Origin of the sequence: Streptomyces sp. ICC4, assembly GCF_003287915.1 — a bacterium.
Taxonomy (GTDB): domain Bacteria; phylum Actinomycetota; class Actinomycetes; order Streptomycetales; family Streptomycetaceae; genus Streptomyces; species Streptomyces tritrimontium.
The window spans coordinates 6,148,620-6,204,728 of the sequence record NZ_CP030286.1 but is presented as its reverse complement, the minus strand read 5'-3'; the positions used below and the strand labels follow the sequence as shown (position 1 = coordinate 6,204,728).

At 70.8% G+C, this 56,109-nt stretch carries 50 protein-coding genes and 8 pseudogenes (2 of these 58 running past the window's edge); 28 read left to right on the top strand and 30 right to left on the bottom strand.

Features of this window, described 5'->3' with window-relative positions; translation table 11 throughout:
* The 3 genes and pseudogenes from DRB89_RS29015 to DRB89_RS29005 all read right to left on the bottom strand — a co-directional run.
* Positions 1-8, bottom strand: partial view of a helix-turn-helix domain-containing protein gene (locus DRB89_RS29015; protein WP_239516379.1) — the start only. The gene continues 505 nt to the left of window position 1, outside the view; the window shows 8 of its 513 coding nt (coding positions 1-8); it begins with the start codon at positions 6-8; its stop codon lies off the left edge, out of view.
* Positions 9-475: 467 nt separating this feature from the next.
* Entirely contained in the window at positions 476-1,018 is a 543-nt protein-coding gene (locus DRB89_RS29010) for a hypothetical protein (RefSeq protein WP_162688772.1), read from the bottom strand.
* Between the two features lie 220 nt (positions 1,019-1,238).
* Positions 1,239-1,946: pseudogene (locus DRB89_RS29005) on the bottom strand (BTAD domain-containing putative transcriptional regulator); the annotation flags it as partial.
* Positions 1,947-2,006: 60 nt separating this feature from the next.
* Between DRB89_RS29005 and DRB89_RS29000 the strand changes: the two are divergent.
* Positions 2,007-2,822 (top strand): site-2 protease family protein, encoded by an 816-nt coding sequence (locus DRB89_RS29000; RefSeq protein WP_112453013.1) that lies wholly within the window; start codon positions 2,007-2,009, stop codon positions 2,820-2,822.
* Between the two features lie 27 nt (positions 2,823-2,849).
* Here the strand turns inward: DRB89_RS29000 and DRB89_RS28995 are convergent, their stop codons facing one another.
* The gene (locus DRB89_RS28995) at positions 2,850-3,032 is read right to left on the bottom strand and encodes a hypothetical protein (RefSeq protein WP_112463476.1); all 183 of its coding nucleotides are present in this window, start codon (positions 3,030-3,032) and stop codon (positions 2,850-2,852) included.
* A gap of 213 nt (positions 3,033-3,245) precedes the next feature.
* Here DRB89_RS28995 and DRB89_RS28990 point away from each other — a divergent pair, with 213 nt between their 5' ends.
* The 3 genes from DRB89_RS28990 to DRB89_RS28980 all read left to right on the top strand — a co-directional run bounded on the left by DRB89_RS28990 (position 3,246) and on the right by DRB89_RS28980 (position 7,692).
* On the top strand, positions 3,246-5,351 hold the full coding sequence (locus DRB89_RS28990; RefSeq protein ID WP_204357841.1) for a TerD family protein: 2,106 nt from the start codon (positions 3,246-3,248) through the stop codon (positions 5,349-5,351).
* A gap of 120 nt (positions 5,352-5,471) precedes the next feature.
* A complete protein-coding gene (locus DRB89_RS28985; protein ID WP_112451194.1) occupies positions 5,472-6,053 on the top strand; it encodes an IS607 family transposase in 582 nt (193 codons plus the stop codon).
* Positions 6,046-7,692 carry an IS200/IS605 family element transposase accessory protein TnpB gene (locus DRB89_RS28980; protein WP_112451193.1) on the top strand — a complete coding sequence of 549 codons (1,647 nt, stop codon included), beginning with the start codon at positions 6,046-6,048 and terminating at the stop codon, positions 7,690-7,692. Before DRB89_RS28985 ends, DRB89_RS28980 begins: the two co-directional genes overlap by 8 nt.
* Before the next feature lie 10 nt (positions 7,693-7,702).
* On the opposite strand, the gene npdG is transcribed toward DRB89_RS28980, so the two are convergent.
* Entirely contained in the window at positions 7,703-8,431 is a 729-nt protein-coding gene (npdG, locus tag DRB89_RS28975) for an NADPH-dependent F420 reductase (protein WP_112451192.1), read from the bottom strand.
* Between the two features lie 157 nt (positions 8,432-8,588).
* Here npdG and DRB89_RS28970 point away from each other — a divergent pair, with 157 nt between their 5' ends.
* Positions 8,589-9,221 carry a hypothetical protein gene (locus tag DRB89_RS28970; protein WP_112451191.1) on the top strand — a complete coding sequence of 211 codons (633 nt, stop codon included), beginning with the start codon at positions 8,589-8,591 and terminating at the stop codon, positions 9,219-9,221.
* A gap of 37 nt (positions 9,222-9,258) precedes the next feature.
* Here the strand turns inward: DRB89_RS28970 and DRB89_RS28965 are convergent, their stop codons facing one another.
* A complete protein-coding gene (locus tag DRB89_RS28965; RefSeq protein WP_112451190.1) occupies positions 9,259-9,498 on the bottom strand; it encodes a hypothetical protein in 240 nt (79 codons plus the stop codon).
* Between the two features lie 59 nt (positions 9,499-9,557).
* Between DRB89_RS28965 and map the strand changes: the two genes are divergently transcribed.
* A complete protein-coding gene (gene map, locus DRB89_RS28960) occupies positions 9,558-10,415 on the top strand; it encodes a type I methionyl aminopeptidase (RefSeq protein WP_112451189.1) in 858 nt (285 codons plus the stop codon).
* A 183-nt stretch (positions 10,416-10,598) separates the two neighbouring features.
* The gene (locus DRB89_RS28955; RefSeq protein WP_112451188.1) at positions 10,599-11,246 is read left to right on the top strand and encodes a biliverdin-producing heme oxygenase; all 648 of its coding nucleotides are present in this window, start codon (positions 10,599-10,601) and stop codon (positions 11,244-11,246) included.
* A 206-nt stretch (positions 11,247-11,452) separates the two neighbouring features.
* Here DRB89_RS28955 and DRB89_RS28950 read toward each other — a convergent pair whose 3' ends face one another.
* The 7 genes and pseudogenes from DRB89_RS28950 to DRB89_RS28915 all read right to left on the bottom strand — a co-directional run bounded on the left by DRB89_RS28950 (position 11,453) and on the right by DRB89_RS28915 (position 19,549).
* Positions 11,453-12,112, bottom strand: a complete 660-nt coding sequence (locus DRB89_RS28950) for a PhzF family phenazine biosynthesis protein (protein WP_112451187.1) — start codon at positions 12,110-12,112, stop codon at positions 11,453-11,455.
* Between the two features lie 19 nt (positions 12,113-12,131).
* A complete protein-coding gene (locus tag DRB89_RS28945; RefSeq protein WP_112451186.1) occupies positions 12,132-13,589 on the bottom strand; it encodes an HtaA domain-containing protein in 1,458 nt (485 codons plus the stop codon).
* An 81-nt stretch (positions 13,590-13,670) separates the two neighbouring features.
* Positions 13,671-15,122: an HtaA domain-containing protein gene (locus DRB89_RS28940; RefSeq protein ID WP_112451185.1), complete on the bottom strand. Its 1,452-nt coding sequence runs from the start codon at positions 15,120-15,122 to the stop codon at positions 13,671-13,673.
* 619 nt (positions 15,123-15,741) lie between these two features.
* Positions 15,742-16,577 (bottom strand): annotated as a pseudogene (locus DRB89_RS28935) (IS5 family transposase).
* Between the two features lie 202 nt (positions 16,578-16,779).
* Positions 16,780-17,121 carry a hypothetical protein gene (locus tag DRB89_RS28930; protein ID WP_162688771.1) on the bottom strand — a complete coding sequence of 114 codons (342 nt, stop codon included), beginning with the start codon at positions 17,119-17,121 and terminating at the stop codon, positions 16,780-16,782.
* A pseudogene (locus tag DRB89_RS45005) lies at positions 17,111-17,787 on the bottom strand (transposase); the annotation flags it as partial. The pseudogene DRB89_RS45005 and the gene DRB89_RS28930, both read right to left, overlap by 11 nt.
* Before the next feature lie 583 nt (positions 17,788-18,370).
* Positions 18,371-19,549: a hypothetical protein gene (locus DRB89_RS28915; RefSeq protein ID WP_112449598.1), complete on the bottom strand. Its 1,179-nt coding sequence runs from the start codon at positions 19,547-19,549 to the stop codon at positions 18,371-18,373.
* 341 nt (positions 19,550-19,890) lie between these two features.
* Here DRB89_RS28915 and DRB89_RS28910 point away from each other — a divergent pair.
* Positions 19,891-20,639 (top strand): annotated as a pseudogene (locus tag DRB89_RS28910) (IS5 family transposase); the annotation flags it as partial.
* Here DRB89_RS28910 and DRB89_RS43235 read toward each other — a convergent pair.
* A complete protein-coding gene (locus DRB89_RS43235) occupies positions 20,538-20,741 on the bottom strand; it encodes a hypothetical protein (protein ID WP_162688410.1) in 204 nt (67 codons plus the stop codon). The pseudogene DRB89_RS28910 and the gene DRB89_RS43235 sit on opposite strands and share 102 nt — an antisense overlap.
* 439 nt (positions 20,742-21,180) lie before the next feature.
* Between DRB89_RS43235 and DRB89_RS45000 the strand changes: the two genes are divergently transcribed.
* Complete coding sequence (locus DRB89_RS45000; RefSeq protein ID WP_239516881.1) at positions 21,181-21,525, top strand: glyoxalase; 345 nt, start codon at positions 21,181-21,183, stop codon at positions 21,523-21,525.
* Between the two features lie 350 nt (positions 21,526-21,875).
* Here DRB89_RS45000 and DRB89_RS43230 read toward each other — a convergent pair whose 3' ends face one another.
* Together DRB89_RS43230 and DRB89_RS28900 are read right to left on the bottom strand one after the other, a co-directional pair.
* Positions 21,876-22,019 (bottom strand): hypothetical protein, encoded by a 144-nt coding sequence (locus tag DRB89_RS43230; protein WP_162688770.1) that lies wholly within the window; start codon positions 22,017-22,019, stop codon positions 21,876-21,878.
* Between the two features lie 209 nt (positions 22,020-22,228).
* Positions 22,229-23,806: an ISL3 family transposase gene (locus tag DRB89_RS28900; protein WP_112453562.1), complete on the bottom strand. Its 1,578-nt coding sequence runs from the start codon at positions 23,804-23,806 to the stop codon at positions 22,229-22,231.
* A gap of 272 nt (positions 23,807-24,078) precedes the next feature.
* On the opposite strand from DRB89_RS28900, the gene DRB89_RS28895 reads away from it, so the two are divergent.
* From DRB89_RS28895 to DRB89_RS28880, 4 genes are all read left to right on the top strand, one after another.
* Entirely contained in the window at positions 24,079-24,324 is a 246-nt protein-coding gene (locus tag DRB89_RS28895; RefSeq protein ID WP_112449597.1) for a DUF2283 domain-containing protein, read from the top strand.
* Positions 24,325-24,425: 101 nt separating this feature from the next.
* Positions 24,426-25,283 (top strand): helix-turn-helix domain-containing protein, encoded by an 858-nt coding sequence (locus DRB89_RS28890; RefSeq protein WP_112453561.1) that lies wholly within the window; start codon positions 24,426-24,428, stop codon positions 25,281-25,283.
* A gap of 594 nt (positions 25,284-25,877) precedes the next feature.
* Positions 25,878-26,501 (top strand): response regulator transcription factor, encoded by a 624-nt coding sequence (locus DRB89_RS43225; RefSeq protein WP_162689079.1) that lies wholly within the window; start codon positions 25,878-25,880, stop codon positions 26,499-26,501.
* A gap of 69 nt (positions 26,502-26,570) precedes the next feature.
* Positions 26,571-27,641, top strand: coding sequence for a DUF998 domain-containing protein (locus tag DRB89_RS28880; RefSeq protein WP_112449595.1), 1,071 nt, complete (start codon positions 26,571-26,573; stop codon positions 27,639-27,641).
* 60 nt (positions 27,642-27,701) lie between these two features.
* Here the strand turns inward: DRB89_RS28880 and DRB89_RS28875 are convergent, their stop codons facing one another.
* The 3 genes from DRB89_RS28875 to DRB89_RS28865 all read right to left on the bottom strand — a co-directional run bounded on the left by DRB89_RS28875 (position 27,702) and on the right by DRB89_RS28865 (position 29,766).
* Positions 27,702-28,583 carry a hypothetical protein gene (locus DRB89_RS28875; RefSeq protein ID WP_112449594.1) on the bottom strand — a complete coding sequence of 294 codons (882 nt, stop codon included), beginning with the start codon at positions 28,581-28,583 and terminating at the stop codon, positions 27,702-27,704.
* Positions 28,580-28,885 carry a transposase gene (locus DRB89_RS28870; RefSeq protein WP_162688768.1) on the bottom strand — a complete coding sequence of 102 codons (306 nt, stop codon included), beginning with the start codon at positions 28,883-28,885 and terminating at the stop codon, positions 28,580-28,582. The genes DRB89_RS28875 and DRB89_RS28870 overlap by 4 nt, the downstream gene beginning before the upstream one ends.
* Positions 28,886-29,244: 359 nt before the next feature.
* A complete protein-coding gene (locus DRB89_RS28865; protein ID WP_162688767.1) occupies positions 29,245-29,766 on the bottom strand; it encodes a hypothetical protein in 522 nt (173 codons plus the stop codon).
* A 264-nt stretch (positions 29,767-30,030) separates the two neighbouring features.
* On the opposite strand from DRB89_RS28865, the gene DRB89_RS28860 reads away from it, so the two are divergent.
* Both DRB89_RS28860 and DRB89_RS28855 read left to right on the top strand, forming a co-directional pair.
* Positions 30,031-30,333, top strand: coding sequence for a fibronectin type III-like domain-contianing protein (locus tag DRB89_RS28860; protein ID WP_239516376.1), 303 nt, complete (start codon positions 30,031-30,033; stop codon positions 30,331-30,333).
* Between the two features lie 59 nt (positions 30,334-30,392).
* Positions 30,393-31,073: a DedA family protein gene (locus tag DRB89_RS28855; protein ID WP_112451203.1), complete on the top strand. Its 681-nt coding sequence runs from the start codon at positions 30,393-30,395 to the stop codon at positions 31,071-31,073.
* 85 nt (positions 31,074-31,158) lie between these two features.
* On the opposite strand, the gene DRB89_RS28850 is transcribed toward DRB89_RS28855, so the two are convergent.
* A complete protein-coding gene (locus tag DRB89_RS28850; RefSeq protein ID WP_112451202.1) occupies positions 31,159-31,704 on the bottom strand; it encodes a gamma carbonic anhydrase family protein in 546 nt (181 codons plus the stop codon).
* Between the two features lie 126 nt (positions 31,705-31,830).
* Between DRB89_RS28850 and DRB89_RS28845 the strand changes: the two genes are divergently transcribed.
* A complete protein-coding gene (locus DRB89_RS28845; RefSeq protein ID WP_112453828.1) occupies positions 31,831-32,577 on the top strand; it encodes an acyltransferase in 747 nt (248 codons plus the stop codon).
* Entirely contained in the window at positions 32,574-33,206 is a 633-nt protein-coding gene (locus DRB89_RS28840; protein WP_112451201.1) for a GNAT family N-acetyltransferase, read from the top strand. Before DRB89_RS28845 ends, DRB89_RS28840 begins: the two co-directional genes overlap by 4 nt.
* On the opposite strand, the pseudogene DRB89_RS28835 reads toward DRB89_RS28840, so the two are convergent.
* Positions 33,203-34,026, bottom strand: a pseudogene (locus DRB89_RS28835) (DMT family transporter); the annotation flags it as partial. The gene DRB89_RS28840 and the pseudogene DRB89_RS28835 sit on opposite strands and share 4 nt — an antisense overlap.
* Here DRB89_RS28835 and DRB89_RS28830 point away from each other — a divergent pair.
* Positions 34,026-34,523, top strand: a pseudogene (locus DRB89_RS28830) (XRE family transcriptional regulator); the annotation flags it as partial. The pseudogenes DRB89_RS28835 and DRB89_RS28830 overlap by 1 nt on opposite strands.
* A gap of 35 nt (positions 34,524-34,558) precedes the next feature.
* On the opposite strand, the gene DRB89_RS28825 reads toward DRB89_RS28830, so the two are convergent.
* On the bottom strand, positions 34,559-34,963 hold the full coding sequence (locus DRB89_RS28825) for a CoA-binding protein (RefSeq protein WP_112451200.1): 405 nt from the start codon (positions 34,961-34,963) through the stop codon (positions 34,559-34,561).
* 93 nt (positions 34,964-35,056) lie between these two features.
* Here DRB89_RS28825 and DRB89_RS28820 point away from each other — a divergent pair, with 93 nt between their 5' ends.
* Entirely contained in the window at positions 35,057-35,683 is a 627-nt protein-coding gene (locus tag DRB89_RS28820; RefSeq protein WP_112451199.1) for a YigZ family protein, read from the top strand.
* Positions 35,684-36,675: 992 nt separating this feature from the next.
* On the opposite strand, the pseudogene DRB89_RS28815 reads toward DRB89_RS28820, so the two are convergent.
* A pseudogene (locus DRB89_RS28815) lies at positions 36,676-36,874 on the bottom strand (CorA family divalent cation transporter); the annotation flags it as partial.
* 269 nt (positions 36,875-37,143) lie between these two features.
* Positions 37,144-39,759, bottom strand: a complete 2,616-nt coding sequence (locus DRB89_RS28810) for an AMP-binding protein (protein ID WP_112451198.1) — start codon at positions 39,757-39,759, stop codon at positions 37,144-37,146.
* Positions 39,760-39,974: 215 nt separating this feature from the next.
* On the opposite strand from DRB89_RS28810, the gene DRB89_RS28805 reads away from it, so the two are divergent.
* From DRB89_RS28805 to DRB89_RS28795, 3 genes are read left to right on the top strand one after another with little or no spacing between them, the layout of a single operon-like run.
* Positions 39,975-40,994, top strand: a complete 1,020-nt coding sequence (locus DRB89_RS28805; protein WP_112451197.1) for an iron ABC transporter substrate-binding protein — start codon at positions 39,975-39,977, stop codon at positions 40,992-40,994.
* Between the two features lie 5 nt (positions 40,995-40,999).
* Positions 41,000-42,595, top strand: coding sequence for an iron ABC transporter permease (locus DRB89_RS28800; protein WP_112451196.1), 1,596 nt, complete (start codon positions 41,000-41,002; stop codon positions 42,593-42,595).
* Positions 42,592-43,641 (top strand): ABC transporter ATP-binding protein, encoded by a 1,050-nt coding sequence (locus DRB89_RS28795; RefSeq protein WP_112451195.1) that lies wholly within the window; start codon positions 42,592-42,594, stop codon positions 43,639-43,641. Before DRB89_RS28800 ends, DRB89_RS28795 begins: the two co-directional genes overlap by 4 nt.
* 536 nt (positions 43,642-44,177) lie before the next feature.
* On the opposite strand, the pseudogene DRB89_RS46070 reads toward DRB89_RS28795, so the two are convergent.
* Positions 44,178-44,327 (bottom strand): annotated as a pseudogene (locus DRB89_RS46070) (histidine kinase dimerization/phospho-acceptor domain-containing protein); the annotation flags it as partial.
* Positions 44,328-44,525: 198 nt separating this feature from the next.
* Here DRB89_RS46070 and DRB89_RS28780 point away from each other — a divergent pair.
* From DRB89_RS28780 to DRB89_RS44995, 3 genes are all read left to right on the top strand, one after another.
* Positions 44,526-45,578, top strand: a complete 1,053-nt coding sequence (locus DRB89_RS28780) for an SIS domain-containing protein (RefSeq protein WP_112463474.1) — start codon at positions 44,526-44,528, stop codon at positions 45,576-45,578.
* A 130-nt stretch (positions 45,579-45,708) separates the two neighbouring features.
* The gene (locus DRB89_RS28775) at positions 45,709-46,368 is read left to right on the top strand and encodes a (2Fe-2S)-binding protein (protein WP_239516880.1); all 660 of its coding nucleotides are present in this window, start codon (positions 45,709-45,711) and stop codon (positions 46,366-46,368) included.
* A 479-nt stretch (positions 46,369-46,847) separates the two neighbouring features.
* Complete coding sequence (locus DRB89_RS44995) at positions 46,848-47,087, top strand: hypothetical protein (protein WP_239516375.1); 240 nt, start codon at positions 46,848-46,850, stop codon at positions 47,085-47,087.
* Between the two features lie 19 nt (positions 47,088-47,106).
* Here DRB89_RS44995 and DRB89_RS28765 read toward each other — a convergent pair whose 3' ends face one another.
* Both DRB89_RS28765 and DRB89_RS28760 read right to left on the bottom strand, forming a co-directional pair.
* Positions 47,107-48,870, bottom strand: coding sequence for a S8 family serine peptidase (locus DRB89_RS28765; protein ID WP_112451207.1), 1,764 nt, complete (start codon positions 48,868-48,870; stop codon positions 47,107-47,109).
* 267 nt (positions 48,871-49,137) lie between these two features.
* A complete protein-coding gene (locus tag DRB89_RS28760) occupies positions 49,138-50,547 on the bottom strand; it encodes a cation:dicarboxylase symporter family transporter (RefSeq protein WP_239516879.1) in 1,410 nt (469 codons plus the stop codon).
* 67 nt (positions 50,548-50,614) lie between these two features.
* Here DRB89_RS28760 and DRB89_RS28755 point away from each other — a divergent pair, with 67 nt between their 5' ends.
* Both DRB89_RS28755 and DRB89_RS28750 read left to right on the top strand, forming a co-directional pair.
* Positions 50,615-52,246, top strand: coding sequence for a sensor histidine kinase (locus DRB89_RS28755; RefSeq protein ID WP_112463473.1), 1,632 nt, complete (start codon positions 50,615-50,617; stop codon positions 52,244-52,246).
* The gene (locus tag DRB89_RS28750; RefSeq protein WP_112451210.1) at positions 52,243-52,962 is read left to right on the top strand and encodes a response regulator; all 720 of its coding nucleotides are present in this window, start codon (positions 52,243-52,245) and stop codon (positions 52,960-52,962) included. The genes DRB89_RS28755 and DRB89_RS28750 overlap by 4 nt, the downstream gene beginning before the upstream one ends.
* Here the strand turns inward: DRB89_RS28750 and DRB89_RS28745 are convergent.
* Together DRB89_RS28745 and DRB89_RS28740 are read right to left on the bottom strand one after the other, a co-directional pair.
* On the bottom strand, positions 52,905-53,765 hold the full coding sequence (locus DRB89_RS28745; RefSeq protein ID WP_112451211.1) for a tyrosinase family protein: 861 nt from the start codon (positions 53,763-53,765) through the stop codon (positions 52,905-52,907). The two genes, DRB89_RS28750 and DRB89_RS28745, sit on opposite strands and share 58 nt — an antisense overlap.
* Positions 53,765-54,157 (bottom strand): tyrosinase cofactor, encoded by a 393-nt coding sequence (locus DRB89_RS28740; RefSeq protein WP_112451212.1) that lies wholly within the window; start codon positions 54,155-54,157, stop codon positions 53,765-53,767. The genes DRB89_RS28745 and DRB89_RS28740 overlap by 1 nt, the downstream gene beginning before the upstream one ends.
* A 288-nt stretch (positions 54,158-54,445) precedes the next feature.
* On the opposite strand from DRB89_RS28740, the gene DRB89_RS28735 reads away from it, so the two are divergent.
* Positions 54,446-55,837 (top strand): glutamate decarboxylase, encoded by a 1,392-nt coding sequence (locus tag DRB89_RS28735; protein ID WP_112451213.1) that lies wholly within the window; start codon positions 54,446-54,448, stop codon positions 55,835-55,837.
* A gap of 87 nt (positions 55,838-55,924) precedes the next feature.
* Here DRB89_RS28735 and DRB89_RS28730 read toward each other — a convergent pair whose 3' ends face one another.
* Positions 55,925-56,109, bottom strand: partial view of a DEAD/DEAH box helicase gene (locus DRB89_RS28730; protein ID WP_239516374.1) — the final stretch only. 2,257 nt of this gene lie beyond the right edge of the window; the window shows 185 of its 2,442 coding nt (coding positions 2,258-2,442); the start codon falls outside the window, past its right edge; its stop codon occupies positions 55,925-55,927.

The window sequence follows — 56,109 nt, the reverse complement described above, 5'->3', positions numbered from 1 at the left end:
ATCCTCACGCGAAGCGCCAAGTACTGGGCGGTCTTCGCGCGCCTGGCCCACCTAGCGCGCGCACGCCCCCGTCCGTGGTCGCCTGTACCGCCAGATCCGTGGAAGGTGCAGCACCGGGGTACACGATCGTGCCCTTGCCCGCCTTCGTGCCCGCCACGTCACCGCCGCCCGGCAGACCGATCAGCGGGCCAGCGCCCTCACTCCACGGGGTTATTCGGGTACTCACGGAAGAATTTCAGCATTCGCAGCCGGAAGTACAAAAGGACGCCAAGAACGCCTACTGCCACGACTGACCCTGTGATGGCAATACTCAGCCACGTAGGGTGGATGTTAACCAAAGACATCGCACCCCACGGCACTACAGCAGCCACAACTACGAGCCACACGGCAGGCTTTCCGTCCGGAGCCGCCTGAGGTCCCACTCGCCCTTCTCCTTTCAACTCATTGACTTTCAACGCGCCGGCGACATCTGCGTCTAGCAGTTCTTCAGCCCGACGAAGGTGCCGGCCAAGGCTCCGCCTACGGCCCCGGGGCCGATGGCCTCAGGCCCGGCCAGGGCCGCACCCGCACCCGCGTAGATAGCGCCGTCCTGGCTTTGGCTGGCGACGCACTTGATCGTGTCCCAGTTCTCCCACGAAGAGGGGTCGTACCAGGGGTCGGCGACGACGGGGAAGGCGGTCGCGCCCGTGGTCTGTACCGACTGTACGAGAGTGTTCCCCTCCACCTGGTAGCTGGTGGGCACGCTCTTACCGTTGGCATCCTTGGCCCAGGGTGTGGCGAAGGCGCCGAGAACCTGACCATCCGGGCCGACCGCGGCAACCATGCCGGTGCTGGTCTTCACCAGACCGGCACCGGTCGGGAGCCCGATGAGGTATCGCTGCTGACGCGGGGCACTCTTGTCCTCCAACACCGCCAGAGCCCGCACTCCGCCCCCGGGTGTGGCCTGTACGGCCAGATCCGTGGAAGGTGCGGCACCGGGGTACACGGTCGTGCCCTTGCCCGCCTTCGTGCCCGCCACGTCACCACCGCCCGGCAGACCGATCGTCACAGACCCCCCGGCCGCCGTCTTCGCCCTGATGCCTCCGCCGGACCGGGACGGCACCGCGACACCCGCCGCCGGCCCCGTGTACACCCCGCCCGTACGATACAAACAGGGTGGATCGTCGGCCGCGTCAGATGTGTAAGAGGAACGGGGCCGGGAGCGGAGCCGCAGCCGGGGACTGGCCCACGGCCGGGGTCAGCAGGTCCGCGTGGAGTGCGCGGAGGGCGGGGCCCGGGGTGGTGCCCAGGCGGCCGGCCAGGTCGCGGCGGACCTCGTCGTAGGCGGCCAGTGCCTGCGCCGGGCGGCCCGTGTCGCGCAGGGCGCGGATCCGCAGGGCCTGCAGCGGCTCGTCCAGCGGCAGCCCCGCGCACAGCGCGGTCAGCTCGGGCAGGGCCCGTTCCGCCTCTCCCAGCGCCAGCGCGGCCTCCAGCCGGCCCCGGCGGGCCTCGCGCCGCAGCGCCTCCCAGCGGGCGGCCTCCGGCTCCGCCCCGGGCAGGGAGCCCAGCGGCTCGCCGCGCCACAGGGCGAGGGCCTCGTCGTACAGGGCGGCCGCGTCCGCCGGGGCGGCCGGGGCGGCCGTGGCCGCCGCGCGCGTGAGCCGCTCGAAGCGGTACAGGTCGATGTCGTCGCGGGCGCAGGCGAGCACGTAGCCGCCCTCCCCCGACCTCACCGCCTCGTGCCCGAGCGCCCGCCGCAGCCGTCCCACCAGCGCCTGGAGGGCGGCCGGGCCGTCGGCCGGCGGGTCGCCGTCCCAGACCTCGGCGATGAGCGAGCCCGCAGGCACCGCCCGCCCGGGCCGCAGCGCGAGCGCGGTCAGGAGCGCGCGCAGGCGCGGCCCGCCGACGGGGACGGTGCTCCCGTCGTCGCGGATGGCCTGGGTGGTGCCGAGAATCGCATAGCGCACCGGTCCATTGTCTCCGGCCCCGGGACCTCTACGGCGCCTGCCCCGGGATAGGTTCACCGCATGGGTCACCAGGGCAGTCGAAGCCACGACCGCGGCGAGCGGCAGATCAGTTCCGTATTCCTCGGCATCTTCGCCGTCATGGCGGTGACCGGGTGGGCGGTGTGGACGGGGTACTCGACCAGCACCGGGCTGGCCGTCTTCCTCTTCGTCACGGCCGCGTGGATCGTCTCCCTCTGCCTGCACGAGTACGCGCACGCCCGCACCGCCCTGCACAGCGGGGACCTCAGCGTCGGGGCCAAGGGCTACCTGACACTGAACCCCCTCAAGTACACGCACGCGCTGCTCAGCATCGTCCTGCCGGTGATCTTCGTGATCATGGGCGGCCTCGGCCTGCCCGGCGGCGCGGTGTACATCGAGCGCGACCGGATCCAGGGCCGCTGGAAGCACAGCCTGATCTCGGCGGCCGGCCCGCTGACGAACGTCGCCTTCGCGGTCGTGTGCACGGCCCCGTTCTGGCTGGACGCCCTGGACGGGGTCCCGATGGCGTTCCGCTTCGCGCTCGCCTTCCTGGCCCTGCTCCAGGTCTCGGCGGCGATCTTGAACTTCCTGCCGGTCCCGGGCCTCGACGGTTACGGCATCATCGAGCCCTGGCTCTCCCACCGGGTCCGCCGCGAGGTGGCGCCGCTGGCACCCTTCGGGCTGCTGGCCGTCTTCGCGCTGCTGTGGATCCCGGAGATCAACGCGCACTTCTTCAACCTCATCGACGGCCTGCTCTCCGCCCTCGGGGTGAGCGACCTGGAGACCTACTGCGGCCGCGACCTCTACCGCTTCTGGCAGGACACCAACGGCTTCTGCGTGGCCCCCACCGAGAACTGACCTGCGCCGGGCGGGCGGCGCACAGCGCTAGCCGGCGCTGCGCGCCTTCTCGGCCTTCGCCTTGCGGACGTAGAACCAGGCCATGTTCGAGGTGACGCCGGCCATCAGCACCCACACGATCCCGAGCAGGCTGCCCTGCACGAAGGCGACGACGGCCGCGGCCGCGGCCAGGACGCAGAGAACGATGGCGAACACGGCAAGGCGGGGCATGTCTGGGGCTCCTCGAAGACACTGAAGCGATTCAAGCCCTCCCAGTGTCCCCCATCCCCCGCCCGACCATTTTCGGGCTTCCCGTGATCTTTCCCCCCTCCCGCGGTTACGGTTCGCCGGGACGCACCGCTCAGCCGGTGCGAAAGCCACACGGAACGACAGCCCGGCCGCCTCGGTCCGCCACGGACGACGCCGGGCGACTGGGGGGATGACATGCAGGAAATCCCAAAGGGCGCGAACGTCAGCCTGACCGCCCTCAGCGAGGACGCCGGCGCGGTCGTCGTCAGCCTGAGCTGGACCAGCGCATCGGGGGCCGGGGACGCCGACGTCTCCGTGGTGCTGCTGGACGGGAACGACAAGATCCGCGACGAGAACGACTTCTACTTCTACAACAACCCGGCGGCAGCCGACGGAAGCGTGCAGCTGCTGGGCAAGACGCCGAACGAGAACGGCGACGAGGACCGCATCAGCGTGGACCTGACCGCGGTCCCCGAGGGGATCGCCAGGATCGTGGTGGCGGCCAGCCGGTACGGCGGCGCCCGCTTCGGAGACCTCGACGACCTGCGGATGACGATCACCGACCGCTCGGGCGAGCCCCTGGTCGGCTACTCCATCGAGGACGCGGGCGTGGAGACGGCGTTCATCTTCGGCGAGCTGTACCGGCGGGGTGAGGAGTGGAAGTTCCGCGCGGTCGGCCAGGGCTACGAAACCGGCCTCGCGGGCCTGGCGACGGACTTCGGCATTCCGGTGCTGGAGGAGTCGGAGGGCGCCGAGGAGGCGGAGGCCGAGGGGGCGGAGCAGGCCGCCGAAGGGGAGCCGGCGGGCACGGGGGAACCCGCGGCGCCGGAACGGGCCGCCGACACGGCGGACACCTCGGCCGCGGCCGACGCGCCCGGAGCCGGCGCGGTCCCCGAGCCCGCGCCCGCCCCTGCCTCCTCGACATCCTCGGCCTCCTCCCCCGGCTCCCCGGCGGACCCGGCGGTCGCCGTACCGGCCCAGACCCGTGGCCCCCGTACCACCAGGAAAAAAGTCACCCTGCCCAAGGTGGCCAAGAAGTCCCTCGCCGAGAACGAGTCCTGGAGCCAGGCTCGGCTGTTCCCAGTCCCCTCGCTCAAGAGCGACAAGGAGCGCGAGGTCCGCGCCACTTCGGTGCTGCTGTCGGTCATGGCGCAGGTACCGGAGTTCGGCCGCCGCCTCACCGCCGGGTTCGGCGCGCCCGCCGGCCGCATGCAGACCTTCACGGAGGTCTCGCTCCCCCACGGGGACACTCCGCGGCGCCCGGACGGGGTGATCCGGGTGGAGCGCGCGGGCAAGCTGTGGACGGCGCTCGTGGAGACGAAGACCAACGGCAACCTGCTCAAGGCCGAACAGATCCAGCAGTACATGGACATCGCCGCGCGCCGCGGCTACGAAGCCGTGGTCACCCTCTCCAACGACGTGGCCCTCGAGGGCCGCGCCATGGTCGAGGTGAAGGTCGACGGCCGGCGCAAGCACAAGGTCAGCCTCTGGCACCTGTCCTGGGCCGAAGTGGCGCACCAGGCGCAGATGCTGATCCGCCACGAGGGGGTGGGCAACGCCGCGCACGCCTGGCTCCTGCAGGAACTCCTGGAGTACCTCCAGCACGAGCAGTCGGGCTGCCACGGCTTCCAGAACATGGGTGCCGCCTGGGTGCCCGTCCGCAAGGGCATCGAGGACGAGACCCTCGGCCACGGGGACGCGCGGGCCGTGGAGGTCGTGGAGAGCTGGGAGCGGCTCATCCGCCAGGTATGCCTGCGCCTCGGCGGGGAGCTCGGCCAGAAGGCGCTTCCGGTGCAGCGGGCCCGGCGGGGCAGTGATCCGCAGGCCCGGCGGGTCGCGGCGGCGCAGGCGCTGTGCGAGGGCGGAAAGCTCTCCGCGGAGTTGCGCGTCGACGGGACCAGCAGTGTCATCGCCGTCCACGCCGATCTGAGGACCTCCAAGGTCCGCACGTCCGTCGACGTGCCGGCGCCCGAGGGCGCGTACCCGCTGGCCATGGCGAAGCGGCTGGTGCGGCTGCTGGCCGAGGCGCCGGCGGACCTCCACGTGGAGAGCCTCGTAGAAGCGGGCAGCGGGCCGCGCGGCACGCTCGAGCGGCTGCGCCCGGAGCCGGGCGACCTGCTGCCTGCCGACGGCGCCGCGGTCGTGGGTTTCCGGCTGTCCCTGCTCAAGGGCATGGGCAGCACTCGCGGCAACACGGAGTCCGGGTTCATCCGCAGTGTGGACGAGGCCGTCGACCGCTTCTACCGGGGTGTGGTGGCCCATCTGGGTCCGGTCGAGGGTCGTACGGGCCGCCGCGGCTGAGCGGGGGCGCGTACGCCGTCCGCCCGGCCCCGGGAAGGGGCCGGGCGGGGGTTGGACTGTTGTTGGTTGAGTGAACTCTAGTGCCTATTAATGCCTTTGAGTGGGTGTTACGCTCCGTGTGTGAACCTCAAGGAGTGGGCGATAGCGAACGGTGTGCATCCGCATACCGCGTATCGCTGGTTCCGTGAGGGCACGTTGCCGGTCCCTGCCGAGCGGGTCGGGCCGCGCACGATCCTGGTGAACATCGAGGCAAACTCGTCACCGCCCGTAGCTGTGGGTGGTGTCGGGCTGTACGCCCGTGTCTCCTCGCATGACCAGAAGGCGGATCTGGAACGCCAGGTCGCCCGTCTGGCCGGCTGGGCTGTGAAGCACGGTCAGCAGGTGGCCCGTATCGAGTCTGAGGTCGCTTCGGGTATGAACGGGGCCCGGACGAAGGCCCGGAGGTTGTTGGCCGATCCGAAGGTCACCACGGTGGTGGTCGAGCACAAGGACCGGCTCGGCCGTATGAACGTCGAGCTGATCGAAGCCGCCTTGTCCGCGTCGGGCCGGCGTCTGGTCGTCCTCGATGACGGCGAGGTAGAAGACGACCTGGTGCGCGACATGATCGAGGTGCTGACCTCGTTCTGCGCCCGCCTGTACGGACGACGCTCCGCGAAGAACCGTGCCCGCAAGGCGCTGGAAGCGGCTGCCGCCGATGAGTGAGCCGGAGAAGAAGCAGCTCCGCACCATCGCCCCGCCGTTCGTCGCCCTCGGACCGTGCGGTGTCGCGATACGCGACCGGCTCAAGCACCTCACACCAGAGGACGAGAAGGCGTTGCGCCTGGTCGGCGAACACCTTGGACGCCTCGCGTCCCGTGATCTGGCGGCCCGCTGCGCAGACGGCAACGACCACTCCACCGACACGTGGGCGGCCCGCAAGCAGGGCCTTACCGCTTCCTCGTCATCGCGGTGGGCCGGGTCGATCACGAAGGCCACCCATGATCAGTGGGCGTTGTCGCGCCGCTGCCAGCTCGCGCGCATCCAGGGGCTTGAGGCCGGTGTCCGGGCGCTGATGCACCGGCTGTCCCTCCCGATCGGGGAGAAGGGCACCAAGAAGGCGGCGGGCGGCTACCGCTCGAAGGGCGAGTGGTTCCACAAGACTCGGCGTCTGTATGTACTGGAGCACCGCCTCGATGTCGCCCGTGCCAAGCGTGAAGCCGGGACCGTGCGCGTGGTGCGCGGCGGCCGGCGCCTGCTGAACACCCGGCACAACCTGGCCGTCGCGCAGATCACCGAGGCCCAGTGGCGGGAACGGTGGGAGTCCGAGCGCTGGTTTATCGCAGCTGACGGGGAGTCGGGGAAGCGTTTCGGGAACGAGACGATCCGCGTCACCCCGGACGGTGAGGTCAGCATCAAGCTCCCGGCCCCGCTCAAGGATCTGGCCAACGCCAAGCACGGCCGGTACGTCCTCGCCTCCCGGATCGCGTTCGCGCACCGGGGCCAGAAGTGGACCGACCGCATCGAGGCGAACCGGGCTGTCGCCTACCGCATCCACCTGGACGTGACCCGTGGGCGCTGGTACTTGACCGCATCGTGGCAGCGCCCCATCGTGCGGAGCGTCCCGCTGGAGACCGCACGGGCAAACGGCATGGTCGGCGTGGACACGAACGCCGACCACTTCGCTGCCTACCAGCTCGACCGGCACGGCAACCCGGTCGGCGACCCCAAGCGGTTCTTCTACGACCTGTCCGGCACCGCTGATCATCGTGACGCGCAGATCCGCCACGCCGTCACCCAAGTCCTGCACTGGGCCAAGGCATGCGGCGTGGCCGCTATCGCGATCGAAGACCTGGACTTCACCGCCGAGAAGACCCGAGAGAAGCACGGACGCAAGAAGCGGTTCCGGCAGCTCATCTCCGGGATCCCCACCGGCAAACTCAAAGCCCGGCTGATCTCGATGGCAGCCGAGATGGACATGTCCATCGTGGCCGTGGACCCCGCCTACACCTCCATGTGGGGCGACCAGCACTGGCGCAAGCCGCTGACCACGCCGCGCCGAAAGATGTCCCGTCACGATGCCGCTGGCATCGCGATCGGGCGACGCGCCCTCGGGCACCCGATCCGGCGACGGACGGCACCGCCCCACGACGACCAGAGCGATCGTCGTGGGCATCGGACCGTCCAGGCCGGACCAGGTGACCAGGGGCGCGAGGAAGCCCGCCCACCCGTCACGGAACGTGCACACGATGCGCGAACCCGGACGGGGACACAGCGAACGCGGGAGACCAGCGCACCCAAAACCGTTCGGGATGCGCGCAGCGACCAGGAATGGGTCCAAGACTCACTCCTGCTCACTGAGTAGGAACGGTGGGTCAGAGGTCCGTTACTCGGAGGCCCGCGTGGGCCTTGTAGCGGCGGTTCGTGGAGATGAGGTTGGCCACCAGGGATTCGACCTGGTGGGCGTTGCGCAGGCGGCCGGCGAAGACGCCGCGCATGCCCGGGATGCGGGCGGCCAGGGCCTGGACCACGTCCGTGTCCGCGCGGGCTTCGCCGAGGACCATCACGTCGGTGTCGATCTCCTCGATCGACTCGTCCTGGAGCAGGACGGCCGAGAGGTGGTGGAAGGCGGCCGTGACGCGGGAGTCCGGGAGGAGGGCGGCGGCCTGCTGGGCCGCGCTGCCCTCTTCGACCTGGAGGGCGTAGGCGCCCTGCTTGTCGAAGCCGAGCGGGTTGACGCAGTCGACCACGAGCTTGCCCGCGAGGTCCTCGCGCAGCGATTCCAGGGTCTTGGCGTGGCCCTCCCACGGCACCGCGATGATCACGATGTCGCTGCGGCGGGCGCACTCGGCGTTGTCCGCGCCCTCCACCCCGAGGCCCAGTTCCTCGGCCGCGGTCCGCGCGCGGTCGGCGGCGCGGGAGCCGATGATCACCTTCTGGCCGGCCCGGGCGAGCCGGTAGGCGAGGCCCCGACCCTGGTCGCCGGTGCCGCCGAGGACGCCGACGACGAGGCCGGAGACGTCGGGGAGGTCCCAGGGGTCCTTGGCGGGGGCCTTCGCGGGGGCCGGAGCCGAGGGCTGCTGCGTACTGTCTGTGGAGGTCATGGGGCCGAGGGTAACTCCGAGATCGTCAGAGTCGAATGCGCGGACCGCGTGAGATCGACGGCATCGGAGGCCCGGAGCGCGGGTGCTTGCGGGGTGCTTGTGGGGTGGATGGGGGGAACGGCTCCCGTATGTCCCTTCCATGCGGCAGGATGCCGGTATGGACGCCGTGAGAGTCGCGCTGCTGCGCGAGGTGCTCGCCGGTACCGAGTGGCCCGGTGCCGCACGCCGGTTCGCCGGGACGCTGCGGCGCTCCGTGGTGCCGGCCGGCGGGAACCTGCTGCTGGTCGGGACCGAGGGGTACGAGCCCTGGCACCTGGCCGCGCACCTGGTCGACGAGGCCGCCTGGTCGGGACTGCCGGAGCTGGCGCCCACGCTCGTACGCCACCACGTGCTGCCGGGCGACGCCCCCCACCTGTCGGTCGGCCTGAGCCGGCTGGAGGCGGCCCGGCGCGGTCACACCCTGCTGGTGGTGGCTCCGGAGCGGCCCGACGCGGGGCTGCTGGAGCGCGTCCACGACGCCCGGCGCGCGGGGGCGACCGTACTGTCCCTGGACGGCGGGGACCCGGACCTGGGGACGCTCGCGCACGACGTGCTGTCCGTGCCGGCCGGTGCCGCCCAGGGGGCACCTCCCAGCGGTAGCTGGGGGATGGACCTGGACACGGTGCAGCACCTGGTCAGCGCGGCGGCCGGGGAGAACAGCCTGCCGGTGCAGCGCGGGCCGCGGCGCTTCCGGGACCGGCTGGCGCGGCTGGCCGACCAGCTGACCGCACCGCCGCCCAGCCGCTGGTAGCCCCCGGGGCCGAAGGATCGTACGGGCCGCGGGGGCTTCAGGGAGTGGCTTCGCCTTCCTCTTCCTCGCGCGTCTTGTCGTTCCACTTCGGGTCGTTCTGCCATTCGAGGTTGCGCTCCTGCGCCGTCTCCATGGCGTGGGTCGCCTCCTCCGGCGTCGCGTAAGGGCCGAAGCGGTCCTTCGCCGGGCACTCGGGGCCTTCCTCGACCTTCTTGTGGACCAGGCAGTAGTACCACTCGCCCGCTTTACCCACCTGGCGCTTCTTGAACAGGGCCATCGTCAGGCTCCTCTCTCTGTCGCCATGCTGCCCCATACCCGGTCGATACACTCGCTCGTATGTCTGGCCAGTCGCTGCTCGTACCAGGCGAGCTCACTCCCGTCCGTTCCGTTCCCGGAAACATCCGCCGGCCCGAGTACGTGGGCAAGCCCGCGCCCACTCCGTACACCGGACCGGAGGTGCAGACGGCCGAGACGATCGAGGCCATGCGCATCGCCGGCCGGATCGCCGCCCAGGCGATGGAAGAAGCCGCCAAGCTGATCGCGCCGGGGGTGACCACCGACGAGCTGGACCGGGTCGCCCACGAGTACATGTGCGACCACGGCGCCTATCCCTCGACGCTGGGCTACCGCGGCTTCCCCAAGTCCCTGTGCTCCTCGCTCAACGAGGTCATCTGCCACGGGATCCCCGACTCGACCGTCCTCAAGGACGGCGACATCGTCAACCTCGACGTGACCGCGTACATCGGCGGGGTGCACGGAGACAACAACGCCACGTACCTGTGCGGGGACGTGGACGAGGAGTCGCGGCTGCTCGTGGAGCGCACCCGCGAGTCCTTGAACCGGGCCGTCAAGGCCGTCAGGCCGGGCCGCCAGATCAACATCATCGGCCGGGTCATCGAGTCGTACGCGAAGCGCTTCGGCTACGGCGTGGTCCGGGACTTCACCGGGCACGGGATCAACTCGTCCTTCCACTCCGGCCTGATCATCCCGCACTACGACAGCCCGCACGCCACCACCGTCATCGAGCCCGGGATGACCTTCACCATCGAGCCGATGCTGACCCTGGGCACCCACGAGTACGACATGTGGGAGGACGGCTGGACGGTCGTCACGAAGGACCGCAAGCGCACCGCGCAGTTCGAGCACACGCTGGTGGTCACGGACACCGGGGCGGAGATCCTGACGCTGCCCTGACCCCGAGCCGGCCCCGAGCCGGCCCCGAGCCGGCTCCGGCCCCCGCGTGAGCGGTTCTTGAAACTTTTACCGACAAGGCGTCGGGAACACATTGACTTAGGTTTGCCTAAGTAGGAAGATCGGGTGTGGCGGCACGGCCGCCACGCCTTTTCCCCGTTTCTTCCGATTCCTCGGAGGTCCGCCTTGGACGCCTTCTCGACCGTCATCCGTGTCGCCTCTCACGAGCAGCACACCGAGGCCGAGACCTCGACCTTCATGAGCGACCTGCTCGGCGGCCGTCTCGGGGTGGACGCCTACACCCGCTACACCGAGCAGCTGTGGTTCGTGTACCGGGCTCTGGAGGACGCTGCCGAGGCCCTCAAGGACGACGCGGTGGCCGGGCCGTTCATTCAGCCCGAGCTGATGCGCCTGGCCGAGATCGAGCGCGACCTCGCCCACCTGCGGGGTCCCGAGTGGCGCGAGACGCTGGTGGCGCTGCCGGCCACCGAGGCGTACGCCGCGCGCGTGGCCGAGTGCGCCGCGTCCTGGCCCGGCGGTTACGTCGCCCACCACTACACCCGCTACCTGGGCGACCTCTCCGGCGGCCAGATCATCCGCGACAAGGCGGAGCGGACCTGGGGCTTCGAGCGCAAGGGCGACGGCGTCCGCTTCTACGTCTTCGCGGACATCTCCAACCCGGCCGCCTTCAAGCGGACCTACCGCGAGCTGCTCGACGCGATCGCCGCGGACGACCTGGAGAAGCAGCGCATCATCGACGAGTGCAAGCGCGCCTTCGACTTCAACGGCGCGGTGTTCCGGGAGCTGGGCGAGCAGTTCCCCATGAGTGCGTAGCTCCTGCGGAGGGCTGAACGGGGAAGGGGCGGGCCCTGCGGGCCCGCCCCTTCCGGGCTGTGCGGCCCCGGTCGCCGGCGCCGCGCTACGGGCCGACCGGCCGACCGGCGCCGTCCCGCGGCCGTGCGCCGTGCCCGTCGGCGCGCCAGGTGTGCCCGGCGCGTTCGGTGTGCCCCGCGCGCCCGGCGTGCCCGCGTGAGGTTCCGTCAGCCGGTGCCCGGGTCGAAGCGGACTCGGCCGCCGATCTCCACCGCGCCGTCCGGGCACGGGGCGGTGAGGATCTGGGATCCCGCGCCCTGGGTGATGTTCAGGGCCCGGTTCAGCTCGGCCGTCAGCAGGATCGCCGCCGAGCCGGTGGCCTCGTCCTCGGCGATCGCCCCGTCGGGCCGACGCGGAAAACCGCGGGCCCGGATCCGGCCCGCGGCCTCGTCCTCCCACGCCCAGGCGTACAGCCAGCCCTCGCCCGGCGGCGGGGCGGGCAGCGCCTCGACCTCGGCGGCGCTGGCGTACTGCTCCGTGCGCTTGCCCTCGACCCACTCGGGGCGGGCGGTGATCCAGGTGAACTCACCGTCGTCGCGCGCCCATACGGTGCCCGCCGGGGGCTGGAGCTCCTCGATGTCGAGCAGCCACGCGACTCCGACCAGCGGGTGCCCGGCGAAGGACATCCGGGTGCCGGGGGTGCGGATGTCGACGACCCCGCGTTCGGGGTCGTCGACGAACACCGTCTCGCTGTAGCCGAGTTCGGCGGCCAGCGCCTGCCGGGACGCGTCGTCGGGGCAGGTGCGGCCGTCGCGCACGACGCCGAGCAGGTTGCCGTGGCCGCCGTCACCCGCGCAGAAGACCTTCAGGACGTCGAGATCGTTCACGCGGGCATTGAAGCACGGCTCAGTTCTGGGCCGTACACCGCCTGCGCGCGATGAACACCGCGCCCGCACCGGCGGCGACGATGGCGCCGGAGGCGCCGAGCAGGGCGCCGGCCGGGATCTCGGCGCCGGTGGAGGCGAGGTTGCCGCCGACGCTGCCGCCCGTGCCGCCCGTGGTGGCCGCGGCCGTCGTGCCGGTGGTGGGGGTGCTGGTCGGCAGGACCGCGTCCTTGTCCACTGAGACGGTGAGGTTGACGTCGTCCACCCGGTCGCCGGCCTTGTACATGGAGCCGGTGGTGTCGTTGGCGAAGGCCGCGGCGCCTTCGGCGGTGAGCGCCGTGCGGACGGCGTTCAGGGCGAGCAGGCCGTCCTTGGTCTTGTACTCGGCCTTCGACAGGTCGAGCGTGGCGAAGGGGACGTTGGTCTTGGTGGCCGTGGCGGTCTTCACGTCCAGGACCAGGGTGCCCTTGGCGCCCTCGGTGTCGATGCGGACGTTGCCGAAGGTCATGTCGATGCCGTGGGCCGCGTACTGGAAGCGCAGGTTGCCCGCGAAGGAGGCGTTCAGCTTCTGCGTCTTGGTGTCCAGGGTGCCCTTGCCGGCGCCGAAGGCGAAGCTGTCGCCGTTGGCGACCGCGCCGTCGGCCGGGGTGACGGTGCCGCCCGCGCCCTGGACGTACTTGCGGAAGGACTCCTTGATGCCCCAGGCCAGCTTGCCGCTGAGGATCTGCTGCGGGCCGTCGGTGGCCGGGGAGCTCACGGAGGCCGAGGGGGAGGCCGACTTCGACGGGGAGGCCGAGGCGGACGCCGAAGCCGACGCGGACGCGGACGCCGACACGGAGGCGGAGGCGGAAGCGGAGACGGACGGCGACGGGCTCGTCGGCGGCGCCGGGAACTTCAGCACGGCCGTCAGCGGGTCACCGGCCTTGCCCGCGTAGGTGTCGGAGCCGAGCAGCGTGCCGGCCTGCGCGGTCAGGGTGGTGACCAGGTTGGTCATCGGGCCCTGGCCGAAGGCCACGTCGGCGAAGGGGACGTCCGCGGTGAGCGTGCCGTCGCGGGTGACGTCGACGACGAGCTTCTTCTTGCCCGTGTCGATGCGCGGGTTCGCCAGCTTCACCTCGAAGTGGTGCGCGGCGGACTTGAAGGTGACGCTGCCCTTGAAGGCGGCGGTCACGACGTGGCCGTTGGCCGGGTCGTACTGGCCGGTGGCCTCGCCGAACTGGAAGCCCTTGTCGGTCTTCGTGGCGCCGTCGGCGACGGTGATCTCACCCTTGGCGGTGGTGGTGACGTAGGTGCGGTAGGCCTCCAGGACGCCCCAGTCGAGGGTGCCGCCGATGACCGGGATCGGCGCGGTCGGGCCCGCCGCGGGGGCCACGGACGTACGGCCCGCCGCGGTGGCGGGCAGGACGAACGCGGTGGCGCCTATCGCGGCGGCGGTGGCGATGGCGGCCGCGATGGCGACCGGGCGGCGGCTGGATGACATGGCTGGGGTCTCCTGAAACGGGACGGGAAAGAGAAGGAAAGGGGGGCGGAAGAAGGAGCCGCGTGGGGCGGGAGCCGGCGGTCAGTCCCGCCGCGCGGGATCGGCGGCGTCCGCGGCCCCGTCCGCTCCGGCGGCCGCGGCGGCGGCCGCGTCGGTACGGCGCTTGCGGACCACCAGGAAGGCAGCTCCGCCGGCGAGGACCAGGACGGCCACCGCGAGGGCGGCGTACAGGCCGGTGTTCGAGGTGTCCTCGGCCTTCGTGGCGGCGGCCGGGGCCGGCTCCGCGGGGGCCGGGGGCGAGGCGGTGGAGCCGAGGTTCGGCAGCGCGGGGAGCTTCGCGGCGCCGTCGAGGACGACGGCGAGCGAGACGGGGTCCATCTCGGTGCCCGCTTTGTACATCGAGTTGAAGGCCTGGGCGCCGCCCTCGGTGAGGGTGGCCGGGGCTTCGGTGAGGGTGGCGAGGCCGCCCTCGGTCTTGAGGCCCTTGGCGTCGAACTCGACGAGCGGGACCGCGGGCTTGGTGTCGGCACCGCTGGTGACGTCGGCGGAGAGGACGCCCTTGCCGTTCTCCACCTTGGCGGTGAACTTGGTGAGCTTCAGGTCGAGGTGGGCGCCGGTGAAGTGGACGGAGCCGGCGAAGGCGGCGTCGAGGGTGCCCTTCCCGCCGTCGTACACGCCCTTGCCCTGCGGGAAGCGGAACAGCGCGCCGCCGTCCTGCGCGCCTTCGGCGAGCTCCCACTTGCCCTGGCCGATGGAACCGGAGACGTACTCACGGAAGGTGCGCCGTACGCCCCAGTCCACGGCGGCGTCGGTGAACGCGCCCGCGGCCTGCGGGGCCTGCGAGGCCTCCGGGGTCTCGGCCGGGGCGCTCGGGGTCTGCGCGGGCTGCTCGGCCGCGGGGGCGGCCTTGACGTCCACGGAGAGCGAGATCGGGTCGAGCTGGGCGCCGGCCGTGTAGTAGCCGGCGAAGGCCTTGGCGCCCTGGTCGGTGAGGGTGGCCGGGATGTTGGTGAGGGCGATCGGGGTGCCGCCGCCCTTCATGTTCACCGCGCCCAGGCCCAGCTTGGCGAAGGGGACCTGGGAGGCGGTGGTGACCGCTCCGCCCTCCTTGGCCTTGCTGGAGACGTCCGCGTAGAGGGTGCCGCTGCCGCCGCTGATCTTGACGGTGGGGCGGCTGACGCTGAGTTCCAGCTCGTACGTGCCGTCAGGCTTCTGGTGGCCCTGGAAGGTGACGCCGCCGCTGAAGGAGGCCTGCAGCGAGCCCGCGTCCGGGTCGTAGGAGCCGTTCGCCGAGTGGAAGCGGAACAGGCTGCCGCCGACGGTGGCGGCGCCGCTCTTCAGCTTGAACCCGCCCTTGGCCACCGGCCCGGTGACATAGCTCTGGAAGGAGGATTTGATGCCCCAGTCAAGTCGGCCGCCCTCCACGGTGCGGTCCGCGGCCTGGGCGGCGGTCGCCGGGAGCAGGGCTCCCAGCAGGGCCGCCAGGGTCGCCAGCAGGGCGACGGCGGAAGCACGGGCGGGTCTTGCGGACATGAATGTCCCCTCCAGGGTCTAGCAGACGAGGTTAGGCTAACCTAAGCTACATCCGGCCGGGCGGGAAACCCCCGGGCACCCGGAACTTGAACGGTGAACCGGGATGCTTTTCCAGCCAATCCCGCTTCCAGTCGGACGATCAGGACGGTGCCTTCGTGCCTACGCCCGCCGCGTCAACCCGCATGCCCCGCCTCGCCCTTGCCGTGACCTCACTGGTCCTGGCGTTCGGCGTGGCGGCCTGCGGGGGTACGGCCACCCCCTCCGCCCCCGCGACTCCCGGGTTCGGGGGCTGGCTGACCGGCGACAAGCCCGGGGACCCCGCCCGGCGGATCCTGTCGGAGAGGTCTGCAAAACGTTTCGGATCGGTGGTGGCATCGAGCACCTCGGCCTGCGCACAGCCCACCAGGCCCCCTCGGTCTCCGGCGTCGACCTGCCCTGGGCCCCTCCTGCTCGGTCAGCCCGCGAACCCGGACCGGTTGCGCCATCCCGCCTCCCCACGCTGATTGGAGAACTCCTTTCCAACCAGCACCACGAGCAACCCGGCGAACCTTCCCGGTCACAGCACTAGGAGGGCGCTTCAACCCGTTGTTTCCTACCAGATTGCCGGGTTGATGGTGGTTCATGCGCCGCGCCATGTGGGGGTGGATTCGGCGGTGAGTCTGCGGGCCATGAGGTTGATCATCGCGAGGTGGATCATGGCTCCGTAGCGATGCGGATGGGCCTCGTAGTCGCGGGCGAGGCGGCGGTGGTTCATGAGCCGGCCGAGGGTTCTCTCGACGGTCCACCTTCGCGGCAGGGAAGATCCCCTGGTGGTGGGGTCGCGGCGGACGATGTGCATGTCGATGCCGAGGGTGGCGGCGTGCTCGACGAGGTACTGGCGGTGGCCTCCGTCGACCCAGGCCTTACAGACGGTGGGGTGTTCGGCGGCGACCCGCTCGATGAAGGTCTGGCCGGCGATCGAGCCCCTGCACGCTCGCCGCAGCGACAAGGACTTGGAGGAGGAGCCCGACGGTGTCGATGACGATGCTCCGCTTCCGTCCGACGATCTTCTTGCCCACGTCGATGCCCTGCTCGCGGGCCGGCACGTTGGTGGAGGTCTTGATGCTCTGGGAGTCGCAGACACACGCGGTCGGCTCCCCCTCCCGGCCCTCCTGCCTGCGGACTTGGCGTCGGAGCAGGGCGTTGAGCTGGTCGAAGACACCCTTCCTGCCAGCGGGCGAAGTAGGCGTAGACGGTGTTCCAGTGCGGGTAGTCGTGCGGCAGGTAGCGCCATGGGATGCCGGTCCGGTTCACGTAGAGGACTACGTCGAGCAGACTCCGCAGGTCGTGGTCAGGCGGCCGGCCAACGTCCAGGCCGCGGCTGCGGCGCTCGGACCGCCAGGCGGTCAGGACCGGCTCGACCAGTTCACATCGGGCGTCGGACAGATCACTCGGGTATCGACGACGTTCAGGCATGCCGATTCGGGCTACCCGCCAACCACCCGGCAGGCCCGGGCGTGGACACCGGCGCCCGAAGCACACAGCGCACGACCCTGCGTCTTGGGACCAAACAGGAGAACCCAGGCCGACACGGTGCCGGAACTGCTACTTCTACGCCGTCATGCGCAGAACGCCACAAAACCACTCAAATATGGTTAAACACCATCTAAGCTTGCCGTTAACCTCCGGTGGCTGACGAAGCAGGTTCGATCTCGGTGGCGAGGGTTACTTGGGCGGTCCATGACCAGGGCTCCGGGGGCGGATCCCAGGTCACCTCGACGTCGGCGTCGTGGACGTCGCGTGCGAGTTCCACCACCATGACTGCCGCAGCGGCTCGCGCGTCTTGCGGGTCGGTGTTGATCGGGATGTCCAGGCGCCCGCAGAGCATTCCGCCTTCCACGGGTTGGATCATGAAACGCCAGCCCTCCGGCGTCGCCAGCAGAACGATCCCCTTCGGAATGCCCCAGGCGGGCCGCTTCTTCTTCTCCTTCTTGCGTCTCACCATGCCGCTATCCAACATCGTCGGGATCGTGGCGATGAACGGGGGTGGCGGGGCCGCTGCCGCGGCGTCGTTTGGTGCCTGCCTTGTGGTGAGCAGGGCGGGCGTATGCCTCGCCGGTGGCGAGGACGCGTCCGACGTCGTAGCGGGGGGCGGGGCACCGGTTCTTCGAGCCCAGCGGCCGGCCGGGGCCGGGCCTGGTGGGTTTCGGTGCACCGGCTGGCGTGCCCGTCTTCGCGCGCAGGTTCCTGAACCCGCGACGGACCCGGGCCGACGTGAGCCTGTTCGGCTCCGACGGTCGCTCCCATGGCCTGCGGAGGTCCCGCGCAAGCGGGCGCGCGAGCCGCAGCTGGGCGTGTGCGGCCAGGATGAGCCGGGTCCAGCGATCGGCAGCCTGTGCTCCACGTCGAAGCGACGACGGAAGGACTGCCAACACCGGTCGACGTCCTGCGGGGCGGCGCCGGTGCCCGACCACCGCAGCCAGACGGACTTGTTCACGCCGCCGCTGGGCAGTTTCTCGACCGTCAGCCGGATCACGGTTCCCTCGATGATCGGCAATGGTCCCTCGTGTTCGATCCACGCTGCCCTGCGGGTCAGCCGGGGATGGAGCCGGTCCCCGGCTTGGGCGGTCGCGGTCCCGTATCGGTTGGTGTGGGTAACGGTGGCCGCGGTGGCCTCACCCCATGACGTTCTGCAGAAAGACTCGTGCCGCGTCGACGGCCCGGGCGTGTCCGCGTCGAGCAGTGGCCGCGGCACCGGCGTACCTATCAACCCCCTATTGCTGGCCTGTCCCCGACTGCTCTTGCCGAAGTTGCCAGGGTCGAGAGGAGCCGGAACTACCTGTGGCCCGGCGTCACGGCCGAGTCCGTGAGGATGTGGCGAGGGTTCGTACGGGCCCCGTACCGCAACCTCTGGAGTGAATACGAGGACGGCGGTTGCGGTGTAGGGGAATGCTGCGGCAGCCCCTTCGAAGCACGGAAGTTCCTGGATGCCGTGATACACGGCATGTCCCGGCGCCGAGCTCGCGAGCTTCGATTCCTCGATGACCAACTCAACAACTCGTGCTGAGCGAGTTCAGGCAGGACGTTAAGCGGCAGGTTCAGTACCTGTTTGTCATCCCCGACTGTCCATGCCCAGACACCCGATGCCTTGCTCTCTCCGACTCGTGCGTAGGGGTATCCGTTGGAATGCCCACGGGGACCCTGGATGAACCGCCTGTCGGAGCGGTCTGGCAGTTGAATCTTCCTTCAGCTCTTGGGCGTGGCTGGACCTACCGAGTACAGCCAGTGACAGCGGGGTTTGAGGGATCGCAGTTACCGGGGTTGTTGTTTGCGATGGTGGTGTGGTTAAGGGTGACGTTTCCGCCCTCGTTGTGGAGGCCGGCGGGGGCGTGGGCCGCGGTATTGCCTGTGACACGGGAGTCGTTGAGCGTTGCGTCACCCTGGTTGTGAATGCCACCGCCGGTTCCTTGAGTGACTGCGTTCCTGTCGATGACGGTGTTGCGGGTATTGAGCGTTCCAAAGTTGTAGATGCCACCACCGGAGAAGCTCGCAGTGTTGCCACGGATGGTGGTGAGCATGTTGATGGTGAGCGTGCCGAAGTTGGCGATGCCCCCGCCAGTTCTGGCGTCGTTGCTGCGGATCTGGCTGTCGGAGATGGTCGCGGAGGAACTGTTGTTATGGATGGCGCCGCCCAGGCCTCTTGCTTCGTTGCCGGTGAGGATGCTCGCGGTCAGGGTGAAGGGTGAAGAGATGCTGTTGTGCGAGATGGCTCCGCCGTTACCACCACTGACGGGGCCGGTGGAGTTGTTGGTGAAGACGCTGAGGTCTACGCGTGTGGTGCCGCTGCTCAGGATGGCACCGCCGTGGCCGGATTCGGTGTTGTTGCCTTTGAAGTACGAACCTTCGACGCGGAGGGTTCCATTGTTGTTGTAGATGGCGCCGCCTCCGTTGCTGGAGGTGTTGCCGGTGAGGCGGGTGTTGGTAAGGGAAGCAACGGTGCCGAATCCCAACTGGATGGCCCCACCCTGGGCGCCTCCTCCGGCTTTGGCGTTGGTGAGGGCGACGTCTCGGAGAGTCAGGTTCGCGCGGGTGACAGGGGGGAGGCTGAAGAAGCGGAATTCGCTGTCGGTGTTGTCGTCGCGGGTGATGGTGGCGTTGCGTCCGTTGATGGTGATGGGGCTGGTGATCTGGGGGAGCGCGGCCTGGCCGGGGCCGGCGATCTGCTCGGTGTAGGTGTAGGTGCAGTCGCGTGCAAGGTTGAGGGTGTCGGAGGTGGTGGGGGTGCTGTTGGCGGTGGCGATGGCCTGGATAAGGGCGGCCGGGGAGCAGGTGACGTTGATGGTGGCGGCGGCGTGAGCGGGGGTGGCAACCAGGCCGGCGAAAGTGAGTGCGAATGCGGGCGCGGCGAGCAGGGTAGCGGCCTGGCGGGGGCGGCGCAGTGGCCTCATTGTCTGACTCCTTTTTTGGGAGGCGCCGGGGGGCGATCCGATCATTGTTTACATCAGCTAAACATCCATCCTTTTCGGGACACGCCGGGCGTATGCTGTGGGGTACTTCGGCCTGTCCAGTAGTTCTTTTGTGCGATGGTGCCCTTTTCTGGATTTCGAGAGTGTCGGCGTTGTCGGGCCGAGGCTTTAAGCGGGGCGAAAGTCCGGACGGCGGTGGCCAGGTGGGTCATCTCGGGGCAGGCGTCGGTCAGCTGTTCCCGGAGATCGCGATGTCCGGCCTTGAGGCTGTCGGGCCTGGTGAGACGTCGTTTCCAATGGTGTGATCATTCGTTGAACCGTGCATGACGGATCTGGTTGCGCGGCTGGTGCCGGACGAGTTGTGGGTGCTGTTCCGGCGGGTGGTGCCGCCGACGGAAGCCATACGTCCGCAAGGTGGTGGCCGACGTCGAGCGGGTGACCTCGAGGCATTGGCGGCGATCATCTTCGTAGCAACCTCGGGCTGCATGTGGCGGCAGCTGCCGCCGGTGTTCGGCCCGAGCTGGCAGACGGTCTACCGGCGCTTCGCCCGGTGGAGCCCGGCCCGGGTCTGGGCCCGCCTCCACCGCGCCATCCTCGACGAACTCGGGGCCCACGGGGAACTGGACTGGTCGCGCTGCACGATCGATTCGGTCAGCATGCGGGCTACAAAAGGGGGCCTCTGACGGGACCGAATTCGACCGACCTTGGCAAGCCTGGATCGAAAATCCGCCTGATCACCGACCGGAACGGACTGCCGATCTCGCTGGGCGTTTCCGGCGCGAACATGCACGACAGCCTCGGTCTTGAACCACTCGTTCGGGGCATCCCGCCGATCCGATCCCGCCGAGGGCCTCGTCGACGGCACCCCGCCAAGCTCCACGGAGACTAGGGCTACGACAACGAGAACCTGCGTCGACGGCTCCGCGAACGCGGCATCCGCCACCGCATCGCCCGCAAGGGCATCGAGTCCTCACAACGACTCGGCCGCCACCGACGGGTCGTCGAACGGACCGTGTCCTGGCTCGCCGGCGGCCGTCGGCTCCACCGCCGATACGAATGCAAGGCAGAACATCCCAGCCCACCCGAATCCGCCTGCGGATCCGGACTCCGGCAGGGTGAGGGCGAGGATCTCGTCCGAGACCGACAGGGCGACGAAGACCTCTCCCCCGGCCACGCACTGCGCCGCTCTCAGAGGCCCCGCCCTGCGGCCACGGCTCCGAGCGGCCGGTAGGAGGAGGAGCCGGTCTTCGCCATCAGGGTGAGCCGTTCCGCCGCCGTGTCGCACGAGACCACCACCTCCCCCCACCTCACCCCTGTGTTCCGGCTCCGGTGCGGAGGTCCTCGCCGTGTCCCGCCCCAAGCGCGCGCAGCGAAGCGCGCCCTACCGTGATACCGGCACGAGCTCAGCGAAAGGCGCCGAAAGGGTGTCAACTGTCTGTAACTGGCTGGCATACGACCGGCCTGGCCAACTGATCGCATACCGGATTTTCCGGTATGGGCTGCCGCCTCAGCCTTCCCCCCGGCGCACAATCTCGGTGACTGACGACCAGGTTCCTCACGTTCCCGGAACACTCCACCACGTTGAGATCTAGGTCCCCGACCTAACACGGACGATCGCCGACTGGTCTTGGCTCCTCGAGGACCTCGGCTACCCCCTTCACCAGAGCTGGGAGAACGGCCGCAGCTGGCGACTCGGCCCCACCTACCTCGCCTTCGAGCAGTCCCCCGCCCTCACCACGGCCCGGCACGACCGGTGCTCGCCCGGCCTGAACCATCTCGCCTTCCACATCGAGAGCCCGGATCGAGTTGAGCTTCTGACCGCGAAGGCCCGCGAGAACGGCTGGATGCTCCTGTTCCCCGACCGCCATCCCCACGCCGGCGGCGACCATCAGCACGTCGCCCATCTCGAATCCCGCGACGGGTTCGAAATCGAACTCATCGCCCCGCACACGGCATAGCCGGGCTGGACGCCTCTTTGTCCACGCTCGCCTGCACAATCACCGCGCTCGTCGCGGCAACATCCTTGATCAGGTTCCCCCGACCTTGCAGCATCCAGTCGACGGAGCGACCTAAAAGGCCGCCAGCACGCGGCCGGGCACAGCCCGTCCGGCTCAGCGGCCACTCCCCCGTATGGGCACGATCCCATCACCGCGGCTACCTGCCACGGCCCGACTACGGGCGGGCGCAGACCGGCGATGCGCGGGTATCGCGGGCGCGGCTGAGAACGCGCCCACCGGGCCCGGGGTGGTGCCCGGTGTGGTGGCGGCGCGAGCCGCGGCCGCGATACCCGAGTGTCTCCACCAGAGGGTTAGCCGACCAGTTCCGCCTTGTTCATCGCGACCACGGTGTTCGACGAGGCGGCCGAACCGGATGTGGCGAGCTGTGCGGCGGCGCCGATCAGAAGGGCGGCACCGAGGGCGAGCAGAGCGAGAGAGGTACGGAACTTGCGCATCGGGTGCACTTCCTTGGAGTGGGTCGGTCAGATGGGACGAACCGCCTCGCCGGCGGCCTTCCGACAGTAGGGCGAGCCCGCCGGCGGACGCTACCTCTCCGCTCAGGAACCCCGGCGGTGGTGGCCCGCACCCGCCGACCAAATCCGAAAGAGACCTACTGTCGGCGTACAAGTGAACGTGGCTCTGGCAAGATTTTCGTAGCCGGAGATCATCCCGGGGTGAGGGTTGGCTGGTCCGCGTAGCGGCGGCGTAGGTGGGCGACGAGTACGACTCTGTGACGGAGGAGTGGGACGCCGGCGCGGCCTGCCATGATGCGTTTCTGGAGCTTCACGTCGGTGATGCGGCCCTCGTTGACTCCGGAGTTGTAGGGGCTGGTGATCCCTTGGGCCACCGCGTGTCGGTCTTCGCGTAGGGCGGTTGCGATGGCGGCGAGGGGCGGAAGTCCGCTGTTGGTGAGGTGATCGAGCCAGGTCGGCAGTGGTGTGGCGTCGCGGTTGTCGAGCATGGCGGCGAACTGGCGGATCAGTTCGTGGGTGCGGTGAAGTTCCGGGCAGTGGTCGAGGAGCCGCCGCAGGCGCTCCGCCGTCTGGGGGCTGTGCCGGACCGGGGTAGCGATGATCCAGCGTGCGGCTTCGCGTGGAGAGGGCGGTCGTTCGCGGGGCTCGTCCAGGGGCAGGCCGCGTCGCAGCGGTGCCAGGGCCATTTTCACGCGTTGGTAGTGGCCCAGGTAGCCCTTGCCAGCGAGTTCTTGGTGGAGGATTTTGGCGCTGTGTTCGCCCTCGTCCCAGCGTTGTTGCAGGTAGTCGAGGTACGGGTCCAAGGTGGACGGGCGGCGGGGAGCACGTCGCAGCACCTCCTGCCAGGTCCGGGCCCTGGCGTATTTGCGGACGGTGCGGCGGTCAATTGCGAGTTCGCGGGCCGCGGCGGCATAGGGGCGGCCAGCATCAGTGAGCGCGTGGACGGCCTCGAAAAGCCGTTGAGCGTGCCGGCCGGCGGGCGTGTCCTGCCCGGGTTCCGTCTCCGTCGAAGGAGGCTCCGGACCGGCCGGTTCGGGGGCGGGGAGAGCGGCGGGCAGGCAGCCGCGGTGGGCGGCGGTGACTTCCTGAACGCGCCGGGACAGGCCCTGCCACAGGTGAAAACGGTCGCTGACCTGGACGGCGTCGGGGGCGCCGTCGGCGATGCCCTGCCGGTAGGTGAGGGAGCCGTCGCGGCAGCCGATCTCGACTCCGGGATGCGTCCGGAGCCATCGGCTGAGCTGTTCGGCGTCCCGGCCTTCCCAGAGCGTGAGCGGGAGTCGGGTGGTGGCGTCGACCAGGAGGGTGCCGTAGGTGTCGCCGTAGAGCGCGAAGTCGTCCACCCCCAGCACCCGGGGTGTGACCAGTGGGGGTAGCGGCACCCGCATCAGCTGGGCGAGCACGGTGCACCGCGAGAGTCTGACGTTCAGGACCCGCAGCATCCGGGTCCCGCCCCGGCCCGCCAGCACAACACCGACCGACTCGACCAGGTGCTGCAGCAGCGGCGTTCGCCGCTGGTAGCGGACGGTCAAACCCGGTATCTGTTCGGCGAAGGTCACCTTCGGGCAGGACGCGTTCTCGCAGTACAGACGGCGCACGGACAAGTCGATCCGGACCGGCCGGCCGCCGAGCGCCGCATCGGCGAGGTGCCGGACATAGCGGCTGTGGGTCCAGTCGCTCAAGACACCGCACCCGCTGCATCTCACTAGAACGCGAGAGCGGGTACGAGCCTCGATCACCACGACAGGACCGGAAGTATCAGCCGAGAACACCAGCAACCCGGCCAAGTGCGGTAAGAGCTTTGACAGTTCAACAGAACACACTCAAAGGCTGCCCATTCCGCAAACCGAGCGACTGCCCGCATGAGGATGATCTCCGGCTACGAAAATCTTGCCAGAGCCGCCCTCCGTGGCTCTGGCAAGATTTTCGTAGCCGGAGATCATCTTGGTTCGACGGGGGCAGAGTGAGCCTCTGCGGTACCGCCCAGACCTCGAATTCGTCGAGGCCTGTACCGACACAAGTCACACCAAGGGGGCAGGCCAGAGTGGCTGACGTCAGAGTCACCTACGACGAGGGCGCGAACGCGGCCTACGTCTACCTCACCGATCCGCATGTTCGCACCAAGTCCTCGCGGATGTACCCCTGTGATCCGGTGCAGGTCGGCGGCATGATCAACCTTGACTTCGACGAGCAGGGGCGCCTCATCGGCATCGAGGTACTGGCGGCCAGCTCCAAGCTGCCCGAGTACCTGCTCACGTCATCCGAGCGTCTGGACGCGGAAGGTGCATGAGCCGGTTGAGCAGGAGAGGTACCTCTCGCCGCATTAGGTTGGAAGGCCGGCTGTGCAGGGGCCGGGGTACGGGGCACTGGCTCCGCGTTCCGGTCGGCAAGATGCACACCGACCGCTACGTCCCCCTGCACCCTCAGCCCAAGATGCTGCTGGACGACTGGCTATCGCACCGTCCCGAGGGCTTGCGTTCGAACCTGCTGTTCACCGATCACGGTCGTCCGGTCAACGCCTCCCGCATGGTCCCGGGAGCCCCGGTCGATCCGCGGGTCGTGGCGTGGCTCAGAGCCCACGGCCCGGGCATGAGCCGGGTGGCCTCGGTCTGTACGGGATCGGTACTCCTTGCCGAGGCGGGTCTCCTGGACGGTGTGCGCGCGACCACGCACTGGAGCCGGGCCGAGGAGATGGCCGCCGCCTACCCGAAGGTGCGCGTGGATCCGGAGCCGATCTTCATCCGGCACGGCAGGATCTGGACGGCGGCCGGCATCACCAGCGGCATCGACATGGCCTTGGCCTTGGCCTTGGTGGAGGCGGACCACAGCCGGGAACTGTCCCTCGCGGTCGCGCGCCAGATGGTCGTCTTCCTGCGCCGCTCCCACAACCAGAGCCAGATCAGCGCGCAGCTCCAGGTTCAGATCGCCCACCGCGACAGCCTGCGGGCAGTCCAGGACTGGATCTCCGACCACCCGGACGCCGACCTCAGCGTCGAGGCTCTCGCCTGGCGCGCGGCGCTCTCCCCCCGGCAGTTCACCCGGGCCTTCACCCAGGAAACCGGCATGTCACCGGGTCGCTACGTGGCCAGGGTCCGGCTGGAAATGGCATGCCGGCGCCTGGTGAACCGGCGGCACGACAGCATGGACCACATCGCCGCCTCGTGCGGCCACCCCAGTGCGGAAGCCATGCGGCGGGCGTTCCAAACCGCGCTGGGGACAGCCCCGACGGAGTACCGCGACGCGCACTGAACCCGGGATCCCAGTTGCCGACGCGCTGCACCGGACAGCGGTCCGGCAACGTCCTGGCGTACACGTCGCCCAGTGTCGTGGGCGCCGTCAGCCGTCAGCCGTCATTCGCGTCAAGACAGCGGGCGGGAGCCGACGACGACTCCGGGAAACGATTCCCATTTACTTGACTTAGCTTTCGCACTTTCCCGCAGGAAATCACGAAGCGAAATGAAAGCCGTTTCCCTCAGCGGCTCGATTGGCGGGATGTACGACCTTCCAATTCTGGCCTTTCTGGAGCATTGTCGATTCTGTTCGAAGATGCAGGATTCGGTAGGAGAAGGGACTGCTGAAAATGAATTCGTTGTGGATGGTTACTGTTCCGACAGAGGGTTCCTCAGCCGGGCAGCGCGTCCGGGGAACACAGAGCTTCGTCGTCAGGGCGGGGCGGCGCAACGCCGCCGTGCGCTCCGCCCTGGCCCGTGCGATGACCACGCATGCGCGGCGGCGCCGTCTGTACGCCAGGATCGACCCGTCCCAGGTGACCGTAAGCGAGCTGGGTCAGGGGCAGGCGGTCAGGTGACTCGCAATCAGCAAGTGCGGGCGGATGTCTTCATCGTGGAAGCCCACGAGATCGCGCGGCGGGGAATCCGGCATTTGCTGTCGGCCCGGTTCACGGTCGTGGGTGAAGCGGCCACAGCCGCAGACGCGCAGCGCCTGATTCCCCGTATGGCACCCCAGGTCGTGGTGCTGGACATCCGGATGCCAGACCAGAGCGGTCTGCGCGTCTGCCGCCTCCTGTCCGCCCAGCACTCCGGAATCCGCTTTCTGCTGATGTCGGACACCATCGACGAGGCCACCGAGGCGACAGCCGTGACCTCTGGGGCATGGGGTCTGATCGGCAAGAACGTCTCAGGACCCGGTCTGGTCACTGCGGTCGAAGCGGTGGCGGAGGGCCGTTCACTCTTCGACGCCAGTGCGATCACCAGCACCGCCGCCGTGCTCCGGTCCGGGCGACTGGACCACTCCGGCGGCCATGAGCTCAGCGAGGAGCAGCGCCTGCTGCTCCTCCTGATCGCCCGCGGACTCACCAACAAGGCGATCGCTGAGAAGCTGTCAGTCGCCGAGCGGGTCGTCAAGTACCGCTGCCTGCTCCTGTACAAGGCGATCGGCGTCCACAACCGGGCACAGGCCGCGGCCTACGGGAGCCGACTCTTGGTCTGGCGAGTCAGGAGTACCTGACTCGCACCGCACGTCCCCCTCCCCCGCCTGCCGACGCACTGTGGCAGACGAGACGCCTCGGAAACACACATGACGCGACCCGCACCCCTGAGCCGGCCTGTATCCGGTCTGCTGATAATCGGCACACTGCCGTACTCGGCATGGCTCCTCGAAAGCCTCATGCCCACCGGGCTCGATCCTCTGACCTCGTACGTGAGTGAGCTGTCCGCACGGGACCGGCCCAGCAGCGGAATCTTCCGCGCCAGCGACTTCGCCGCCGGGACCCTATTCCTCCTGGCCGCCGGCCTCGCTCTGCCGCACGAGCTGAGAGCCGTGCCCCGGCCCAGGTGGGCCGTCACCGGCTGGAGCGCCCTCATCCTCTTCGCCCTGGGCTCCCTCGGCGACGCGCTCCTGCCGATGTCCTGTGCTCCCACCACCGACCTCGAATGCTCCCGGCTGGAGACCGCGGGCCTGCTCCCCTTCACCCACCAGGCACACACCCTCACCAGTACCGCCGGCACAACCACGGTCCTGATAGGCGCACTTGCCCCGAACACCGCCGCACACCGCTACAACCGGTGGCCGCTGCTGCAGACCATGGGAGGACCCCTGCTCGGACTCGCCTTCGCGGCAACCCTGTGGACGTTGACGGCCTACGTCTCCACCGGCACCGCCGGTGCGGCCAGCAACCAGCTCGGCCTAGCCCAGCGAACCCATCTGCTGCTCATAGCAGCCTGGACGACAGCCCTCGCAGCCAGCATCTGGCACTCCCCGACTCGAGGAACTGCACCGTCCTCGCCCGATTCACCAAAGCCCACCCCAGAAGCCGGCCCCCTCACCACGGTAAGGGCCGACCACCAACTCGCCTCACGTCCGATCGACCGAAGGAGAACCACCGTGAAAGCCACCAAGCGGTCATGGAGGGTCGCCGCCATAGGAGCCATACTCCTCTCGGTCGCCCTTCCCGCCACGTACCTGGGCACAACTACCGCACAGGCCCAGGCCGCAGGAAGCCCGAGTCCCACCGACGAGCCCACCATGGAGGACACGAGCCCTCCCATAGGCGACCCCATCACCTGCGACAACGGCCCCCTCCCCGACACCGACCAAGCCGCGCTCGACGCCACAGGGCTCAACGACGTCCAACCGCCTCAGTGCTGAGGCGGCCGGGGTGTCTCCATGAAGTTGTGACGGAAGCCAGCACTGCTCGCCGAACACCGACTAGACGGTAGTAGGGGCACCCTCCGGGTCCGGTCTGGCGGGCAGGAGCGTCGTCCTGTCCGGCGCGGGTCGGATATCCGACCCGGCCAGAGCGGCAGGACGGAGGGTCCCGGGCCCGTACCGGGCTCGGGCCCGGTCGGTGACGGCTTCGATGGTCAAGGCGCGGTCGGAGTCGGGGTCGAAGCTGAGCTGCTCAGCAGCCTCCGCCGCAGGACTGTGATCCTGTGCGCGCAGGCCAATCGCGCGGACGCGGGCCCGCTGCGGGCCGAGGACGTCGTAGAGCTCGTAGGCGGCACCGGCGAGCAGGCGGGTGTGGGCAGTGGGCTCGGGCAGCTTACGGCTGCGCGAGCTCGTGGAACGGTCGGCATACCGAATGGACTGGGCGAGCTGGCCGGCGATCTGCTGCTTGTCGCGGAGCCGGCCACCGAGCTCCTCAGCCAGGTCGAGCAGGGCCCGGCGATGCTCGACGGGGTCGAGGACGTCGTGGTCGAAGTCCCGCACGGCGTTCACGGACTTCGCGATCGGCTGCGGCTGAGGCTGGACGGTGCGCAGGTCGTAGCGATGGGCGTGGGCGTGGAGCGAGCGCCCGGTCGAGGCGCCGAATATCCTGGTGAGGGCGGGCAGGGGTGCGTCGGCGAGGTCGCCGATGGTGTAAAGCCCGTAGGAGCGGAGCTTGCTGGCGGTGGCGGGGCCGACGCCGTGGAGGGCGGCGACGGGGCTCGGTCTCAGCCACGCCTCCACGTTGCCGGCTTCGACGATGCGGGTCGGCTCCGCCAGGTGCCAGCGATAGAAGCCCGACCGGGAGACCCACAGGATTCTGCACAGCCGCTGGATGCCGTACTCCACATGATGGTCGGAGATGAACCGCCAGCGGCCGGTCAACGCCCCGTCTCCTTGGCAAAATACTGGGCAGCCTTGCGGAGGATCTCCTTCTCCAGCTCCGGCTCCAGCTCACGGACCTGCTTCCGCAGCTGCTTCAGCTCCTCACGCCCGGACGGCGTCCCCGTGTCACCCTCCCCGCCGGTGGCGGGCCGGGCCTCGCGAACCCACTGGCGCAGCGACTCGCCGTTGACTCCGAGCTCCTTGGCCACCGAGCCCTCTGTCCGTCCGTCCGTCCGTCCGGTGGACAGCACCAGCTCGACCGCGTCCCGCTTGAACTCCTCCGAACACCGGGCAGCACCCACCACGACACCTCCACCGCGGATCCCGCGATCCGATCTTCAAGAGATGTCCACAGACGGGGGCAAACCCCAGCACCAGCCTGCCCCGCCACCACGACCAGCGACCCGGTGGACCTTGCGGTCACAGCACGTGCTGTGACCGCAAGGTCCACCGGGTCGCGGTGCCCGGCACGGCACCTCGCCGTGTTCTCGGACCAAGATGGTACGTCCGGTACGAGCCGCGGCCCTCCGCCCGGGGGCCCCTCCCAGCGGTAGTTGGGGGAGATTCACCGCACCGGACGCCGCGACCCGCCAAACTTCTCCAGCCACAGCACTAGCTGATGTGGCCGGCCGTGTCGCTTCTTCGTCGCGCGCCGATTTGGCTATACGACGGGGGTGTCCTGGATGGGTTCGAAGCCGGTGCCGCAGGTGCCCGGGAGGTTGGCCGGGGTGAATGGCGTGGAGGATGTGTCGCAGCGGACCTGGTGGAGCACCCCGTCCTTGGCCAGCAGGCTGATGTAGAGGTAGCCGGGGTTTCCTTCGGTGACCGATGCGGCGGTGTCCGTGATGCACGTCGGCGCGTTGGCGAGGGTCCCGAGGTTGATCCACACGCCGGGGTTACGGCTGTCGTTGAGGAAGGCGTGTCCTTGCCGGTCGGTTGCGACCCGGAAGATCGTTCCGACGGGAAAGCCGACGAAGTCCGGCGCGGCGGTACTGAGGTCGCGGCCCGTGACGCACTTCCTCTTATGCTCGTCATGCCTGGCGTCCTCGGACTCGGAGGACTTCTTGGGCTGGGGGTCAGAGTTCATGCCGCTGGCGGCCGCGGACGGCACCATGAGCGTTCCGAGGAGCAGGGCCCCTGATACCGCCGAAATACCTCGTGCAGCCCAAGTCAGCTTCTTCATGTGATTCCTTTCCGAGCGTGCGGGTCTGTTGCCTGGCCGAACATCCCCGATGCACGCGGGATGCACACACGGTGCGATGAGGTGTCACTCATCGAGAGCATGATGTGGCTCTGAACGGCGGCGGCCAGGTGGCTGGATCCCCGGAGGAAATCCAGCGGTGCAGGAACGGAGAGAAATCGCCCGTCAGTCCCGGGCAGACGGGGGCAGACGGGGGCAGACGGGGGCGGTGGGGGCGGTGGGATCGGTGGGAGTGTTGGGCTGCGCGTGGAGTTCACCGTCCGCAACACCGGGCGCCGCAAGGGCACCGAGGTGGCCCAGGTCTACGTGGGCCCGTCCCCGGACCTGAAACTGGACCAGCCGGTGCGGGCGCTGGCCGGCTACCGGCGGCTCACCCTCGCGCCCGGCGAGGCGCGCCGGGTCTCCCTGGACATCGACGCGCGCACGCTGTCGTCCTGGGACCCGGGGCGCCACGCGTGGGTGGTGGGATCGGGCCGCCGCGAGGTGTTCGCGGGCCGTTCCTCGCGCGAACTGCCGCTGCGGGCAAAGGCTGTGGTGGCGACCGGATAGGCTGCCCGTTCGGCCTGTCACAGGGGGCGGGCCGGGCGGAGACTCTGGAGGACGTACCGGTGCACATCCAGGAATGGCTGGAGACGATTCCGGCGGTCAGCATCTACCTCCTCGTGGGGATCGTCATCGGCCTGGAAAGCCTCGGAATCCCGCTGCCCGGGGAGATCGTCCTGGTCAGCTCGGCGCTGCTGGCCTCGCAGCAGGGGCACATCGACCCCGTGGTGCTCGGCGTCTGCGCGACCGCGGGGGCGATCATCGGCGACTCGATCGGCTACGCGATCGGGCGCAGGGGCGGCAAGCCGCTGCTGGAGCGGCTGGGGCGGCGCTTCCCCAAGCACTTCGGGCCCGACCAGGTGGCCCTCGCGGAACGCTCCTTCGACAAGTGGGGCATGTGGGCCGTCTTCTTCGGGCGGTTCGTGGCGCTGCTGCGCATCTTCGCGGGCCCGCTGGCCGGCGTACTGCACATGCCCTACTGGCGGTTCCTCGTCGCGAACGTCCTCGGCGGGATCCTGTGGGCGGGCGGCACGACGGCGGTCATCTACTCGATCGGGATCGTCGCCGAGCCGTGGCTGAAGGGCTTCTCCTGGGTGGCGCTCGCCCTGGCGCTGCTCTTCGGGATCGGAGTGACGGTGGTCGTGCGCGGGCGGATGAAGAAGGCGGCCGAGGCGGCGCGCGCCGAGGCCGCTGCCGAGGCCGCTTCGGACTCGGCTCCCGTGGCCGGGGCCGTGCTCGCCGACTGAGTGCGCCGAGCGCGCTCGGCCGGTTCGGCCGGCTCAGCCGGCCAGTGGGTTCCCCGCCCTCCCGTGGGCGGGCGGGGGAGGCGCCTCACGCGTCCGGGGCCACCGAAGCGCGGTGCTGCTTGGCCAGTTCGGTGTACATCTGGGCGTTGACCTTGATGCCCTCGCGCTCCTCCTCGGTCAGCTCGCGCCGCACCTTCGCCGGGACGCCGGCGACCAGCGAGCCGGGCGGGACCACCATGCCCTGCGGGACCAGCGCCTGGGCCGCGACCAGCGAGCCGGCGCCGATCACCGCGCCGTTCAGGACGGTGGCGCCCATGCCGATCAGGCAGTCGTCCCCGACCGTGCAGCCGTGCACGACGGCGTTGTGGCCGATGGAGACGCGCTCGCCGATGGAGACCGGGAAGCCGGGGTCCACGTGCACGGTGCAGTTGTCCTGCACGTTGCTGTCGGCGCCGAGGACGATCGGACCGCAATCGGCGCGGAGCACCGCCGAGTACCAGATGCTCGCGCCCGCGCCCAGGGTGACGTCGCCGACGACGACGGAGGTGGGGGCGGTGAACGCCGTCGGGTCGATCTCGGGGTTCTTCCCGCCGACACCCGCCACGAGTGCCTGGGCCGCCTGCTGCGTCATGTGTTCTCTTCCTCTGTCGGTACGTCGTGTCGCGCTACGGGCGCCGTAGGGCACGCGGTCCGCGCTCCCGGAGATGGGGTGAAGATCACGGCGCGGTCCGGGCACCGGGCGCGCTACGGTGACCGGGTGGCGAAGAACCAGAACACGTTCTCATCCCTGACGGCCCTGCGCCGGCGGCTCGCCGGCCGCGCCGCCCACGCGGGCTGGCGCTGGATGCAGCGGGCCGGCGCCGTGACCGCGCAGACCCCGGGAGGGCTGCGCTTCGGGGCGATCGGGCAGGGCACCAGGCTCGCCTTCCCCCAGGGCACGGTCTTCGGTGAGCCCTGGATCAGGCTCGGGGACCACTGCATCATCGGGGAACAGGTCACGCTCACCGCCGGGATGATGCCGGACCTCGACCTCGGCGCGGAGCCGATGCTCGTCCTCGGCAACGGCGTGGTCATCGGACGGGACAGCCATGTCATCGCCGACACCCGGATCACGATCGGCGATGACACCTTCTGCGGTCCCGGGGTGTACATCACCTCCACCAACCACAGCTACGACGATCCGCACGAGCCCGTCGGCAAGCAGTGGCCGCGCAGCGCGCCGGTGGAGATCGGCCCGGGCTGCTGGCTGGGTACGGGATCGGTGGTCCTGCCCGGGGCGCGGCTGGGCCGCAACGTCGTGGTGGCCGCGGGTGCCGTCGTACGGGGCGAGGTCCCGGACCACGCCGTGGTGGCGGGGGCGCCGGCGCGGATCGTACGCCGCTGGGAGCCCGAGACGGGCTGGCAGCCGCCCCTGCGCACCCCGGCGCCGGTGCCGATCCCCGACGGGGTGACGCCCGAGCAGCTGTGCGCGCTGGCGGAGCTGGCGGAGGCAGAAGCGGAGTGAGCGTCGTGCTCGCGGTGGAGGGGACCCCGGCCGCCGCCGGACTCGTCCTGCGGCCGTGGGGCGCCGCGGACGCCGGGGCGCTGGTCGAGGTGTTCCGGGATCCGGCGCTGCGGCACTGGCTGACGCGGCACGTCGACGGCGTCGAGGACGCGCGGAGCTGGCTCGAGGAGCAACGGCTCGGGTGGGAGAGCGGGAACCGGCTGAGCTTCGCCGTGTACGAACCTCCGCGCGAAGGGGCGGACGAGGGCCCGCCGGTCGCCAACGTGGTGCTGAAGCGGACGGGCGCCGGGTCAGGGTCAGGGTCAGGGACCGGGTCCGTGTCCGGGGCCGTGTCCGGGACCGGGTCGGGCTTGCTGGAAGCCGGCTATTGGACGGCGGCGCGCGCCCGGGGCCGCGGGGTCGCCTCCCGGGCCCTGGGGGCCGTCACGGCCTGGGCGTTCGAGGTCTTCGCGGCCGAGGGCCTGGCGCGGATCGAGCTGATCCACCAGGTGGACAACGAGGCGTCCTGCCGGGTCGCGGAGAAGGCCGGCTTCTCCTTCGAGCGGATCCTTCCCGCGATGCCCCCGTACCCCCTGGACGGCCACCTGCACGTCCGGCACGCGCCGGACGGGAGCCGTACGCGGTACTAGCCCGCCGCCAGCAGGACCGTGCCCGCCAGGGCCAGGCCGGCGCCCGCCGCCTGGACGGTGCGCAGGCGTTCCTTGAGGACGGCGAAGGCGGCCAGCGCGGTGATCACCGGGTAGAGCGAGGAGAGCACGGCGGCCACCGTGACCGGGCCGTGCTGGGCGGCGATGGAGTACGTGCCGTTGGCCGCGACGTCGGCGAGTCCGACGAAGGCGAGCGCCGGGAGCAGCCCCCACAGGAGCCGCAGGCCGCCCGTCCCCGCGGGGAGGGCCGGGATGCCGCGCCGGGTCCGGACCCACAGGGCGGTGCCGCCGACGGCGACGTTGGTGACGCGCTGGACGAAGAGCGCGAGGAACAGGCCGGGGATCGTGGAGGAGGCGGGCGCGATCAGGGCCATCACCGCGCCGAAGCCGAAGGCCGCGACGAGGGTGAGGACGACCGCCTGCCGCTGTACGGGAGCGTCGCGCAGCTCCGGGCCGCCGGCCAGGACGATGCCCGCCACGGCCACCGCGATGCCGGCGAACCGGCCGGTGCCGGGCCGCTCGCCCATCAGCAGCCCGGCCGTCACCGGCACGACGACGCCGAGCGAGCCGAGCGGGGAGACCACGCCCATCGGGCCCAGTGCCAGCGCCTTGTAGAAGCTGAGCATCGCGACGGGCCCCACCAGGCTCGCCCCGACCGCGAACCAGAGCTGCGGTCCCGCCAGGCGCCGGTGCCCAGCACCACGGCGCCGAGCACGGCGACGGCGAGGACCTGGGAGGCGACCACCACGGTGAGGGCCGGTATCCGGCGGGTCAGCAGCCCGCCGCCGAAGTCGGCGAGGCCTCGCGGCCCGTGCGGGGGTGAGCCGCGGCATGATCATCCAGATCGAGCAGGCCCGTACGAACCCCAGCGTCGGCACGACGGTCAAGCTCGCCGACGCCCTCGGCGTGAGCATCACCACGCTGCTCGACCATGAGCGGGGCCCCCGGGTGAAGGTGGTGCTGCCGGGGCAAGGGGTGCGGATGTGGTCCACCGAGGGCGGCAGCGGCGCGCACATGCTGCTCGGCGACGACCGGCGCGGGCCGGTGGAGATGTGGACCTACCGCCTGGAGCCCGGCGAGGGGACCGCCTCGGACCCGCACCCCCCGGGCACCTTCGAGATGCTGCACGTCACGCTCGGGGAGCTGACGCTGGTGGTCGCCGACGAGAAGTACTCCGTACCGGCCGGCGGGGCCGTCTCCTTCGAGGCGGACGCCCCGCACGCCTACCGCAACGAGGGCCCCGGCCCGGTGGAGATGACGATGGCCGTCTCCATCCCCCCGGTGGCCGCCCGCGGCTGACCCCGGCGCCGGCCGGGCAGCCCCCGGCTCCGGCCTCAGAGCGCGGGGATCTCGATCGCCGGGCAGCGGTCCATGACCATGTCCAGGCCGGCCGCGCGGGCGCGCTCGCCGGCGGCCTCGTCGATCACGTTCAGCTGGAACCAGACCGCCTCCGCCCCCTTCGCGACGGCCTCGTCGGCGACGGAGCCCGCCAGCGAGCTGTTCACGAAGACGTCCACCACGTCCACCTTGAAGGGGATCGCCTCCAGCGAGGGGTACCCCTGCTCGCCGTGGACCGTCTCGGCCTTGGGGTGCACGGGGACCACGCGCTTGCCGTACCGCTGGAGCACCTGGGCCACGCGGTAGGCGGCCCGGTCCTCGTTGTCGGACAGGCCCACCACGGCCCAGGTGTCGCCGAGCTCGGTGAGGACCTTGCGGATGGTTGCCGGATCGCCGTACACGTGTGCCGCCTCCTGCTGTTTCGCCTGCCTGCTGACCACTGCCAGGTCAATCAACAGAAAGGACGCATGTCCGATTCCCCGTAGGGTGGACGGGTGAAGGCAGACCAGTACGTGACGGTGGCCCGCGAGGGCGTGCACGAGTCGGAGATCAACCGCTCGAGGTTCCTGTGCTCGCTCGCGCCCGCGGCGACCGAGCGGGAGGCGCAGCAGTTCGTCGCCCGCGTCCGCAAGGAGCACCCCGCCGCCTCGCACAACTGCTTCGCCTACGTCATCGGCGCCGACGCCTCCGTCCAGAAGGCCAGCGACGACGGCGAGCCGGGCGGCACCGCCGGCGTGCCGATGCTGCAGATGCTGACCCGCCGGGACATCCGCTACGCCGTCGCCGTCGTCACCCGCTACTACGGCGGGGTGAAGCTCGGGGCCGGCGGGCTCATCCGCGCCTACGGGGGAGTCGTCGGGGAAGCCCTCGACGAGCTCGGCACCGTCACCCGCCACCGCTACCGGCTGGCCACCGTCACCGTCGACCACCAGCGGGCCGGCAAGACCCAGAACGACCTGCGCTCCACCGGCCGCACCGTGCTGGACGTGCGCTACGGGGCCGCCGTGGAGATCGAGATCGCCCTGCCCGAGGCCGATCTGCCCGCCTTCGGGGCCTGGCTCGCCGACAGCACCGCGGGCAGCGCCACCCTCACCCCCGGCGGGGAGACCTACGCGCCCTGAGCGCCGGGGGCGGCCCGTGGGACGCCGGGGAAGCGTTAGCGTAGAGGGGTTCAGGCAGCGGGGTTCAGGCAGCGGGGCCCAGGGTTCATCCAGCAGGGGGAGACGGTATGCGCGGCGGGGCCGGCGAGTGAAGTTCCTGCACACCTTTTTGGCGCATTCCTTAGCATGAATGCTCCTTCGAGCACAAACATGCAGGTCAAGCGTCTGAGCCTCGCCTCTCGGCGGGGCCCTCCCGCATCCCCGTGCTGACCTGGTGCTGACCTCTCATCACCCGTCATCACTCCTGGGAACCTCAACCGTGCTGGGTCGGTGCTGACTTAGGAAAGCCCAGCCTCGATGCCTTTGGGGGTGTGTCGGCAAGCGGAGCGACCAAGATCGGACCGGCGAACTGGCGAGATCGGTCTGAGCGGTGACAGGTATGGACGGTAGGCGTAAGTGAGCCACCGCGGACCGATGCGGTCCGATCCCTGCGGGAGTGGAATGCATGGGTGGCATGATTCCGCCCGGCTTCAGGCCGCACATCTTCCGGACTGGAAAATGTGTAGTCGGTGAACATGCCCGGGGTGCCGAGGAGCCCGTGTGCGATTGAATCTCGGGCGGCGTAAGGGGGAATGCTCGTAGTACGGCCGCGCGCCCTCCCTCGGCCCGCGACGGGTCGGCCTGTGAAAGCGCAAACTAGCCCCACCTGATTCGCGCCATCGGGAGCCAGGATGAGCCGTACCACCCCGCCGCGGGCCCGAGTAGCAGATCAGAGAGGATGCCGTCCGGTGACTTGCTCCCACCGATCCGGGCAGCCTCCAGATCAGCCTTCACCGCCCTCACGCGAGCATCATCGCGATGTTGGCGGAAGTGGAGCCCGCCTGTCGGCGATCTGATTCCACTGCGGCTGTGTCCGCGAGCACCACTTCCAGGGCTTCCTCGGCGGCTTCGATGGCACGAGGCGACGCTTGCGTTTCGGGAGGAGCGGGCGCGCAGCGTGTCTCCCCATGGGTTCAGAGCCAGTCACGCCGCTTGAAGATCACGTACAGGCTGAGGCACACGATGGCCATCAGTGCGACGGCGAAGGGGGTAGCCGAGGACCCAGCCGAGTTCGGGCATGGTCTCGAAGTTCATGCCGTAGATCGTGCCGACCAGGGTGGGTGCAAAGAGGATGGCCGCCCACGAGGAGATCTTCTTGAAGTCGTCACCCTCACACCGCTGACCTGGAGAAATTGCCTATGCGGGCGGTCTGACCTGCAGTGATCGTCCTTGCCGAGTCTTTCGCCCTGCTGCCCGTTTATGCAGCCGATTCTCCCCAGCTGCCCCCCAACGAGGCCTCATTCCCCCCAGATTCCCCCCAGCAGAGGGTACCTGGCGGCGGATTGCCGCTGGCTGGCTGGGACCGTGATCCCGGCGGGAGCCGCCCCTTGTGCACTACGACGGCGGCGGCGAGCGGCCCAACCGACCAGTCGCTCCGCGGGTCAGGAATCCGCCGAGGCGCGAGCCCCTCTGCGTGCCGACAGTCCTCGCATCAGGCGGGCCGCGCCGGCCGCGTAGGCGATGCCGAAGAGGAGTGAGGCCAAGAACGCCAGGTGCCGGGAGAACCCGTCGATGAGCGGGAAGATCTGCCAGTGCGTCAGGTAGATGTACAGGGAGCTGGTCGCGAGGAGGCCGGCCAGTTGGTTCAGGCGCTCCCGGCTGGGGAGGCTGGGCACCCACACCAGGAGCACGAATCCGGCGACGATGATCGCCTCTCGCCCGGGGTCCCCGGGGAAGAAGCCCGGCACGGTGGCCAGGGCCGCGAGGGTGACCAGGAGGCGCTGTCGCACGGTGGCGGCCTTCGCCGCCGCCCAGCCGAGGGCGAACAGCCAGAACACGGTGACGGCGTCGGGGATGTGCTCGCGCTCCGGCAGGCCGACGATGTCGTAGCGGGTGAGGAGTCCCAGGCCGGCGAGGGCCAGGGGCAGGGCGTACGGGAACCGGCGCTCCGCCCGGTCCACCGCGGGCAGGCTCAGGAGGCCGACGGCGGCGATCAGGATGTAGACGAGGGCCTCGATGAACCAGAAGTGCATACCGGTCTTGAGGCCGTCGGGGCCCATGACGCTGTCGAGCAGGAAGAGATTGGCGAGGGTGTAGTCGTCGTTGAGGAGCAGGATCAGGCCGATCCAGGCCATGCTCGGCAGCGCGACGCGGGCGAGGCTGGTCCAGCCCCGGCGTACGCGTACGCGCCGATCGGCAGAAGTGAGGTGGAAACGGGCGAAGTTGTATCCGGCGACCGCGAGCAGGATGTGCGCCCCGCCCTTGATGCCGAACACCTGGATGTGCGAGCCGACGATGCAGAAGATCGCCAGGGCGCGGAGCGCGACGCTCGTCTCCAGGGTCCGCCTGCGGGAGGTGTCCGCGTGCTCGGGCGGCCTGAGGTCCCGGATCGGTGTCGTGTGCCAGCCGGCCGGCAGGTGACCGAGCCGCTCTTCGAGCTGGATCGACATCTCCACGTACGAGAGCGAATCGCCGCCCAGGCTGACGAAGGAGCTGTCGTCCGTCACGTCCGACCGGTCGAGGACCCGTGCATAGAGCAGGTGCAGGGGTTCGGGGGCGCCGTCCGGCATGGCCGCGGGGCCGGTGGTGGTGCCAGTAGTGCCGGTGGTGCTGTCGGGCGCCTGACGGGTCAGTTTGCGCACGGCCCGGTAGTCGGGCTTGCCCGAGGGGAGGCGGGGGAGGGCGGCCAGGACGCGGACGTGCACGGCGCGGGCCGGTAGACCGCAGTCGTGGGCCACGCGCCTGGCTATCCGGCGGGCGTCCCGGTCGTGGCCGCCGACGGCCGCGATGCGCAGTGCCTCGTCGTCGCCGGTGCACAGGGCGCTGACGCCGTGCCGGGCGAGCATCGCCTCGACCTGCCCGGGGTCGATGCGCAGGCCGAGAATCTTCGCGAACCGGCTGCTCCGGCCGACGATCTCGTACAGCCCGTCGGGCGAGCGGCGGGCGATGTCGCCGGTGCGGAGTTCGTGCACGGTCCGGCCCAGCGCGAGGTCGTCGGGGGAACGGGCGTAGCCGAGCATGACGTTGGGGCCCGAGTAGACCAGTTCGCCGATGTTCTCGTCCGCGCCGTCCGCGCCGTCCGCGCCGTCGGGGTGGTCGGCACTGTCGGGTAGCGGCCGAAGGCGGAAGGAGCCGCCGGGGATGGGGATCCCTGCCGCCTCGGGGCGGGATTCCGCGAGGTGCGGCGGCAGGTAGGCCATGCGCGCCGTCGCCTCGGTCTGGCCGTACATCACGAAGAGCTTCCAGCCGGCTGTGCGGCCGAGTGCGGCGTACCGGCGGACCTGGTCGGGTGCCAGGCGCCCGCCCGCCTGGGTGACGTAGCGCAGGTGGGGCAGTTCCATGGAGGCGAAGCCGACCCGGTCGAGCAGGTCGAAGGTGTACGGCACTCCGGCGAGGGCCGTCCCCCGCGCGGCTTCGAAGAGCTCCCAGAAGCAGGTGTCGGCGACCGACAGGTCGGTCAGGATCAGTCCGGCGCCGCGCAGGAGGTGGCTGTGCACTACGGACAGGCCGTAGCAGTAGTGCAGGGGCAGGGTGGTCGCGGCGCGGTCGGTGTCCCGGATGTCCAGGTACTGGGCGATGGCCTCCGCGTTGGTCTGGAGGTTCTCGTGCGACAGCCGGACGAGCTTCGGCGATCCGGTCGAGCCCGAGGTGCTGAGCAGCAGGGCGAGGTCCGGGTGCAGGTCGTGCGCGGAGACCTCGCGCCGCTCGTCGAGCAGCACGCCCCCGCCCCCGGGGCGGGCCACGACGTCCGGGTCGTACGCGTCGATCAGCGACTGGACGGCTTCGGGGTGGTCGCCCGGCACCAGGAGGACGGGGTGCCCGGCCGCGAGGGCGGCCAGGTGGACGACGAGGGCGTCGACGGTGTTGGTACCGACCAGCAGGACCAGGCGGCGTTCCCGGCCGAGGCGGCGGGCCGTCCTGTCCACGCGTACGGCCAACTCGGCATAGCTGACCGCGCCGTCGGCCGTGATGACGGCGGTCCGGTCGCCGTGGGCGGCGAGGCCGAGGGCGAACGGGACGGACGCGGTGCCTGGGAGTAGGTCGGGAAGGACTGTCACGGGCGCATCTTAGGAAAGCCTTACCTCGCCCGATAGTCACAGGAAAGTCACAGAGGACTCATGGAAGGTCCATAGGAAAATAAGCGGTAAGGTCGGCTTCGCCGATGTGTGGGCGCGGTCGAATTGTTGCGTGCGTCACCTTGACCTTTAGGTTAGCTTTACCTTACTTATGGGGCGTTACCCGGTTCTCCGCTGCCCTTCTAGGAAGGCTTCCCATGCGACGCCCCTTGGTCCGACGCCTGACCGCGCTCTTCGCGGCGGCACTCCTTCTCCCCGCCGTCGCAGCCTGCGGCGTAGACGAGGACGACGCGGGCCTCGTCATCTACTCGGGCCGCAACGAGAAGCTGGTCAAGCCGCTCCTCGACGAGCTGGAGAAGGCCGTCGGCACCACGGTCGCCGTCCGCTACGGCGAGAGCGCCGAACTCGCCGCCCAGATCCAGGAAGAGGGCGGCAAGACCAAGGCCGGGCTGTTCTTCTCCCAGGACGCCGGCGCCCTCGGGGCCCTGTCCACCAAGGGCCTGCTGGAGAAGCTTCCGCAGGCCTCCCTCGACAAGGTGGACCCCGGCTTCCGCGGTGGCGCGGGCGACTGGGTGGGCACTTCAGGGCGGGTCCGCGTCCTCGCGTACCACCCCGGACAGGTCTCCAAGGTGCCGGACACCGTCCACGATCTGGTCAAGCCGGAGTGGAAGGGGAAGGTCGGCTACGTCCCGACGAACGCCTCCTTCCAGGCCTTCGTCACCGGCATGCGCGTCCTGGAGGGCGACGACGCCACCCGCACCTGGCTGAAGGGCCTCAAGGCCAACGAGCCGAAGGTGTACGACAACAACCTCAAGGTGCTGGAAGCGGTCGGCAAGGGCGAGGTCTCGCTCGGACTGGTCAACCACTACTACTGGTACGAGCAGGTCGCCGAGAAGGGCGAGGCCAAGGTCAAGGCGAAGATCCACTTCCTCGCCGGTGGTGACGCGGGCGGTCTCGTCAACACCGCCGGTGTCGCCATCGTCAAGGGAAGCGACCAGGCCCCGGTCGCCCAGAAGGCCGTCGACTTCCTGCTCTCGGAGAAGGCGCAGAAGTACTTCGCCGAGGACACCAAGGAGTACCCGCTCGCCTCGGGCGTGACCAGCACGGTCAAGGGCCTTCCGCCGCTGGCCTCCCTGGACGCACCGAAGATCGACCTCGGGAAGCTGGAATCGCTTCAGGAGACCCTGAAGATGCTCCAGGAAGCCGGGATGGTCTGACCCCCATGCCCTCCACGGATCCCGTCACGCCGACGGATCCCGCCACTGCCCACCGCCCGGACGGCGCCACCGCGCCGACCGGGCGGTGGCGTGCCGGCCGCCGGCCACCCTCCATCCTGCTCGTCCCCGCGGCCGTCGCCGCTGTGTTCGCCCTGCTGCCCCTCGGCTACCTCGCCGTCCGCTCCCTGGAGCGCGGCCCGGCCTTCGCCTGGGACGTCGTCTCCGACGAGCGCACCGCCCAACTGCTAGGCCGCAGCCTCGGACTGGCCGTCGTGGTCGTCTCGGCCTGCCTGGTCCTGGGCGTCTCCCTGGCCTGGCTCACCGTACGGACCGACCTGCCCGGCGGCCGGGCCTGGTCGGTGCTGGTGACCCTGCCGCTGGCCGTGCCCAGCTACGTCGCCGCCTTCGCCTGGCTGTCCGCCTTCCCGGAGCTGGCCGGCTTCACCGGGTCGGCCCTCGCGCTGACGCTGGTGAGCTTCCCGTACGTCTACCTGCCCGTCACCGCCGCACTGCGCGGCACCGACCCGGCGCCGGAGGAGGTCGCCCGCTCGCTGGGCCACGGGCCGCTGAAGACCTTCCTGCGGGTCACGCTGCCGCAGCTGCGGCCCGCGGCCGCCGGCGGAGCGGTACTCGTCGCGCTGTACGTGTTCTCCGACTTCGGCGCCGTATCGCTGATGCGGTACGACACCTTCACCCGCGGCATCTACACCTCCTACCGGGCCAGCTTCGACCGCACTCCCGCCGCCGCCCTCAGCATCGTCCTCGTCGTGATGACCATCGCCCTGGTCGCCGCCGAAGCACGGACCCGGGGCCGGGCCGGCCACGCGCGAACGGGCGGCGGCACCGCCCGCCCCGCCGTTCCCGCGGTCCTCGGCCGCTGGCGGGCCCCCGCGCTGGCCTGGTGCGCGGCCGTCACCGGCGTCGCCGTCCTCACCCCGCTGGCGACCCTCGGGTACTGGCTGGCCGTCGGCAACTCCGCGACCTGGGACCCGGCCACGCTCCTCGACACCGCCGCCACCACCCTCGGCGTCGCCGCCGCGGGAGCCGCGCTCACCACCCTGCTCGCCCTGCCGGTCGGAGTGATCGCCGCGCGCTACCGCGGCCGGACCGCCCGGCTGCTGGAGCAGTCGGCCTACGCCGGCCACGCGCTCCCCGGCATCACCGTCGCCCTGTCCCTGGTCTTCTTCGCGGTCCGCTACGCCGAACCGATCTACCAGGAACTCCCGCTGCTGGTCTGCGCGTACGCCGTGCTCTTCCTGCCCGTCGCCGTCGCGGGGACCCGCGCGGCCGTGCTCCAGTCCCCGCCCGTCCTGGAGGACGTGGCCCGCTCGCTGGGCCGCTCCCCGCTGCGCGTGCTGCGCGAGGTGACCGTGCCGCTGGCCGCCCCCGGGGTCGCCGCCGGAGCCGCGCTCACCTTCGTCGTGTGCATGAAGGAACTCCCCGCCACCCTCCTGCTGCGCCCCACGGGAATGGACACCCTGGCCACCCGCCTGTGGACGGAGACCGGCACCGGATCCTTCGCCGCCGCCGCGCCCTACGCCGCCGCGCTGATCCTGCTGGCCGCCATCCCGTCTTATCTCCTCGGAAGGCACCGCACATGACCGACCTGCAGATCGCCGGACTGGCCAAGGCGTACGGCCCCGGTGCGGCGCCGGTCCTCGACGGCCTCGACCTCACGGTCCCCGGCGGCGCGCTGACCGCCGTCCTCGGTCCCTCGGGCTGCGGCAAGACCACGCTGCTGCGCATCATCGCGGGCTTCCTGCGCGCCGACGCGGGCACCGTCACCCTCGACGGACGCGCGCTCAGCGGCCCCGGGGTCCACCTTCCGCCCGAACGCCGCCGCATCGGCATCGTGCCCCAGGAGGGCGCGCTCTTCCCGCACTTGAGCGTGGCCCGCAACGTCGCCTTCGGCCTGACCGGCCTCGACCGGTCCACCCGGCACCGGCGCACGGAAGAGATGCTCGAACTCGTCGGACTGGCCGGCTACGGCGACCGCATGCCGCACGAGCTGTCCGGCGGCCAGCAGCAGCGCATCGCCCTGGCCCGGGCCCTGGCACCGCAGCCCGCCCTGGTCCTCCTCGACGAGCCGTTCAACGCCCTCGATGCCGCCCTGCGCACCGGCGTACGGGCCGACGTGCGCGCAGCCCTGCGCGCCACCGGAGCCACCGCCCTGCTCGTCACCCACGACCAGCAGGAAGCCCTCTCCACGGCCGACCTCGTCGCAGTCGTCCGGGACGGCCGGGTCGCCCAGTGCGCCACACCGCACGAGGTGTACAGCCGTCCCGCGGACCCTTGGGTGGCCGCCTTCGTCGGTGACGCGGTCCTCGTCACCGGCACCGCGGACCAAGACGTGGCGGCCACCGCGCTCGGCCGTATCCCGCTGACGGATCGGCCCCGCGGGGTCCGCGACGGCGTGGTGCTGCTCCGGCCCGAGCAGCTCCGGCTGACCGACCCGGATGGGGCCGAAGCCCGTGGCACGGTGACTGACGTCCGCTTCTACGGCCACGACGCCATGGTCACGGTTGCGGTGGACGGCATTGACCAGCCCATCGACGTCCGAGTCCCCACCCCAGCCGCCGCACGCCCAGGCGAGCGCACAGGGATCGAGGTAGTGGGAAAGGCGACTCTGCACTCCGCCGCCGTGTGATGCGCCCGTATCCGAGGTGTACATCGTGACTGGTATGCGGAGCTACAGCCACGAGTCGCATGACCAGGTCCGGCTACCGCTTGGAGGGTTCCAGGTTGGGGCCAGCGGGGCACCTCGGTGAGGTAGCCGAGAAGGCTTCGGGGCCCCGCCGTAGAGCACGGCTCTGCACAGGTGCCGCCGCGGCTCTGAAACGCCGGACTCAAGCACTGCGCCTGCTGTGCTCCGGACAGTACGTCTGGCATCCCATACTCCGTCCTGGACCGGGAACCCCGGAGGCGCAGTCACGGTCCTGCACACTCACGGCCCGGGTCCTCGTCCAGCGGGCGGCCGGAAACCCGCGAGGCCCGCCACCCGGAGCACCCCTGCGGCACCTGAAGACAGGCTCGGACCAATTCGGAGCCACTCTGCCCGCCACCGGTCGGCGGGCAGGAAGCCGGCCGACAAGGATGGGGGCAGAGAGCATGGCCTCTGCAGGACGATGAGGCGCCCCGACCGCACCAAGGGGAATCCAGCGCGGTCAGACAGCCCGAACACACCGTCTGGAGGCGGGACATGTCGAGGAGGTTGCCGATCAGGTGGTCGAGGCGGTCGGCGCCGTCCTCGATGCCTTCCAGGAGGTCGGCCCGGTCCTCGTCGGACCATTGCACGTCGGTGGAACGCAGCGAGGTGACGGAGACCTTGAGCCCTTTTCAACCTGACGGTGGGGCTGTGGTGTTGGTCGGTGTGGGCTGTACGGAACGACGAAGCTCCTGGTAGACGGGTTCTCGACCAAGATCACCCGTGTCCGCCAGGAGCTTCGCGTGCTTCGCCCGCGCCGGGCCCCCCGCCCCGCCCGTACCGGCGGGGGCCCCGCGGCCCCGCAGACTTCGTAAGGACCCCCCACCATGTCCGGATCCCGCATCACCTTCCTCGAGGGCCAGGCCGGCCAGGGCGCAGCCCTCGCCCGGATCGCCGACCGCGTCCGCACCCAGCTCGCCTCCCCGGAGCTCGCCGGGCTGCGCGCCGCCGAACGCCCCCTCTTCACCGGCATCGGCGCCTCGTACGCCGCCCTCGCCGTCCCCGTACAGCAGCTGCGCGAGGCCGGGATCGTCACCCAGCGCGTGCTGTCCAGCGAGATCGAGACCGGCACCGCCGGCTTCGACACCGACTGCCTGATCGCCGTCTCCCAGGGCGGCCGCAGCTCCGAGACCATCGCCGCCTTCGAGTGCGCCGCCCCCGGCATCACCAGGACCGCGCTGCTCAACGTCGTCCCGTCGCCGCTCGGCGACCTCGCCGACCTCACCGTGGACCTCGGCAACGAGCCCGACTCGTACGCCTCGACCACCGGCTACACCGGGACCGTCGTGGCCCTCGACCTGATCGCCGGCGCCATCGCCGGCCGCGCGGGTGACCCGTGGGGCGACATCGCGGAGCAGACCACCGCGATCCACCGGCAGGCCACCGAGATCGTGGCGGGTCTGCGCGAGCGCGGCGCCCGCTGCATCGCCTCCGACGGCGTGGCCGCCGGCGCCTCCCGGGCCTCCGCCGAGGAGGGCGCGCTGCTGCTGCGCGAGGTGGTGCGGATGACCGCGGCCGCCTCGGCGACCCGCAACTACCTGCACGGCGAGATGGAGTCGGCGGGCAACACCCTGCACCTCGTCTACGGCGACGGCCGCGAGATCGAGCTGGCCCGCTCGCTGGCCGGCGCCGGCCACCTCACGCTGCTGATCACGGCCGCCGAGGTGGAGCCGGCGGACAGCCTGTCGGTCGTCCGGCTGCCCGAGGTCGCGGACGCGGTCCGCGTGGTCCTGGAAACGGTGGTCCTGCAGGAACTGGTCGCCCAGCTCAGTGCCGAGCGGGACGTCCCGATCGAGTCCTTCGTCTTCGCCAACGACGACACCAAGCAGGGCGGACTCGACATGTCCGACTTCGAGGTCGCGGCCTTCACCCAGGCCTAGTGCTGTGACCGGAAAGGTCCACCGGATCGCGGCGCCTGAGATCATCGGGCCATGGACTGCTTCGTGACGGCCCCCGCGGCCCTGCCCGACGACGGATGCGGGGCCTGAGGTGGAGGACGTACTGCGGCAGTTGCGCTCCGTCGGACCGTTCTTCACCGTGGCGTACGGGAAGGAGCCGCCCGGGCCCGGCTTCCGGCCGCTCGGCGAGCTGTACGGGGAGCGGCTCGGGGCCTACGTGGGCGAGGTGGGGCGGCGGATCGGCAGCGGGCCGGGCCGGGTGGCCGCCTCCACCGCGCAGTTCGGGATCGCCTCGAGGCTCTGGTCGCTCGCGCTCGGCTGCGCCGTCCTGGCCGGACGGGTGCCCGACCTCGGACCGGACCGCGTGTGGTGGCGGCTGCCCGGTGCGGGATCGCTGGAGCTGTGGCTCCCCGAGCCGGCCGGGCTGCCGGAGGAGGACCCGGCGCCGGCCCTGGCGCAGAGCGTGCTCGGGAACCTCGGAGTACTGGACGCGGCGCTGCGCGAGCGGTTCGGCGTCTCGCCGCGGGTGCTGCGCGGCAACGCCGCCTCCGGGCTGGTCGGCGCCGTCCGGGTGCTCACCGACCGGGTGCCCGGGGAGGCGGCGGCGTCCCTCGCGGCCGTACTGCTCGGCGCCGGGGGGCCGCTCGCCGGAACCGGCACCTACCTCCACGAACCGGGCCTCGGGGTGGCCTTCGTACGCCGCAGCTGCTGCCTGTACTACAAGGTGCCCGGCGGCGGCCTGTGCGGGGACTGCGTACTGCGGACCAGGTAGCGGTGCGGCCGTTCGGAGCACCGGAGGGTGTGGCGGACGGAGGCTCGCCCGGACGCGCTCCTACGTTCCGTGCAATAACCCAAGCTCAAGCCGAAACGCCCGCCCGTACCCCGCGGCCCGGCCCGCGGGACGCCCGCGCCGAGGCGCGCGTCGAGGCCCGCGCCGCCGCCCCCGATCCCGCTCCGGGCTCGATGAAGCTCTTCGCCGACCCGGGCTTCAACTTCGCCGGGCTCCGCGCCCCCGGCCGCCGGCCGGCACGGCGGCGGGACCCCCTCGCAGACCCGCAGGTTCCGCTCGCTGCGCGCGGCGCAGTACTCCGGGCAGGCCCTGTTCTACGTCCTGGGCACCGACCGCCCCGGAGACGAGGAGGAGGTCTACCTCGAGGGCCGCCGCGCCTGGGACACATTCACCCGGCTCTGCTCCCCGGCCGCCGTCCGCGCGCAGCCCCGTACGGGAAGACCCGGCTGCCGGTCTGGTTCATGAGCCTCGACGTCACCGCCGTCGTCCCGAAGAACAAGGCCCCGACGCTCGTCCTGGACTACGACTTCGAGCAGTTCTACCCCGGCCAGCCCCGGCAGATGTACGACCTGCTCCGCTCGCCGCGCGAGTACGTGAAACTGACGGAGGCCACCGGGGCGCAGTTGCACTGCTCCCCGATGGCCCCGCAACAGCACTGCGACGTCGTCTTCGACTGGCTGGCCGATGTCCCGCACCGCTGAGTGCGAGGACCGACTCGGACTAGAAGGTCAGGTTCCAGGCGTCGATCTTGCCCGTGTCCTGGCTGGCGTTGTCGTTCACGCGGAGCTTCCAGACGCCGTTCGCGACCTCGGAGGAGGCGTTGACGGTGAAGCTCTTGATGATGTTGTCCGTGCTGCCGCCGGCCCGGTTGCTCAGGGTGTAGACCGTGCCGTCCGGGGCCACGAGGTCGACCTTGATGTCACCGGTGTAGGTGTGCTTGATGTCCACGCCCACCTTGAGGGTGGCCGGCGCGTTGCCGGTCACTCCGCTGACGGTGACGGGGCTCTCCACCGTGGTGTTGTCGGGGATCGCGACATCGGTGAGGTTCTCGAAGTACTTCCCGGGCGGCGGGGTGGCGCCGACCGCCTTCAGCGCGTCGACCTGACCCTCGCCGAAGAACCCGTTGTTGGCCGTCGTACCGGTGCAGCGGCCGTCCGACGGGCAGGCGACGTCGTTGGCCTGGGTGGCCAGCTTGTCGCGGATCTGCGCCGGGGTGATGCCCGGGTTGGCGCTGGCGATGAGCGCCGCGACGCCCGCGACGTGCGGGGAGGCCATCGACGTACCGCTCATGGAGCTGTACGTGCCGCCCGGCACGGTGGAGTAGACGTTGCTGCCCGGCGCCGCGACGTCGATGACGCCCTGGCCGAAGTTGGAGAACGAGGCCTTGGTGACACCGGTGCCGTTGGCCGCGACCGTGACCACGCCCGGGAGCTCGGTCGGGATGTCGAGGCAGGCGTTGGTGATGGTGCGGTTGGTCGGGGTGGAGTCGTTGGGGCTCGCGGAGTCGGTGGTCTTGTGGGCGAGGTCGTAGTCCTCGTTGCCCGCCGCGGCGACCTGGAGCGAGCCCTTGCTCTCCGCGTACTCCTGGGCGCGCTTGACGCCCTCGATGATGGCGGCCTGGTCGATGTTGTCCGGGCAGTTGAACTGCCACGGGTCCGTGTAATAGCTGTTGTTGGTCACCTTGAAGCCGTGGTCGCCGGACCAGACGAAGGCGCAGATGGTGTTCTCGGCGAAGAACATCGAGGTGCTGGGCTCGGCCACGCGGACCGAGGAGATCTTCACGCCCGGGGCCACGCCGACGACGCCCTTGCCGTTCTTGGCGGCGGCGACGGTGCCCGCGACGTGCGTTCCGTGGCTGCCCACGTCACGCCAGGCGCCGACCCGGGTGTCCGCCTTGCCGTAGGCGCAGGAGGCGGAGTCGGCCGCGTTGAAGTTCGGTGCCAGGTCCTGGTGCTGGTCGTCCACGCCGGTGTCCAGGATGCCGACCTTGACGGTGGCGGAGCCGGGGTTCACGGCCCAGGCCTGGTCGGCCTTGATCTGGCTCATGTCGACGCGTACGGGCTCTCCCGCGGCGGTCGAGGACTGCGCCGGGTTGGCGGGCAGCGCCGGGTTGTAGGCGTCGGCCGGGACGTCCGAGGTGCGCGTCGCGCCGACCTTCTGGACACCGCTGACCCCGCGCATGGTGGTCGCGAAGGTCGAGGAGGTCGAGTGGGCGACGATCACGCCGATGGAGTCGAAGTACGAGAAGACCGTGCCGCCGTTCGCCGTGACGGCGGAACGGACCGCCGAGCTGTCACCGGCGGCGGTGATCACCAGGTAGGCGCGGGTGCCGGCAGCCCAGGTCGCACTCTGGGAAGTCGGCGCCGCGGCCTGGGCCTTGGCGGGTGCGGAGGCGGCAGGGGTGCCGACCGGGGAGACGGGCGCGGTGCCGGCGAGCGCGGCAGGGGCTCCGAAGGCCAGCGCGCCGAGAGCGGCGGCCAGCACGAGGGTACGTCGAGGTCGGCTGGATATGTGGGGTATCAATGCGTCCTCCGAAGACGGCCCTGCGGTGCGGGTGGCACCTACCGGGCCGTACGAAACGAGTGGTGGACGCAAGATGTCAGACGCCTGCCCCGATATGGAAGTACCTTTTACCGCAGGACACTTCCTTGTCGCTTGGCTGGAAATCGACGCTGTATCGAGGTGTCGGGACCGGCCGGGCTGGGCACCGTGGGGGCGAACCCTGGCCGGCCGGTCCCTCCGGTCACAGCACTAGGCGGGTACGCCGTCCTTGGCGGCCTCCGGCTGGGCGGGGACCGCGGGGCTCTCGCCGTGGCCGTCGTCGGTGAGCGTGGTCTCGTCGAACGGCAGGCGGCCCGCGAGGACTTCGGTGGCCCGGGCCCGGTCGAACTCCTTCGTCCAGGTCCCGATCAGGACGGTCGCGATCGCGTTGCCCGCGAAGTTCGTGAGCGCCCGCGCCTCGCTCATGAACCGGTCGATGCCCACGATCAGGCCGACGCCGTCGACGAGTTCCGGCCGGTGGGACTGGAGTCCACCCGCGAGGGTGGCCAGTCCCGCGCCCGTCACCCCGGCCGCGCCCTTCGAGGCCACGATCATGAACAGCAGCAGGGAGACCTGCTCGCCGAGCGCGAGGGGTTTGCCCATCGCTTCTGCGACGAAGAGCGAGGACATCGTCAGGTAGATCGCGGTCCCGTCCAGGTTGAAGGAGTAGCCCGTCGGCACGGTGATGCCGACCACCGGGCGCGACACCCCCACGTGCTCCATCTTCGCGATCAGCCGGGGCAGCGCCGACTCGGAGGAGGAGGTGGAGAGGATCAGCAGGAACTCCCGGCCCAGGTAGCGCAGCAGGGCGAACACGCTGATCCCCGTACACACCCTGAGCAGCGTGCCGAGCACCACGAACACGAAGATCAGGCACGTCGTGTAGAAGCCGATCATGATGACCGCCAGCGACTTCAGCGCGTCCATGCCGGTCGCGCCGACCACCGCCGCGATCGCACCGAACGCGCCCACCGGCGCCACCCACATGATCATCGCGAGCACCCGGAACACCAGCTTCTGCACGTGCCCGATCCCGCGCAGCACCGGTTCGCCCGCCGCGCCCATCGCCTGGAGCGCGAACCCGCACAACAGCGCCACCAGCAGGGTCTGCAGCACCTCGCCCCCGGTGAAGGCCGACACCAGCGTCGTCGGGATGATCCCCAGCAGGAACTCGGGGGTGCTCTCCGCGCCGCCCGCCTTGGCCTGCGCCTCGCCCGCGTGCCGGGCCGCCTCGGTCAGGTGCAGTCCGCTGCCCGGCTCCAGCAGGTTGCCCACCAGCAGTCCGATGGCCAGCGCCACCGTGGACATCACCATGAAGTAGCCGAGCGCCAGTCCGCCCACGGCGCCGACCTTGGCGGCCTTGCGCACCGAACCGATGCCCAGCACGATCGTGCAGAAGATCACCGGCGAGATCATCATCTTGATGAGGTTGACGAACCCGGTGCCCAGCGGCTTGAGCTCCACGGCCGTGCCGGGCGCGGCGAAGCCGACGGCGATGCCGAGCAGCACCGCGGCGATCACCGCGATGTACAGATAGTGCGTCTTGTCGCGCCTCGCGGACACGCTGCCTCCTGGTGGTGCACGTCGCCTCCAGGTGGTGGAGGCGTCCCGGGAGACCATCGCCCGCCCTGTGACCCCGGTCACCCTTGCGTTCATTGAGTTCACGCCCGGGTGCACACTGAGCGCCATGTTCCGCTTCCCCCGGCCACCGCGCAGCCTCGCCGGCCAGCTCTTCGCCATGCAGGTGGTGCTGGTCGCCGTGGTCGTCGCCGGTTGCGCCGTCTTCGCGTACGCGACCGCCCGCGGCCAGGCCGAGGAAGCCGCCCGGCGCCAGGCCGGAGCGGTGGCCCGGGCGGTCGCGGACTCGCCTTCCGTACGGGAGGCGGTCCGGGGAGCCGTGCGGGGGAGCGGGGATCCCGGCGGGCCCTCCGGGGTCCTGCAGCCCTACGCGGAGCGGGTCCGGGTCGACGCGGGCGTGGACTTCGTGACGATCATGGCTCCGGACGGCAGGCGCTGGACCCACCCCGACCCGCGGCGCATCGGCGAGCCCTTCCTCGGCAACACCGCCCCCGCACTGCGCGGCGAGACCTTCGGCGAGACCTACACCGGCACCCTCGGCCCCTCCATCCGCGTGGTCACCCCGGTCACGGACGACGACGGCCGGGTCATCGGCATGGTCGCCGCGGGCATCACCGTCCGCGCGGTCAGCGCCCGGCTCGCCGCGCAGCTCTCCGCCCTCGCCTGGGTCGCCGGCGGGGCACTGGCCCTCGGCGGGGCGGGCACGTACGTGGTCAACGCCCGGCTGCGCCGCCACACCCACGGGATGAACGCCGGCGAGCTGAGCCGGATGTACGACTACCACCAGGCCGCCCTGCACGGGGTCCGCGAAGGCCTCCTGATGCTCGACGGGCAGCGCAGGATCACCCTCGTCAACGACGCCGGCCGCGAACTCCTGGGCCTGCGCGGGGAGATCAAGGGCACCGGCGTCGCCGACCTCGGCCTGCCCGCCCCGCTCACCGGGGCGCTGCTCGCCGACCGGCCCCGGGTGGACGAGGTGCACCTGACCGCCGACCGGGTGCTCGTGCTCAACAGTGCGCCCGTCGCCGGAGGCGGCCGCCGCGGCACCGTGGTGACCCTGCGCGACCACACCGAACTCCTGGCGCTGACCGGAGAGCTGGACCACGAACGCGGCTTCACCCAGGCGCTGCGCGCACAGGCCCACGAGGCGGCCAACCGGCTGCACACCGTGGTCTCCCTCATCGAACTCGGCCGCACCGGCGAGGCGGTGGACTTCGCCACCGCCGAACTGCGCCTCGCCCAGGCCCTGACCGACGAGGTGGTCACCGCGGTCGGCGAACCGGTGCTCGTGGCCCTGCTGCTCAGCAAGGCCGCCCAGGCGCACGAGCGCGGCATCGAGCTGGTCGTCACCCCGGACAGCGCCGCCATCGCCGCCGGGCCCGGCGGCCCGCCCGCCCGGGACCTCGGCACCCTCCTCGGCAACCTCGTCGACAACGCCGTGGACGCCCTCACCGGAGTCCCCGGCGCCCGCGTGGCCGTCACCGTCCGTCCGGACGGTCCCGACGGTCCCGGCGGGCGGGGCCTGCTGCTGCGCGTCGCCGACAACGGCCCCGGACTCCCCGAGGGCGCGGACGTGTTCCGCCGCGGCTGGTCCGGGAAGGGGGAGGGGCGGGGCCTGGGCCTGGCGCTGGTGCGGCAGGTGGCGCACCGCCACGGGGGCAGCGCGGACGCCGACCGGCTGCCGGACGGGGGCGCGCGGTTCACCGTACGGCTCCCGGCGCGCGGGGAGGCGGGCCGGTGAGCGCGCCCGAGGTGCGGGTCCTCGTGGTGGAGGACGATCCGGTCGCCGCCGACGCGCACGCGCTGTACGTCGGGCGGGTGCCCGGCTTCACCGCGGTCGCGGCCGTCCACTCGCTCGCCGGGGCGACCCGGGTCCTGGAGCGGACCAGGATCGACCTGCTGCTGCTCGACCTCACCCTGCCCGACGGTCACGGGTTGCGCTTCGCACGCGGTCTGCGGGCCGCCGGCCACCCGGCCGACGTGATCGTGGTGACCTCGGCGCGGGACCTGGGGGTCGTGCGCGAGAGCGTCTCGCTCGGGGTCGTGCAGTACGTGCTGAAGCCCTTCGCCTTCCCGACCCTGCGCGAACGGCTGCTGCGCTACGCCGAGTTCCGCGCGACGGCGGCGGGCGAGGCGGCCGGCCAGGACGACGTGGACCGGGCCATGGCGGCCCTGCGCGCACCCGGCCCGGCCGAGCTCCCCAAGGGGATCGGCGCGCCGACCCTGGACCGGGTCGCCGCGCTGCTGCGGGCCGCCCCGGAGGGACTGACCGCGGCCGGGGCGGCCGAGGCGGCCGGGATCTCCCGGATCACCGCCCGCAGGTACCTGGAGCACCTGGTGGACACGGGCCGTGCGGCCCGCGCCCCCCGGTACGGCCAGGTCGGCCGCCCCGAACTGCACTACCGCTGGCTGGCGGCTCCGGCCGGGACCGGGGCCGGCTCGGTGTCGAAGGTGTAGAACTTGCGGTGGTCCAGCATGTCCGCCGGCGTCACGTCGTTCCACGGCCGCATGGTGTCGTTCAGGTCCACGACGTTCGGGGTGCCGGCGGCGGGCAGGTACGGCGACTGCGGGTGCAGTGCCTGCCAGTCGGCCCACAGCTTGTCGACGAAGGCGTGGTGCATCCAGAACACCGGGTCGTTGGGGGAGACCCCGGTGCCCATCTGGCCGCCGACCCACACGTGCACCCGGTTGTGCAGGTTGGCCCCGCGCCACCCCTCCAGGTTGTTGCGGAACCCGCCCGAGGAGCTGTTCCAGGGCGCCGCGTCGTACACCGGCATCGCGAGGACGGCGTCCACCTCGGCCTTGGTGGGCAGCTGGGCGACGCCCGTGCCGAGCGCGCGCCGCAGGTAGGAGCGCCCGTCCACGCGGACGGCTATCTCCCACTTGCCCGTCGCGTAGGCGAAGGGCCCGTCGAGCACCTGTCCGTCGCGGGCCCGCCCGGTGCCGCCGAGGAAGTCGGCGGCCCAGAGCGAGGAGCGGGCGGTCCGGTCCGCCGTCCAGTCCCAGTAGGGCAGGGCCACGCCCGGATCCACTGCCTGCAGAGCCGCCTCGAACTCCAGCAGAAACCGGCGGTGCCAGGGCAGGAAGGAGGGGGAGCGGTGGCCGACCCGGTCGCCCGAGTCGGTGTCGGCCATGATGAAGCCGTTGTGGGTGGTGACGAAGCGGTCGTAGCGGCCGGTGCGCTTGAGTTCGAGGAGCGCGTTGGTGAAGGCCCTCTTCTCCTCGGTGGTGAGCGAGGCCTGGTTCTTGCGGATCGTCATCACATGCCGCCCATCGGGACGAGGGCGGCGCCCTGGAGTTCGCGCACGGCGGCGCGGGCGAGCGGCAGGACGTCGGAGAACGTCTCGTAGTGGTTGACCACGCTGATCCAGGTGCCGTCGGCGTTCCGCATCACGTGCAGTTCGCGGCCGTCTATGAGGACGGTCGGCAGGCCGGGGGAGTGGTGGCCGCCGTGGTGGCCGCCCCCGCCGGAGGCGGGGGTTATCCGGATGCGGCGGCCCTGGTAGACCTCGTCGACCTTGCCCGTGGGGGTGGCGGGTGCGGCGGAGCGGGAGCCGGTGACGGCCGCGTGCGCGGTGGCGCCGGCGAGGCCGAGGACGGTGAGCGCGCCGGCAGTTGTGCCTAAGGCCTGACGGCGAGTGATCTTGTTCATGGCCCGAGAGGTATCAGGGCGCGCGGAACACGGGATCACTATCCGGACATGCGCGGATAAGTTGCCGTATGAACTAGTTGGATGATCTTCCCGTCCGAACCGGCTCCAGTGGTCCGGACGGGAAGACCTATGTGAAAAACCTTAACCGACAGGAAATCTTTCGGTCGCATCGGGAGGGTATGGGAGGGGTCACACCGTCGAGTCGGCCGGAAGCCGCAGCGGGAACCGCTCGGATCCCCTACCTGAGTTCATGGCGGTCAATGACGGTCTGTCCATTAGAGTCCCGATATGGCCCTCCATGAGACGAAGGACGTACGCTCCCTCGACGCCGAGACGGACGTGTTCGCTTCCGCCCTCAGCGGCGAGATCCTCCCCAAGTACCGGATGCCCGACGACCACTCGCCCAGCGAGGTGGTCTACGAGCTCCTCCACAACGAGCTGCTCCTCGACGGCAACGCCGCCCAGAACCTCGCCACCTTCTGCACCACCTGGTCGGACGACGGGGTCCACCGGCTGATGAACGAGTGCCTCGACAAGAACATGATCGACAAGGACGAGTACCCGCAGACCGCCGAGATCGAGGCCCGCTGCGTCAACATCCTGGCCGACCTGTGGAACGCCCCGCCCGAAGCCACCGGGACCGGCTGCTCCACCACCGGCTCCAGCGAGGCCGCCATGCTCGGCGGCCTCGCCCTGAAGTGGCGCTGGCGCGAGCGCCGGCGGGCCGCCGGACTCCCCACGGACCGGCCCAACCTGGTGTGCGGACCCGTCCAGATCTGCTGGGACAAGTTCGCCCGCTACTTCGACGTCGAGCTCCGCCAGGTCCCCCTGGAGGAGGGCGCCACCGGACTGCGCCCCGAACAGCTCGCCGCCTACGTGGACGAGAACACCATCGGCGTCGTCGCCATCCTCGGCGTCACCTACACCTGCGTCTACGAGCCCGTCGCCGAGATCGCCGCCGAGCTGGACCGGATCCAGGCCGAGCACGGCTGGGACGTGCCCATCCACGTCGACGCCGCCAGCGGGGGCTTCGTCGCGCCCTTCCTCCACCCCGACGTGGTCTGGGACTTCCGGCTGCCGCGCGTGGCCTCCGTCAACACCTCCGGGCACAAGTACGGCCTCGCCCCGCTCGGCGTCGGCTGGATCGTCTGGCGCACCGCCGACCTGCTCCCGGCCGACCTCGTCTTCTCCGTGGACTACCTCGGCGGGGACATGCCCACCTTCGCCCTCAACTTCTCCCGCCCCGGCGGCGAGATCATCGCCCAGTACTACCTCTTCCTGCGCCTGGGCCGGGGCGGCTACCGCCGGGTCCAGCAGGCCTGCGCCGACACCGCCCAGTACCTGGCCCGCGAGATCGAGCAGGTCGGCCCCTTCACCCTGCTCTACGACGGCCGGGGCGCGCTGCCCGCCGTCTCCTACCGGCTCACCGACCCGGCCGGCGCCGGCTTCACCCTGTACGACCTCTCCGACCGGCTGCGCATGCGCGGCTGGCAGGTGCCCTCGTACCCGCTGCCGGCCGACCGGGGCGACACGGTCATCCAACGGGTCCTGATCCGCCACGGGGTGACGCGCGACCAGATCGCGCTGCTCGTCTCGGACCTGCGCCGCGCCGTGGAGCACCTGACCGCGACGCCGCCGCCCGTGCCGGCCACCGCGCCCCGGTCCGGCTTCCACCACTGACCCGGGTGCCGGCCCCGGCCCCGGCCCCGCGCGCGGCCGCGGCCGGGGCCGGCGCACGCGCACCGGCGGGCGCGGCGGCCCGCCCGGTCAGGCGGAGCCCGGCCAGCGCATCCCCAGCTCCGTGAGGGCGGCCGCCCGCTCCTCGCCGAGGGACGCGGCGCGGGAGCGCTGGTTGGCGATCCACGAGCCGAGCCGCAGCTCCCGGCCACCGACCCGCTCCACGTGCGTGCGCGGCACCCGCAGGTGCCGCTCGCGCGCGTGGAACTGCCGGG

Excerpts from the sequence above, each read along its gene's own strand:
- DRB89_RS29000 (WP_112453013.1), top strand. The coding sequence starts at position 2,007 with ATGGGTCACCAGGGCAGTCGAAGCCACGACCGCGGCGAGCGGCAGATC.
- DRB89_RS28995 (WP_112463476.1), bottom strand. The coding sequence starts at position 3,032 with ATGCCCCGCCTTGCCGTGTTCGCCATCGTTCTCTGCGTCCTGGCCGCG.
- DRB89_RS28990 (WP_204357841.1), top strand. The coding sequence starts at position 3,246 with ATGCAGGAAATCCCAAAGGGCGCGAACGTCAGCCTGACCGCCCTCAGC.
- DRB89_RS28980 (WP_112451193.1), top strand. The coding sequence starts at position 6,046 with ATGAGTGAGCCGGAGAAGAAGCAGCTCCGCACCATCGCCCCGCCGTTC.
- npdG (WP_112451192.1), bottom strand. The coding sequence starts at position 8,431 with ATGACCTCCACAGACAGTACGCAGCAGCCCTCGGCTCCGGCCCCCGCG.
- DRB89_RS28970 (WP_112451191.1), top strand. The coding sequence starts at position 8,589 with ATGGACGCCGTGAGAGTCGCGCTGCTGCGCGAGGTGCTCGCCGGTACC.
- DRB89_RS28965 (WP_112451190.1), bottom strand. The coding sequence starts at position 9,498 with ATGGCCCTGTTCAAGAAGCGCCAGGTGGGTAAAGCGGGCGAGTGGTAC.
- map (WP_112451189.1), top strand. The coding sequence starts at position 9,558 with ATGTCTGGCCAGTCGCTGCTCGTACCAGGCGAGCTCACTCCCGTCCGT.
- DRB89_RS28945 (WP_112451186.1), bottom strand. The coding sequence starts at position 13,589 with ATGTCATCCAGCCGCCGCCCGGTCGCCATCGCGGCCGCCATCGCCACC.
- DRB89_RS28940 (WP_112451185.1), bottom strand. The coding sequence starts at position 15,122 with ATGTCCGCAAGACCCGCCCGTGCTTCCGCCGTCGCCCTGCTGGCGACC.
- DRB89_RS28930 (WP_162688771.1), bottom strand. The coding sequence starts at position 17,121 with ATGTTGGATAGCGGCATGGTGAGACGCAAGAAGGAGAAGAAGAAGCGG.
- DRB89_RS28915 (WP_112449598.1), bottom strand. The coding sequence starts at position 19,549 with ATGAGGCCACTGCGCCGCCCCCGCCAGGCCGCTACCCTGCTCGCCGCG.
- DRB89_RS43230 (WP_162688770.1), bottom strand. The coding sequence starts at position 22,019 with ATGCGCAAGTTCCGTACCTCTCTCGCTCTGCTCGCCCTCGGTGCCGCC.
- DRB89_RS28890 (WP_112453561.1), top strand. The coding sequence starts at position 24,426 with ATGCACACCGACCGCTACGTCCCCCTGCACCCTCAGCCCAAGATGCTG.
- DRB89_RS28880 (WP_112449595.1), top strand. The coding sequence starts at position 26,571 with ATGACGCGACCCGCACCCCTGAGCCGGCCTGTATCCGGTCTGCTGATA.
- DRB89_RS28865 (WP_162688767.1), bottom strand. The coding sequence starts at position 29,766 with ATGAAGAAGCTGACTTGGGCTGCACGAGGTATTTCGGCGGTATCAGGG.
- DRB89_RS28850 (WP_112451202.1), bottom strand. The coding sequence starts at position 31,704 with ATGACGCAGCAGGCGGCCCAGGCACTCGTGGCGGGTGTCGGCGGGAAG.
- DRB89_RS28805 (WP_112451197.1), top strand. The coding sequence starts at position 39,975 with ATGCGACGCCCCTTGGTCCGACGCCTGACCGCGCTCTTCGCGGCGGCA.
- DRB89_RS28800 (WP_112451196.1), top strand. The coding sequence starts at position 41,000 with ATGCCCTCCACGGATCCCGTCACGCCGACGGATCCCGCCACTGCCCAC.
- DRB89_RS28795 (WP_112451195.1), top strand. The coding sequence starts at position 42,592 with ATGACCGACCTGCAGATCGCCGGACTGGCCAAGGCGTACGGCCCCGGT.
- DRB89_RS28780 (WP_112463474.1), top strand. The coding sequence starts at position 44,526 with ATGTCCGGATCCCGCATCACCTTCCTCGAGGGCCAGGCCGGCCAGGGC.
- DRB89_RS44995 (WP_239516375.1), top strand. The coding sequence starts at position 46,848 with ATGAGCCTCGACGTCACCGCCGTCGTCCCGAAGAACAAGGCCCCGACG.
- DRB89_RS28760 (WP_239516879.1), bottom strand. The coding sequence starts at position 50,547 with ATGGTCTCCCGGGACGCCTCCACCACCTGGAGGCGACGTGCACCACCA.
- DRB89_RS28755 (WP_112463473.1), top strand. The coding sequence starts at position 50,615 with ATGTTCCGCTTCCCCCGGCCACCGCGCAGCCTCGCCGGCCAGCTCTTC.
- DRB89_RS28745 (WP_112451211.1), bottom strand. The coding sequence starts at position 53,765 with ATGACGATCCGCAAGAACCAGGCCTCGCTCACCACCGAGGAGAAGAGG.
- DRB89_RS28740 (WP_112451212.1), bottom strand. The coding sequence starts at position 54,157 with ATGAACAAGATCACTCGCCGTCAGGCCTTAGGCACAACTGCCGGCGCG.
- DRB89_RS28735 (WP_112451213.1), top strand. The coding sequence starts at position 54,446 with ATGGCCCTCCATGAGACGAAGGACGTACGCTCCCTCGACGCCGAGACG.